The sequence below is a fragment of the Pseudomonas sp. SCT genome, from assembly GCF_003864275.1.
Taxonomy (GTDB): Bacteria; Pseudomonadota; Gammaproteobacteria; order Pseudomonadales; family Pseudomonadaceae; genus Stutzerimonas; species Stutzerimonas stutzeri_AE.
This window is the reverse complement of the sequence record NZ_BDJA01000005.1, coordinates 223,580-279,060: the sequence shown is the minus strand read 5'-3', so window position 1 is coordinate 279,060 and position 55,481 is coordinate 223,580. Positions and strand designations below refer to the sequence as shown.

Genomic DNA, 55,481 nt, shown 5'->3' with positions numbered 1-55,481 from the left:
CGCACGCCGCGCCGGATTCCACCGCACCTACCACGCCTCCCGAGGCGTCCACAGGCGGCGCCGGAGCGCTCGCCACACCGGCCGTAGATCAGGTGGACGTCGCCGCCAAGCTCGACGGCATGGCGCACAATCATCCCGAAAAACTCAACTGGCGAACCTCCATCGTCGATCTGCTGAAATTGCTCGGCCTGGACAGCAGCCTGACGGCGCGCAAGGAGCTAGCGAGCGAGCTGGGTTGCCCAGCGGACAAGATGGCGGACTCGGCACAAATGAACATGTGGTTGCACAAGACAGTGCTGAACAAGCTGGCCGACAACGGTGGCAACGTCCCGGCCGATCTGCTGGATTGAACTGCCTGAAGGGGCCTCAGGCTGCGGCGCCTGCCGCAGCCTGGGCGAGCGATCAGTGCTGGTGCATGCGCACGTTCAGCTCGTCGACGATGGGCGCCCACTCGGCATCCTCGACCCACTCGTCGCGCAGCAGCGCACGCTGCGACTCGTTCCAGACCGGAGCGTCGGCCAGGCGGACGTCTTCCGGCAAGCGCCCATGCTTGCCGATGAACGCATCGATACTGGCAGGATCGGACGCCAGACCGAGCTGCTCGAACAGGGTGCCAAGATCTTTGTTAGGTAGTTCCATGGTGCTCTCCTAGGGGCTCGTGAAACGGCCGAAAGGCGCATCGCGCGCGTTCCGCTACTTGCCTATTCAGAGGTCCGGCGGCTCAGTACAGTTCCGCCTAGGCCTACGAGGAATGCACCGCATGGACATACTGCTTAGCGGCAACTTCGACGATGACGAGCGTGACGCCTGGCTCGCCGAACTGCAGGCCGCCCTGCCCGACGCCCATTGGCACCTGACCGCGACGCCGGAGAATGCCGGCCTGATCACGGCAGCAGTGGTCGCCAATCCCCCGCCGGGCTCGCTGCAAGGGCTACCCAACCTGCGCCTGATCCAGTCGCTGTGGGCAGGCGTGGACCGCCTGCTGAACGACCCGAGCCTGCCCGACGTGCCGGTGGCACGCATGGTCGATCCGGCCATGAGTGCGGCCATGGCTGAAACCGCGCTGTGGGCGACGCTCTCGCTGCACCGGCACTTCTACGCTTACGCCCGGCAACAGCACGCGCGCGAATGGCAGCCGCTGCCACAACGACGAGCCGATGAGATTCAGGTGACGCTGCTCGGCACGGGTCAGATGGGCCGAGCCTGCGCCATGCGCCTGCTCGCCTTGGGCTATCGGGTGACTGGCTGGAACCTGCACGGCGGTACGCTGGAGGGCCTGCCGCTCGAACATGGGATGGACGCGCTCTGGCCGCTACTGGCCCGTAGCGACATCGTCATCAACCTGCTGCCCTTGACCGCACAGACCAGCGACCTGCTGGATCGGCGCTTCTTCAATGCCATGCGCCCCGGCGCCGGGCTGGTCAACCTGGCACGTGGCGGGCATGTGGTAGATGCGGATCTGCTGCAGGCACTGGCCAGCGCCCAGGTCAGCCATGCGGTGCTCGACGTATTCCGCAACGAGCCGCTGCCACCAGAGCAGCCATTCTGGAGCCATCCGCAAGTAACCGTGCTGCCGCACGTGGCCGCCGCAACGGACATGCGCAGCGCCGCTCGGATCGTCGTGCAGAACCTGAGAGCGCTGCGTGACGGCCAGCCGTTGCGTGACCTGGTGGAACGCAGCCGCGGCTATTGAAGCGCGGCTGCGAGATCAGGCGCGGCCGAGCCCCTCAATCCTGGCTCAGTGCGCCGATCCGGTGGATGGAAAGGTCCGCGCCGTTGAACTCTTCCTCCTGGCTCAGGCGAATGCCTGTGGTCAGCTTGAGCAGGCCATAAACGCCGAAGCCGCCCAGCAGCGCCACCAGCATGCCCAGGCCGCTACCGATCACCTGACTGATCAGGCTCACACCACTCAGCCCGCCCAGTGCCGCCTGGCCGAAGATGCCGCAGGCCACTCCGCCCCAGATCCCGCACAGACCGTGCAACGGCCATACACCCAGCACATCGTCGATCTTCCAGCGGTTCTGCGTAGCGGTGAATGCCCAGACGAACAGCGCTCCCGCGATCGCACCGGTGGCCAGCGCACCGACGGGATGCATCAGATCGGAACCGGCACAGACCGCCACCAGTCCGGCCAGCGGCCCGTTGTGCAGGAAGCCAGGGTCATTGCGCCCGGCCAACCAGGCAGCAGCGGTGCCCCCAACCATTGCCATCAACGAGTTGACCGCCACCAGCCCGCTGATGCCTTCGAGGGATTGCGCACTCATCACGTTGAAGCCGAACCAGCCGACGATGAGAATCCAAGAACCGAGCGCCAGGAACGGAATGTTCGACGGCGCGAAAGCCACCAACCGGCCATCCCGATAACGACCGTTGCGCCGCCCCAGCAGGATCACCGCACCAAAGGCCAGCCAGCCGCCCATAGCGTGCACCACCACGGAGCCGGCGAAGTCATGGAAGGATGCACCGAACTGGTGCTCGAGCCAGGCCTGAAAACCGAAATTGCCGTTCCAGATGAGCCCTTCGAAGAACGGATAGACGAACGCGACGATCAGCAGCGTTGCACACAGCTGCGGACCGAAGCGCGCGCGCTCGGCGATGCCGCCGGAGATGATCGCCGGAATGGCCGCGGCGAACGTCAGCAGGAAGAAGAACTTCACCAACGCGTAGCCATGGTCCAGTACCAGTTGATCCGCTGGCTGCATGAAGGTCACGCCGTAGGCGACCCAGTAACCAATGAAGAAGTACGCCAGGGTGGACACGGCAAAATCGGTGATGATTTTCGACAGGGCATTGACCTGATTTTTCAGGCGTACCGTGCCGACTTCGAGAAAGGCGAAGCCGGCATGCATGGCCAGCACCATCACCGCGCCAATCAGGATGAACAGGGTATTGGAGCCGTGAACCAGGGTTTGCACGGCACTGTCGAGGTTTTCCATGGATGACTACAGCCTCAGCGGGTACGCACCAAAACGGTAACCACGACCAGACGCACGCACCGAGATGCATCACTGCGCCATGGCTGATTACCATCACCTGCAGCCGGAGGTCGCCTTGAGCATGCCGCCCAAGCGTCGTTAATCCTTTTTAATCAATAGATTAGGGATTTTACCGGTTTCCCGCCGTGCGCCATTGCGGGGCCTGCACGACGACTGCTGCACCAAGCCATAGCAATGCTCGTACCAAGCGCGGCGACGGCCTCGGTGCAGCGCACGGTCAGAGTGCAGAAAGCGCGCGGTATTCGTCCTGGGCCAGCTGGTCGGTCATACCGCTGATGTAGTCCTGCAGCATGCGGTTGCGGTAGTAGAACTCCCACAAAGGCCGATCCATCGATTGCTCGCCGTGGTCCTTGAGCGCTTCGTAGTAGGCCTTGACCAGCTGGTTGGGCAGGCGACGCGCAAGCATCTGCAGGTGAGGTTCGCTGCGGCAGGTGCCGAGGGTGAGTGCATCGAACACCGTTGCCGGCACGCGCAGCAGCGGCGCATAGAACTCCAGCAAGCCCTGGAGAATGCGATAGCCCTGCAATTGCAGCGTTTCCACCTCGCGGTGGCAGAACACCTTGTCCATCGCGACATCCTTGAAGGTCTGCACGATGGCGTTGGCCAGGCTGTCGTCCTCCAGCAATGCACGGTCGAGGGTGCCGTGATAGACGGCTTCGATGTTGTCGACGAACTGCCGCGCGGCATGTTGCACCAACGGATGGATCAGGCTCACCCGCAGCCAGATAAAGAACTCGCCAGCCTTGTTGATCGGCTCCTTGTGCGCCCGCTCAAGCGCATAGTTGACCATGCTGCGAAAGCTGCGCTCAGGCCCCGGCACTGGTGCATCCACCGAACCATGCAGGGCGAACTTGTCGAGCAACAGCTGCGCCAGCTGTTCGATGCTGAAAATACCCTTCTCCACCGAGTCCTCGATATCGGCCAGGCAATAGGCGATGTCATCGGCGGCTTCCATCACGTAGGCCAGCGGGTGGCGCGTGCACGGCTGCATGTCCAGCGTGGCCTGCAAGGTACGCACGAAGGGTTCCTCGGATAGGTAGAAACCGGGTTTCTTCAGCAGGTAAGCGCCAGGCGTGGCCTTCGCCGGTTTGGCCTGATAGGCGGGACGAACGTATTTGAGCAGGCCGGCGGTCTGCGTATAGGTCAGGTTGAGGCGCTGCAGCGAAACCACCAACCGCACGGCTTGGGCGTTGCCTTCGAAGTGCTTGAGATCGACCAGCATCCGTTTGCGCAATTCGGCATCGCCCTGCCCCGGCGTGACAGCGGCAGTGAACAGCGCATCGAGGTGACGCGCGAACCACTCGCCAATGGCGTACTCACCAAAATGGCCGAACGGTGGATTGCCGATGTCATGCATCAGGCAGGTCATCTCGACCAGGCTCTGCAGCGCTGGCTCAAGCCGGTCCAGGCCAAATTCGGCAGCCCTGTCGCCAAGCTGCTTGTAGAGCGTGCGAACGATGAAGCGGCCGGTCTGCTGCACTTCCAGCGAGTGCGTCAGACGGCTGCGTACCGCGGCATTGCGTTCCAGCGGGAATACCTGGGTCTTCTGCTGCAGGCGCCGCACCGCAGCAGAGTTGATGATGCGCCCGCGGTCGCTCTCCAGTTGGTCCAATACAGCGTCGAGGTTGCCGTCGCTGGCCCGCTGGCCGGTCTCGGCCTTGCCATAGGGGCGCTGGCGGGAGATTTTGTGCTTGAAGTTCACGGACACCGGCATGCATCGTTCTCGCGGCGCTAAAAATATGAGCCATCGAGCCTAACGCGAGCGTTGCGGGTTTACCATCGCCGCCCCTTTCATCGCCAAGCACGGCGACGGAGACGATTCGTGAGTCGAGCAGATTTCCATCAGAACAACGCCGCGCGCGCCCGCGCCGAAGCCCAACGGCTGTTGGACCAGCAAGCGGTCCTTGGCTCGCGCTGGTTGGCCTGGGTCGCCACCGAGCTGTATCAGCTCAGCCCGCCGGAATATACCGCGATGGTGCGCCGCGAACTGGAACGGCTCAACCAGGCGCAACAGCCTTGAATGAGCGCATTGTGACCACCCCGCTGCAACAGTGGGCGGTCAGCGGCCCGCTGCTGTGCGAGCGGTATTCGCCACTACCCGGCAGTAGCAAGGCCACCGCCATGGACAAGCACGCGAGCACCGGCCCGCTCTGGCTGGGAATGACCGGTTTGCAGGGTGATCGGGTTGCCGACCTGCGCTTTCACGGCGGCCCCGATCGCACACTCTGCCACTATCCAACGCAGCATTACGCTTACTGGGCGCAGCGCTTCCCGCAGTTGCGCGCACGGCTTGGCCTCGGCGCCTTCGGCGAGAACCTGGGCAGCGAACAGCTGGATGAGCATCAGCTATGCATCGGCGATCGGCTGCGCTGGGGCGGCGCACTGATAGAAGTCAGTCAGCCGCGCTCGCCCTGCATCAGGCTGGACAATCGCCACGGCGTGCGAGGCCTGGCGCGCGAGCTGTCGACGAGCGGTCGCACCGGCTGGCTCTACCGCACCGTCGAGGAAGGAACGTTGCACCTGGGCGACAGTTTGCAACTGCTAGAACGGCCGCACCCGGCCATCAGCGTGGCACATGTCTGGCGTTGCTTTCTCGACCCGACGCTGGCTGACGAAACACTGCTGCAACTGGCCGAGCTGCCACGCCTTGCCACGCACTATCGGGCAATATTCCGCCAGCGCTACGACGCTCGTCGCAGCCAGCGTGACCAGCGCAGCCTGTTCGACTGAGCCCAGGACAAAGCATTACGTGCATTGCGGCGCAGCAGTGCCATACTGCAGCGGTCACGGAAGACACCAGGCCGAAACAGGCTTCGCTCCAGCGGCGACAGTCAGGCCTTCGCGCATCAGGAACCTGTCCAGCCAGCAATCAGAGGTGAACACCATGAGCAAGGGAATGGACGCAAAAAAGAACGGCAAGAAAAAGCCGATGAAAACGGCGCAAGAAAAACGTATGGCCAAGCGCGACAAGAAGAGCGGCTCCAGCACCACACTGCTCGGCACCCACGCTGCCACCCATTGAGCCTGATCGCTGCAAACGCCCGGTCTGATACCGGGCGTTTCAGGCCCTGGCAAGGCGCAGTCGACCGAATAGCCAGCCGCCGCAGACATTCACCGCCAGCCCTATCATCACCAGCAGCGCCCCACCCAACTGCAACGCCCCCAATCGCTCCCCCAGCAGCAGACTGGCCGAGGTCAGCCCGACCACCGGCACCAGCAGCGAGAATGGCGCCACCTGATTCGCCGGATAGCGCGACAACAGGCGACTCCACAGGCTATAGCCAAGAATGGTCGCACCGAAGGCCAGGTACACGAGCACCAGGATTGTCTGCCAGCCGATGCCGCGTAATGCGGTTTCGATCACCTGCGGCCCTTCGAGCCATAGCGACAGCGCCAGAAATGGCAATGGCGGTACCAGACTGCCCCAGACCACCAGCCCGACCAGATTAACCTTGCCGACCTTGCGCGTGACGATGTTGCCCAGCGCCCACATGGACGCCGCACAGATCGTCAGCACGAACCCGCTCAGGGTCATGCCCAGCCCGCTCTGCGCGCCGATCAGCGCCAAGCCGCAGGCCGCTATGAGCAGGCCCAGCAGATTGGCTGCGCGTATCCGCTCGCCGAGAAACATTGCGGCGAAGAACAGCGTGAAAAACGCCTGCGACTGCAGCACCAGCGAGGCCAGCCCAGCCGGCATGCCGTGCTTCATGGCAGTGAACAAAAAGGCGAACTGCCCGAGGGAGATGGTCAGCCCGTACGCCAGCATCCAGCGCAACGGCACCTGCGGACGCTTGATGAAGAACACCGCCGGCACCGCTGCCAGCATGAAACGCAGCGCGCCAAGCAGCATCGGCGGCACATCATGCAGGCCGATCATGATGACCACGAAGTTCATGCCCCAGACGATGATGACAACCAGCGCAAGCAGCAGGTCCCGAGGCGACATGGCGACGCACCTTGTTACGGAAATGTCCATTAGAGCTGCGACCGCCAGCGAGCAGTCCATACAGTCGCAACCCAATTGAGCGGCACAGTCGCCATCGCACCGTCGATCACCCTGCAGCCGGGCTTGCCCACCACCGGCGACGAAACCCGTGCGGACGCTATAGAATCCACGCCTGGTTTCATTACATTTCGACGGGGACGAGCATGGGCGCACAGTGGAAAGCGAAGCATAAGGAAGCGGCGGCGAACGCCAAGGGCAGGATCTTCGGCAAGCTGTCGAAGGAAATCATGATCGCAGCCCGCAGCGGTGCCGACCCCGATATGAATCCGCGCCTGCGCCTGGTCGTCGAGCAAGCCAAGAAGGCCTCGATGCCCAAGGACACCCTTGAGCGCGCCATCAAGAAAGGTGCCGGTCTCAGCGGTGAAGTGGTTCATTACGAGCGCACCCTCTACGAAGGCTTCGCTCCGCATCAGGTGCCACTGATCGTCGAATGTCTGACCGACAACGTGAACCGTACCGTCGCCGAGATCCGCGTGCTGTTCCGCAAGGGCCAGCTGGGCTCATCCGGCTCGGTGAGCTGGGACTTCGACCATGTCGGCATGATCGAGGCGGCTCCTCAAGGCGACGCCGACGCCGAAATGGCCGCCATCGAAGCCGGCGCCCAGGATTTCGAAGCAGCGGATGAAGGCGCCACCCTGTTCATCACCGAACCGACCGATCTCGACGCCGTCTGCAAAACCCTCCCGGAGTTCGGCTTTACGGTGCAGTCCGCACAACTGGGTTATCGCCCGAAGAACCCGGTCAGCCTGTCCGGTGCGGAACTCGAAGAGGTCGAAGCATTCCTCGAGGCCATCGATGCCCACGACGACGTGCAGAACGTCTATGTCGGCTTGGCTGGCTGACCGCGATCGGCTTAACTGAGGCCGTTCCTGCCCCACTCCTGGTGACGGACACACGGCCTTTGAAGAACAAGTAGTCCGGCGAGGATTGACGATGAGTACCAGCAAGCCCACCACGCCCTACAGCCAGCGCGAGCAGGGCTACCGGGAAAAAGCACTGAAGATGTACCCGTGGGTCTGCGGGCGTTGCGCCCGGGAGTTTTCCGGCAAGCGCCTGAGTGAATTGACGGTCCATCACAAGGATCACAATCACGACAACAACCCAGAGGATGGTTCGAACTGGGAGCTGCTCTGTCTGTACTGCCACGACAACGAGCACTCCCGTTACACAGACAACCAGTACCAGGCCGAAGCCCGCCCCGGCAGCGACCTTGGTCCGAAGGAAACCTTCAAGGCCTTCGCCAACCTGGCCGACCTGCTCAAGGGCAAACAGGGCTGATCGGCCAGAGCTGGCGTTTCAGCTCATTTTACCAGCAGAACCGGGACCGATACCTCGTGGATCACCCGGTTCGCCACCGACCCCAGCACCAGCCCGGTGAAGCTGCCCAGGCCGCGAGTACCCATCACCACCGTGTCGCAACCCAGCCGCTTGACTGCATCGGCGACCTGTTCGGCGACGTTGCCCATGAGCGCATGAGTCTCACAAGTCAGACCCGCTGCCTGCAGCACTGCGGCCGCCTCGTCGAGAACGGTACGAGCCTTGGCAATCAGGCTGTTGTTCAATTCGTCGTACATGGCCGCAGTGAAATATTCGCCATAGATGACCGGCTCGTGCTGGACATTGACAACGTCCACCTGCAGCGACATTCCGGTATCCCGCGCCAGGTCGACGACATACTGCAAGGCGCGCTTGGCGTTGTCCGAACCATCATATGCAACCAGAAGCCTGCGCATGTTGCTGTCTCCGCTGTTGTGTGGATTTTCAGCTTAGACCAGCTGCCGCTGCGCTGTCGGCACTGCTTGCACTTGTCTTGATCTGGCGCAACCGCGCATCATCGCGCGCCTCTTTCAACAAGCCAGGGATAAGCCTGATGACCTCCGCTCAAGAACCCGCGTTCGGCGTCGGCGACGCTTCATTCCAGGCTGCAGGCGGCGAGCCCGGACTGCAACGGCTGGTCGCCGACTTCTATCAGGTGATGGAAGAATCGCCCCAGGCGACAAGGGTACGCGCCATGTATCCGGATGACCTGAGCGAAGCGCAAGATCGTCTCGCGAGTTTCCTCAGCGGCTGGCTGGGCGGCCCGAAGCGCTACGCGGAAAAGTACGGAGGCATCAGCATTCCGCAGTTCCACACCCGCTGGCAGGTCGGCGAAGCCGAGCGGGATGCGTGGCTGTTCTGCATGGAGCAGGCGATTGCCCGCCAGCCCTACACAGAAGCATTCGCCGAATACCTGTTGCGCCAGTTGCGCGTCCCCGCCGACCGTATCCGTCAGGTGCAAGCGGCCTGCCCGGCTCGTCCCGGCCGCAACTGAGCGGTATCGTGCGGGCCGAGACCATCAATCATTGGGCCTCACGCCAGCCCCAGCCCCGTCGATAGATCATGTCCGTTGCGCCGAACCGGGCCGCAGGCTTGCGCTGGCTCGTTCCAGTCATCCGCTCAAAGGCGAACCGAGCCACCCGCCTCGCGTCATACAGACATGGCGGCCGTTGCCGCGGTAGCACCAGCCCGCCGTTCAACCGGAGTTGGTTCGTCTTATGAAAATCCGCTTTGCGTCCATCAACCAGCAGAAGATCCGCGAGGTTTGCGAGATCCTCGAGCCGAGCGGGATCGAGGTGAAACCCTTCCCGATCCGTATCGAGGAGCTGCGCACCGAGGACCTGCAGCAACTGGTGAGCGATAAGCTCCTGACGGCATTCAAACTGATCGGTAAGCCGGTCTTCGTCGAGCATACCGGGCTGTTCGTCAACAGCCTCAACGGCTTTCCCGGTGGCCTGACGCAGATATTCTGGGATCGCCTGCAAGCCAAGCGATTCTCCGAGCTGATCGGGCGACTCGACGACCCCGCGGCAGAAGCACGAACCCTGATCGGCTATTGCGACGGTCGCAAGCGGCACTTCTTCGAGGGCATCGTTGCCGGACGTATTTCATCGTCCCCTGCAGGTCACGGTGGTTTCGAATGGGACGATGTATTCATCCCCGATGGGCAGAACGAGACGTTCGCGCAGCTGGGCAAGCAGAAGAACGGATTGTCCATGCGCCGGCGCGCACTGGATGCCTTCGTCACCTTTCTGCGGGAGTCCTAAGGCATGGACCAGCTCCGCGATGCGTACCGCAACAATCGCCTGATTCTGTTCGTCGGCTCAGGCGTTTCCGCCAACATCGGCCTCCCACCTTGGAAGGACCTGATCGACGAAATTGCCGTGCAGCTTGATTACGACCCCGAGGTGTTCAATACCTATGGCAATTTCCTTGCGCTGGCGGAGTACTACCGGATCAAGAAAGGCAGCATCGGCCCACTGCGCAGCTGGATGGACCGCGAATGGCACCGCAACATCGAGATACGAGATTCGGAAATCCATCGGCTGATCGTCCAGGGGCGCTTTCCCGCGATCTACACCACCAACTATGACCGATGGCTCGAATATGCTCATGAAGCGCATGCGGTCGATTATGTGAAGATCGCCAATGCCAGCGACCTGACCAAGGCGCGCGACGGGGTCAGGCAGATCGTGAAGTTTCATGGCGACTTCGATGATGACGCCTCGATCGTGCTCGACGAAACCAGCTACTACCAGCGCCTGCAATTCGAGACTCCGCTGGATATCAAGTTGCGTGCTGACACGCTAAGCAAGGCCGTTCTGTTTATTGGATATAGCCTTTCGGATACCAATATCCGTTTGCTCTTCCACAAGCTGTCGAAAATATGGAACGAGCATGAAGCGCTGGGTGTAAGGCCGATTTCCTATGTGTTCTCACACAAACCCAACCCGGTACAGGAAGAAGTCTTACGACAATGGGGGATTCGCATGATTGCATCCGAAGACGACGAACCCGGAGTTGCTCTGAAGAACTTTCTTCAGCAACTGGTCGAGGGCTGAGCCATCGACTGCTAACAAGCGAAACGCTAGTTACGGTAGCTCTGAACTTGCGCGATGCCACAACGGGCATCGCGCATGCTTCGATCAGTAATTGAAACCAATACCGATGCTGTAGAGGAACACACCGTCATCATAACGATCCTGCGCATCACTGCCGCTCTTGAACAGGAACTGATATTCCGCCATCGCGGTAATGAAGGTCTTGTCCTGAACCCAATATTTAAAGCCGATTTCCGGCCCCGCCATGAAGGTTTCGTCTACGCGGTCGCCGTAGACCCCGCCGATGCTCGCGCCAATGAAAGGCCGCGCCTTGCCGGTACCGAAGTGGTAGTCGTAGAAGACCCTGGTTGACCCGTCGAACTTGACGCTTTCGCCTTCGGTATCACGGGCATTGACGGTTTGTCGAACACCCCATAATGAAGACTCGCTCAGATACTGACCCCAACTTCCCTGAACGGAGAAGATGGTATCGTCGAAGTCTTTATCACTGCTGCCCGCGCCACCCAGGGTAATTTCCTTGTCACCCGTCATTGGAGCTGCTCCGGCAATAGCCGGGAGCATCGCAGCGATCATCAATGTAGTTTTGAAGATTCGGTTCATGACGGCACCTCTATTTATGCTTGTCGGTATACGCAATAAAAATGCGTAGTCCTGAGACAAGCATGTAAAAGCAATGGTTGCCCAAAGAATCGACGAATGACCCATATTTCATGGAAAACAGGAGAAAAATGTTCTAATGCGATGATTCTTATCATTTATGTATACATACAATATCGCCATGACATCATGTATCGCCACCCTTAGATATCGAATCGCCATCAGCGAATATTGACCGACAAATTTCCAACTTCCATATCAGCCAGCGACATCTGCGTGTTTCAATTGCAACTCAGGCACATCTTCTTCGCGCGAATCATCGAAGTACCGACTGAATGCCAAGTACATCCAGACAGGCATCAAGGCCAAGCCAACCGCAATGCATATCCACGCCAGAAGTGCACTGCCGCCCGGTTGCGGGAATAACAGCCGCCCTACACCAATCAATAGCGTAAATACGGACAAGGCAGTCACTACAACTGCAAACAGGCGTGCACCCAGAGCCTTGATCGAGTCACGACGGGTTACGCCGCAGCGTGTAGCAGTTTTTCCCCAGAAGCCGAACGGGCGGACCCTGCGGTAGAAGCGGTCAAGGGTTTGCTGATCAGTCGGTGGCGTGACGTAGCTGACCAGGATCGCGGCGCTACAGGTCACCAGTGACATGATGCCCAGGCGAATCCACTCCCTTTCCGGATCCGTGCCGAGGAAGTAGAGCAGCAGCGGTGCCGTGATCAGGGACGTGACCATTGCGGTCAGCTCGGAGTACAGGTTGATGCGCTCCCACAACCAGCGCAGCACCAGCACCGAGCCCATGCCCGCGCCGAATAGCAGTGAGATGAACCATGCCGTCTGGATCGAACCGAGGTTCGCCATGATGACCATCGCGATCAGCAGGATGAGCACGTTGGACAAACGGGCAACAAGCACCAGCTCCTTGTCCTTCGGCTTGCGCTTGAGCAATTTTGGCGCGACGACACCACCGTACACATCATTGCTCCAGTAGGAAGCGCCCCAGTTCAGGTGTGTATCGACCGTTGACGCCAAGGCGGCCAACAGGCCCACCAGCATCAGCCCGCGGAAGCCCGGCGGTAGCAGTTCATCGATGCCAGTGACGAACAGCGCCTCGCGGGCAGCGGTGAAGCCCTCCCCGTTCATTTCTTCAGGGCTGAACGGATAGAGCACCAGCAAGCCGATGGCGATGGCCAGCCAGAACAGACTGCGCAGGAAAATCTGCAGCCAGGTGAACACCAGGCCCGCAATACGCGCTTCGCGATCCGTCGGACAGGCCATGCTGCGCTGCGCCAGGTAGCCGGTGCCATCGGAGTTCATCTGGAAAAGCCACTGCAGACCGACGATCACCAGGAACGGCATCAGCGCCTCGCCTGCGTTGCTGGGCGGCGCGAACGACAGCATCTTGGCCGCCTGCTCACTGCCGTAGAGCTCGACGATGCGGTCCGTCAGCCCGCCAAGGCCCCCCGCGGCATCGACGACGAACCAGGCGTATGCCAGCGTACCGAGCATGGCCACGCTGAATTGCATCACGTCGGTCTGCACCACCGCTCGCAAGCCACCGGTGATGGAATACATCGCGGTGAAGGCGAGGATCAGCAGAATCGAAATCAGATTGTTGGTGCTGGTCGTCAGTTGATCGAGCCCGCTGATGCTCTCACCCAAGCGGATCCCGCTGGATTCGACCGCTCCCGTGATCACCGCGTAGACCCCGCCCGGCAGCCACTCGTGCCAGGGCAGGAACACTTCGGCGATGCGAATGGCCGCCACCAGCACCATCGCCAGCACGACGCAGTTGATTACCGTGCCGTAGTAGATGGCCTTGAACAATCGCAGAGGGACGACGGCAGGCCCGCTGTAACGCACGCGCGTGAGCTCCGCATCGGTGAGCACCCCGGCGCGACGCCAACCCGAAGCGAATACCCAGGCCAGCAGCAGAAACGCCAGACCGTAGATCCACAACCGCCAGAGCGCAAAAACCCCGGCAGTCGCAACGAGACCGCTGACCAGCAACGGCGTGTCGGCGGCGAACTGCGTGGCAGACATCGAAACGCCAGCACGCCAGCCCTTGATGGTGCGTCCGGCTAGAAAGTATTCGTCGAGGCTTTGTGATGCCTTGGTGCGCGCACGCATCCCTGCCGAGAGGCCGTAAACGATGAATGCAAGCACGATCAGTAGATCCAACATCTTGTTATTCCTGTCGTTGGAAGCGCTACAGGGTGAGAGCGCCCAGACGGAGGAAAAGATGCAATGAGCGGATGAACGGCATTACTCATGCAGCGAAGGTTCGTCCACCGGGGTACAAGCGCTAGACTGGCGCCTTCGAAAACAGCCGGGATGGCCATGTCCGCACTTGCCTATTCGCAGCTTCCGAACCACCTGCAGCCTTTGCTGGCGAAGTTCTATCGTGCCCACAACAGCCGAAACCGCATACGCACCGAAGCCGTATGTTGGGTAGCAAAGCGTGGCGATATCGTCGGAGGACTGTGCCTTACACCTGTGGAAGAGGGGCAGTTCCTGACGGGTCTGCTAGTGACCCCGACGGAGCGAAACCGCGGAATTGGTGCGCAACTGGTGCGCAACGCAGTGGCGTCCAGCGCAGGACCGGTCTGGCTATTCTGCAAACCGGAGCTTGTCGATTTCTATTCACGTCTTGGATTTTCGGTTGCGAATCGACTGCCAGCAGCCCTTGCAGACCGGCTTACGCGTTATAGACGCAGCAAAACGCTGGTCGCGTTGCAGAACGACCGAAGGATGATGTCAGTGCCCAACGCCACCCTGAAAATCGCCATCGCATGCCTGCTGGACGAGTGCGGCCGCATCCTGGTGGTACGTAAACGCGGGACGCGCTTCTTCATGCTCCCAGGCGGCAAGGCCGAGATTGGCGAAACACCGCTGCAAACCCTCCGACGCGAGCTGCAAGAGGAACTGGATCTGCCGCTCGAAGACAATGATTTCGATCCATTGGGCCACTTTCAGGCGCCAGCCGCCAACGAACCGGATCATCAGGTGGAAGCTGATGTATTCATCGCACGGCTGCCTCGCGCGGTGACCGTGCACGCCGAGCTGGAGGAGATGGGTTGGTTGGAAGCAGCGCCGTGCGAGCGGGACGACATCGCGCCACTATTGCGCAGCCATGTCATGCCAGCCCTCCTGGCACGCATGGCACAGGCCGAAAGCGTGGCCTGCTGCGCTGAGCCATCCGATCAAGGCGAAATAGGATCGCTCGCCGGAAAGGTCTCTTCGATTGCCTCATCGAGCTGATCTTCATCAGCCTCATCCGGCCGCCGGGCCACGTCGTCGCGCTCTTCGGGTGACGGGTCGTTATGCTGGTTGCCATTCATTTTCGCTCTCCGCTGATGGACTCCATTCCTTAGGCCGTACCCCGGCCACTCGGTTCAGCGAGACTTTTTTACAGGCAAAAAAAAAGGGGCGGGTTTGACCCCGCCCGCCTCCTTCCTTGTTCCCTATATCCCTTCTCATCTTCCTGGATGACACCGCTTCCTGCGATGGTCCCTGACCTTCGTCCTGAAGGCCGCGCTAATCCCTGAGCACGAGTGCGATATTAATGATTGGCCGATGACCAGCAAGCTGACGCTTATCCGCAGTGGAATGTACAGACTACCGCTCCCTGACCATAAATATTCGGTTTATCAGGTACTTAGAGCGAGAAAAAATCAGAGATCGTCGGCTGCTGCGACTAATTTGAGAGCTTTGCTTACAGCGCTTGTAAGTGAATGCTTACAAGCGAAGAAGCGGAAACGGAGAATCGGACAAAACGGATTAATCCAATGGATCGACCATTGGACGGGTAATGCGGGAGTTTGGCTGTGGAACTGAGATGTCGGGCGAGGCAGCGCCAAGCCCGACAGTAGTTCTATTGAAACAGCGCGTCACTCGACAGGCCGTTACGCTCCAGAATCTCGCGAAGACGTCGCAGCGCCTCGACCTGAATCTGGCGGACACGCTCACGGGTCAGGCCGATTTCCTGCCCTACCTCCTCGAGCGTCGAGGCTTCATGGCCGCGCAGCCCGAAGCGGCGGATCACCACTTCTCGCTGCTTCTCGGAAAGATCGGAAAGCCACTGATCGATGCTGTTAGACAGATCGTCGTCCAGCAGCAGCTCGCAGGGATCGGTCGGCCGATCGTCGGTCAGGGTATCGAGCAACGTCTTGTCAGTGTCCGGACCAAGCGAAACATCCACCGAAGTGACCCGCTCGTTGAGCCCCAGCATGCGCTTGACCTCACCAACCGGCTTCTCCAGCAGATTGGCAATCTCTTCCGGGCTGGGCTCGTGATCGAGCTTCTGGGTCAGCTCGCGCGCCGCACGCAGGTAGACATTCAGTTCCTTGACCACATGAATCGGCAACCGAATCGTGCGGGTCTGATTCATGATCGCCCGCTCGATGGTCTGCCGTATCCACCAGGTCGCATAGGTGGAGAAACGGAAGCCACGCTCGGGATCGAATTTCTCGACCGCGCGGATCAGACCGAGATTGCCCTCCTCGACCAGATCGAGCAACGACAGTCCACGGTTGACGTATCGCCGAGCGATCTTCACCACCAACCGCAGGTTGCTTTCGATCATGCGCTTGCGCCCCGCCGGATCGCCTTTTTGAGCGAGGCGCGCGAAGTGCACTTCTTCTTCAGGTGTCAGGAGGGGGGAGAAGCCGATTTCGTTGAGATACAACTGGGTTGCATCCAGGGCCCGGTTGTAATCGATGAACTTGTGCTGTTTGCTGGATGCAGCCTTGGGTCTGCCTGCTGTGGCAGCCCTGGTCACGTTGCTTTTCTGGTCGAGGTGGATGGGCGTTTCCATAAGCAGAACCGCATCGTCGACGTCAAACTCCAGCGCTTGGTCTTTAAGTGCCATTTTATTCTTGTCCTGTTCCGAGTTCGACAACAGGCCCAAGCGACGCGGGTCCCTGGCTACGCTCAAGCCCAACCTAGTGCTGGAACAGGCAGGCGACAGGTCAACGTCTTGGCAGATATTGCAGCGGGTCTACAGGTTTGCCCTGGCGGCGAATTTCGAAGTGCAGCTTCACCCGGTCGGTTCCCGTCGATCCCATCTCGGCAATACTTTGCCCAGCCTTGACTTGTTGGCCCTCCCGCACCAGCAGCCTGCGGTTGTGTCCGTAGGCGCTTACATAGGTATCGCTGTGCTTGATGATCACAAGTTCGCCGTAACCCCGTAATCCACTACCGGCGTACACAACAGTTCCATCAGAAGCAGCCAGGACAGGCTGTCCTAATTCCCCAGCGATATCAATTCCTTTATTCAAACTACCGTTTGACGAGAATCGACCGATGATTGCGCCGTTCGCCGGCCATGCCCAACCGCTTGCCGAACGGGCGACCGGCGTCACTTGAGTGCTCGCCGGCGGAGCAGCTGGAGGCTGGCTTGAAGGCGTGGTGATAGCGGGCTGGCGCGGTATCGGCGTGGCGACGACCACAGGACTCGATGGAGCAGGCGCCGGTGCAGGCTGCGGTGCTGGCCGTGGCGCAGCGGACGCAACACGCGACGAACCGCCATCGAAGCGGATCTTCTGTCCTGGATAGATGACATGTGGTGGCTGAATACCATTGACCCGCGCCAGCTCACGCCAGTCCCAACCAAAGCGGAAGGCGATGGACCAGAGGGTGTCACCTCGACGGACAATGTACTGGCCGCTGGTGACGCGGTCGCGCTGGTTGCGATCGACGACCTGCACACCTCCACCCTGGGGTGACGAGGCACAACCAACCAGCGTTCCGGTTATCACCAGAACGCCGAGCATCGAACGGACCATGGGGTCGCGAATCCACTGCGGTACTGCTGTGAGCCTCAATGCCCGCTCCCTTTCATAGACAAGTACGTCAGACGCCTTCGGTCATCGGCTGACGTCGACCAGCAAACCATTCAAGCCCTAGCACCAGCACGATACCGCCGAGGGCCAACAGCACTGCCGCCAGCAACTGCGGATCCTGACCGGTGAGATCAGCATAGGCGCCGGGCAACAGATTCTGCTGCAACACCGGAACATTCTCCCCGCTGGAGTTGGTACGCCAGGTCAGCGTCTCCTTCCACGGCCAGACCTTGTTCAGCGAGCCGAGCATCAAGCCGGTGAGAAACGCCAGGGTCAGGTCACGCCAACGCTTGAGCAACCAGCTGAGAAACTTGGCAAAGCTCAGAAGCCCAACCATGCATCCTGCGGCAAAGATCCCCATGACACCGATATCGAAGCTTCTCACCGCACCGAGCACCACCGGGTAGAGGCCCAGTAGCACGAGAATGAAGCTGCCCGAAATACCTGGCAGGATCATCGCGCAGATCGCGATGGCACCGGCGAAGAACAGGCTCAGGCTGCTGCTGCCCCACTGCACCGGCGCGGCAACGGTGATCCAGTAGGCGAAACCGATACCGAGGCAGAAACTCACCAGACGCGAGAGGTTACGCCGCTGGATTTCCTTACCCACGAGATGCACCGAAACCAGAATCAGACCGAAGAAGAATGACCACACTGGAATCGGGTGCTCTTCCAATAGAAAGGTGATCAATCGAGCGAGGCTGAGAATGCTGGTCAGCACACCAGCAAACAGAACCAGCAGGAAACTGGCGTTGGCGGTCTTCCAGGCTTCGCCGAGGCGCCCGCGCAGCAGCGGGCGAACGGCGTAAGGAACGGCACTGATCGAACGCAACAACTCGTCGTAGATACCGGTGATAAACGCCACCGTACCGCCCGAGACACCGGGCACCACATCCGCCGCGCCCATGGCCATGCCTTTGGCGTACAACAATAAAGCGTTTTTCATGCTTCCTTCCGCTGAATGATCAAATCACAGGTCCATTGAGCAGCGGCACGAAACGTACGGTATCCAGAAGATGGCGTGAAAAGCCGTTGTCCTCTCGAATGATCAGCATGAGTTGCTGGACCTCGCCGGCACCCACTGGAATCACCAGTCGCCCACCGGGCGCCAGCTGATCGAGCAAGGCCTGCGGCACATCGGCTGCCGCTGCGGTGACGATGATGCCGTTGTAAGGCGCCAGCGCAGGCCAGCCCTCCCAACCATCGCCCCAGCGAAAGACCACATTGCGCAGCTTGAGTTCGACCAGGCGCTCCTTGGCCCGATCCTGCAAGGCCTGAATGCGCTCGACCGAGAACACCCGCTCGACCAGTTGCGCCAGCACGGCAGTCTGGTAGCCCGAACCGGTCCCGATCTCCAGAACCTTGTCCAGCGGGCCGTCGGCCAGCAACAGCTCGCTCATGCGCGCAACCATGAACGGCTGGGAAATAGTCTGATTGTGGCCAATCGGCAGCGCCGTATCTTCATAGGCACGGTGCGCCAGTGCTTCATCGACGAACAGATGGCGCGGAGTACGACGGATCACCTCGAGGACCTGGGGGTTCGACAGCCCTTCCTCGTAGAGGCGCTGTATGAGGCGATCACGGGTACGCTGAGAGGTCATCCCTGAGCCATGCAGCAGGCTGTCTTGTCCGCGATTCCTCACAGCACACTCTCCAGCCAGCTTTCGAGACCGCCGAAGGCCTCATGGAAGGTTCGATCCAGCTGCAGTGGCGTGATCGATACGTAGCCCTGCATCACCGCATGGAAATCGGTACCCGGCCCGCCGTCTTCGACGTCACCGGCCACCGAGATCCAGTAGCCTTCCTTGCCGCGCGGGTTGGCTTGCTTGACCGGCGGCTTGGCGCGACTGCGATGCCCCAGACGAGTCAGGCGAATGCCGCGGATATGGTCGAGGGGCAGGTTTGGCACGTTGACGCTGAGCACCGTACGTGGCGGCAGCTCCAGCTGGTCGTGCTTTTCGACCAGCATGCGCGCGATATGAGCGGCAGTCGGCAGGTTTTCCGTCGAGCGTGATACCAGCGAGAAGGCGAAAGCCGGACGCCCGGTGAAACGTCCTTCAATGGCCGCAGCAACCGTACCGGAATAGAGCACATCGTCGCCGAGATTGGCGCCGAGATTGATGCCTGAGACCACCATATCAGGCGCTTCCTCGAGCAGGCCGTTGAGGCCGAGGTGCACGCAATCGGTGGGCGAGCCGTTCAGGCCAATGAAGCCGTTCGGCATGCTTACCGGGTGAAGCGGGCGGTCCAGGGTAAGCGCGCTGCTGGCGCCGCTCATGTCCTGAATCGGGGCTACCACCTTGCACTCGGCATAGTCCGCCAGCGCGTCATAAAGCGCGGCGAGCCCGGGTGCATACACCCCGTCGTCGTTGGCGATCAGAATACGCATCAGATGTCCGTCTGCCCTGCCAGGCTGACCAGCTCACGCACCACGGCGGTGGCGAAGCATCCGGTCGGCAGGACGAATTCCAGTTGCAGAATGTCAGGCTCGGGATAATGCCACGACAAACCGCCGATGGGGAGGCGAAGAATGCGCCGTTCGTGCTTCATTCCAGCTTGCGCCAACCAATTGACGAGCGCTGAGTCAGTTGCGGCGACAGCATTTTCGAGCGCCTGTATTTCGTCGCCCGCCGGCGAGCCGTCAATTCCCCATAACGGACCGGTTGGATGCAGGTCCAGGATGGCAAGGCGCGGGTCGTTGCATTCCGCCGCCCCAGCCGGGAAAAAGCTGCGGCTGTCGGTGAATGCCAGCAGATCGCCAACTCTTGCCTGGTTCCAGCTGCCATCGGCAACCCGCGCGGCGAGTACCTTATTGAACAGATAGCTACGCCCCGCTGAGAGCAGGCGCGAGCGCAGATTGCGTTGCACTGGCAGCTCACCTTTGGCGGCGTACTCGCGCGCACCGTGCAGATTGCCGCCGTCATAGCCGAAACGCTGCAGGCCGAAATAGTTCGGCACGCCGTTGACCTTGATCCGTTGCAGGCGCGCATCGAGCGCGGCGTGTTCACCCTGCAATGCCCTCAGGCGCAGGCGGAAGCCGTTGGCCGAGTGCGCGCCACGCTGCAGCTTGCGCTGATGCCGGGTGCGTTTGAGGATCGCCAGGCCGTCGCTCTCGGCGGCGGCCAGATCGGGGTCGGCCTTGCCCGGCAGATGCAGACTGAACCATTGCCGGGTCAGCGCTTGCCGGTCTTTCAACCCGGCATAGCTGATCATCTTCAACGGCACGCCGGCGGCGCGGGCGATGCGCTTGGCGGCTTCCTCGGTATTCAGATTGCGCTTTTCCACCCACAACCAGAGGTGCTCGCCCTCTCCCGACAGCGGAATGTCGAGCACTTCGTCTACCTGGAAATCCTCCGCGACCGCCTTCAGTACGGCACTGCCGCAAGGTTCGCCATGGGCACGCGGCCCGAGCAACTGGTCTTCGGTCATGGGCGGACCAGCAAGGCAACCGCGTGAACGGCGATTCCCTCCTCACGCCCGGTGAAGCCGAGCTTTTCGGTGGTGGTGGCCTTCACGTTGACCTGATCCAGTTCGACTTGCAGGTCCGCAGCGATCAGCGCACGCATATCATCGATATGCGGTGCCATCTTCGGCGCCTGGGCAATGATCGTGGCGTCGACGTTGCCGACCACGTAGCCCTTAGCCTGCACTTGGGCCAGCACATGGCGCAGCAGCATACGGCTGTCGGCACCCTTGAACTGCGGGTCGGTATCGGGGAAGTGCTTGCCGATATCGCCCAGCGCCGCGGCCCCCAACAGCGCGTCGCTCAGAGCGTGCAGCAGTACGTCACCGTCGGAATGCGCCAGCAGCCCGAACCTGTGTGGAATCCTCACGCCGCCAAGCGTGATGTGGTCGCCCTCGCCGAAGCGGTGCACGTCGTAACCGTGGCCGATACGCATAGATGGAACACCCTGGAAAATCTCGAGGCGGCGATTCTACAGGACACGGCCGCAGCCCGAGGGCTTCGCTAGTCCGCTCAACCATCGACATTGCCAATAACCACCATCAGTCAAATCGATCTTATATCGGAAGTTACCGATATATAGTTCGCCTCATTCCGATATACACAACCCAGGCCAACTCATGCCGGACGACTTCGACGACATCATCAAGGCCCTCGCCCACCCGTTGCGTCGCGACATTCTGCGCTGGCTCAAGGAGCCGCAGCGCTACTTCGCCGAGCAGCACCACTCGCTGGAGAACGGTGTATGTGCCGGGCAGATCGACCAGCGTGCCGGCCTGTCGCAGTCAACCGTATCGGCCCACCTGGCGACCTTGCAGAAAGCCGGGCTGGTTACCAGCCAGAAGGTCGGCCAGTGGCATTTCTTCAAGCGCAACGACGCGGTCATCCAGGCTTTCGTCGAGCGCATCGGCCAGGAACTCTGAGCCCCTTCTCGCACCATCAGTAAAGGAGCGGTATCGCTATGCCCACGCTTTTCGACCCGATCAAGATCGGCGATTTGGAACTGAACAACCGCATCATCATGGCACCGCTGACGCGCTGCCGCGCCGAGCCCGGCCGCGTCCCCGGCGAGCTGATCGCCGAGTATTACGCCCAGCGCGCCGACGCCGGCCTGATCATTAGCGAAGCCACTTCAGTCACGCCGATGGGTGTTGGCTACCCGGACACCCCGGGTATATGGACCGCCGAGCAGGTTCAGGGCTGGAAGAAGGTCACCGATGCGGTGCATGCCAAGGGCGGCAAGATCGTCCTACAGCTTTGGCACGTAGGCCGCATCTCCGACCCAATCTATCTCGATGGCCAGCTGCCGGTCGCACCCAGCGCCATCAAACCGGCCGGCCATGTCAGCCTGGTTCGCCCGATGAAGGATTACGAAACGCCTCGTGCCCTGGAAACCAATGAAATCCCGGCCATCGTCGAGGCCTACCGCAAGGGGGCGGAGAACGCCAAGGAGGCTGGTTTCGACGGCGTGGAAATCCATGGCGCGAATGGCTACCTGCTCGACCAGTTCCTGCAGGACAGCACCAACAAGCGCACCGACGCCTACGGTGGCTCGCTGGAGAATCGCGCACGGCTGATGCTGGAAGTGACCGATGCCGCCATTTCCGTCTGGGGTGCCGGTCGCGTTGGCGTACACCTGGCGCCGCGTGCCGACTCCCATGACATGGGCGATTCCAACCGCGCGGAGACGTTTGGCTATGTGGCGCGCGAACTGGGCAAGCGCGGCGTTGCCTTTATCTGCACCCGCGAAAAGGCCGGCGAAGACAGCCTTGGCCCGCAACTGAAAGAGATCTTCGGCGGCGTCTACATCGCCAACGAGCGCTTCACCAAAGAGCAGGCCAACGCCTGGCTGGCTGATGGCAAGGCCGATGCGGTCGCATTCGGCATTCCGTACATCGCCAACCCTGATCTGGTCGAGCGCTTGCGCCAGGACGCGCCGCTGAACGAGCCCAAGCCGGAGCTGTTCTACGCTCAGGGTCCGGTGGGCTATACCGATTATCCGTCGCTCTAGCTCCTTGCGACGGAAGGCCCGACCGGCAGACCGGTTGGGCCTTTTTTATTTCTGGCTAACTACTGCGCTCGTCCCCCTGCGCATACGGAAATGTCGTGCCTGAGGCTGCGCCGTGTTGACGGGCGAGGCGAGCCGAATCCAACCCGTGGATGAGGCTTCGCCGTCATCCACCCTACGCCTTCAGCGCCTGCGCATGATGACGCAGGTGATCATCGATAAAGCTGGCGATGAAGTAGTAGCTGTGGTCGTAGCCCGGCTGGATGCGCAGCGTCAGCGGATGGCCGGCCGCCGCAGCGGCTGCTTGCAGTGCCTGCGGTTTGAGCTGTCCCTCCATGAAATCATCGCGATCGCCCTGATCGACCAGCAACGGCAGCTTCTCGCCCGCCTCGGCAATCAGTGCGCAGGCATCCCACTCGCGCCAGCGCGAACGCTCCTCGCCCAGATAACGACTGAAGGCCTTCTCGCCCCACGGGCAGTTGAGCGGATTGCTGATCGGCGCAAAGGCCGAGACGGATAGATAGCGACCCGGATTCTTCAATGCGCAGATCAGCGCGCCATGGCCACCCATCGAGTGTCCGCTGATGCCGCGGCGGTCGGAGACCGGAAAATTGGCCTCGACCAGCGCCGGCAGCTCGTCGACCACGTAGTCGTACATCCGGTAGTGCTGTGCCCAGGGCTCTTGCGTCGCATTGAGGTAGAAGCCGGCACCCAGGCCGAAGTCCCAGGCGCCGTCGGGATCATCCGGCACGCCGGCACCACGCGGGCTGGTGTCTGGCGCGACGATGATGAGGCCGAGCTCGGCCGCCATGCGCAGCGCTCCGGCCTTCTGCATGAAGTTCTCATCGGTGCAGGTCAACCCCGACAGCCAGTACAACACCGGCAGTTTTTCGCCCTGCTCCGCCTGCGGCGGCAGGAACACGGCAAATACCATGTCGCAGTTGAGGCTGCTGGAACGGTGGCGGTAGCGCTTGTGCCAGCCACCGAAGCTCTTGTTGCTGGAAACGATTTCAAGGGTCATGAACGGGCCTCGCGCGAGGTGGAAACCATGCGGGCCTCCACCGGTCGAGGTGGATAAGCCGCCGAACGACGGCGTTATCCACCTTGGATCAGAAGTGAATGACGGTACGAATGCTCTTGCCTTCGTGCATCAGGTCGAACGCTTCGTTGATCTTGTCCAGCGGCAGGTTGTGGGTGATGAAGGTGTCCAGCGGAATCTCGCCGCTCTGCGCCTTCTCCACATAGCTCGGCAGCTCGGTACGCCCCTTCACGCCGCCGAACGCCGACCCGCGCCAGACGCGTCCGGTGACCAGCTGGAACGGACGGGTGCTGATTTCCTGCCCCGCACCGGCGACGCCGATGATGGTCGACTCGCCCCAACCCTTGTGACAGCACTCCAGCGCCGCGCGCATCAGCTGCACGTTGCCGACGCACTCGAAGGAATAGTCGACGCCGCCATCGGTCATCTCAACGATGACTTCCTGGATCGGCTTATCGTGATCCTTCGGATTGACGAAGTCGGTCGCGCCCAGCTCTTCGGCAATGGCGAACTTGCCCGGGTTGATGTCGATGGCGATGATCCGGCTGGCCTTGGCCATCTTCGCGCCGATGATCGCCGCCAGGCCGATGCCGCCGAGGCCGAAGATCGCCACGGTGGCGCCCTCTTCCACCTTGGCCGTATTGAGCACGGCACCGATGCCGGTGGTCACGCCACAACCCAGCAGGCAGACCTTTTCCAGCGGCGCTTCCTTGGGAATCTTGGCCACAGAGACTTCCGGCAGCACGGTGTACTCGGAGAAAGTCGAGCAGCCCATATAGTGGTAGATCGGCTCGCCGTTGTAGCTGAAGCGGGTGGTCCCATCGGGCATCAGGCCCTTGCCCTGAGTGGCGCGTACGGAGCTGCACAGGTTGGTCTTGCCGGACTTGCAGAACTTGCACTCGCGGCATTCGGCGGTATAGAGCGGAATCACATGATCGCCGACCGCCACCGAGGTGACGCCCTCGCCCACCGCCTCGACGATGCCACCACCCTCATGACCGAGGATGCAGGGAAAGACGCCTTCCGAATCCTCACCAGAGAGGGTGTAGGCGTCGGTATGGCAAACACCGGTGGCGACGATGCGAATCAGCACCTCGCCGGCTTTGGGCGGTGCAACGTCCACTTCCACGATCTGCAGGGGCTGGTTGGGGCCGAAGGCAACGGCGGCGCGCGATTTGATGGTCATGAACGTCACTCGACTGTTTCTGGAAAAACACAGAGTGTAATTCACGCTCATTCAGGGATTGATGGGGGATTCTGGAAAACATTGTTGCCATACAGGGATAATCCCACGACTGCGCGTCCAAGCAACGCTGTTAACCCCTGCATCAGGAGTAATCATGAACCGCTGGGAAGGTCTCGACGAATTCGTGGCTGTGGCTGAATGCGGCAGCTTCATGCGCGCCGCTAAGCGTTTGCGCGTCTCGTCATCCCATGTCAGCCGACAGATCGCGCGCCTCGAGGAGCGCCTGCAGGCGCGCCTGCTTTATCGCACCACGCGCCGCGTGTCGCTGACCGAAGCCGGTCATACCTTCTTCGCCCGCTGCCAGCGACTGATAGAAGAACGCGACGAAGCGTTTCTTGCCATCAGCGACCTGCATAGCGCCCCCACCGGGTTGTTGCGCATGACCGCCGCTGTGGCCTATGGCGAGCGGTTTATCGTGCCGCTGGTCAACGAATTCATGGCAAGGCACCCGCAGCTGCGGGTCGATATCGAACTGACCAACCGTACCCTCGACCTGGTGCAAGAGGGCTACGACCTGGCGATTCGCCTCGGCAAACTCGGTGAGTCGCGCCTGGTCGCCACGAGGATCGCACCACGCGCGATGTATCTCTGCGCAGCCCCCGACTATCTCGAGCGCTATGGTCGGCCACATACATTGTCGGAACTGGCGCGGCACAACTGCCTGATCGGCACGAGCGACATCTGGTCGTTTCAGATCGAAGGCCGCGAGCAGCACTTCAAGCCCAGCGGCAACTGGCGCTGCAACAGCGGCGAGGCGGTGCTGGATGCAGCCCTGCGTGGTTTTGGGCTGTGCCAGCTGCCGGATTACTACGTGCAAGGCCCGCTGCAGCGCGGCGAACTGGTTTCCCTGTTAGAAGCTAACCAGCCCCCGGATACCGCTGTCTGGGCGGTCTATCCGCAGCGCCGCTACCCATTGCCAAAGGTGCGTCTGCTCGTCGAAGCGCTCAAGGTCGGGCTTGCCAGGCGCCATGAATATGCCGGCGGCCCAAGCTGAACAGAACTTGAACCGCGCGTCCGAGGCCAGGACAGAGGCGGAACCCGCTAGACGCCACCACGTCGTAGCTTGTGTAGCTGCAGCTCTTCGGGCCGCCTGTGCTGTGAAGGGTGCAGCGTTGCAATCAGGAGGAAGCCATGCAGGTTCTGGTGAACAGCAACCACAGCATCAGTGTTACCAGTGATCTTGAAGAGCGGATCAAGGCAACGGTGGAAACCGAGCTGGAACGCTTCGATGATCATCTGACCCGCGTCGAGGTTCATCTCAACGACGAAAACAGCAACAAGAGTGGTCCCCAGGACAAGCGCTGCCAGATGGAAGCGCGAGTCAAGGGTCACGACCCCATTTCGGCCACGCACAGGGCCGAGACGCTCGACTTGGCAATCAACGGGGCAGCGGAAAAGCTGAACCACGCGCTGGGTCACGCATTGGACAAGCTCAACCGCCATTGACCTGGCCCTCGATGGCCATTGAGTGAGCCATCGACCTTTCTGCGAGGGACCGAACCACAGCTACTGGAGGCCACGCATGAACCGACTGCTCGATCGCGAAACCCTGACCAACCTGCTGGCACAACGTGACGGGCCCTGCCTGTCCGTCTATCAGCCCACACATCGCAGCTTTCCGGAGCGCCAGCAGGACCCGATCCGCTTCAAGCACCTGGTCCGACAACTGGAAGACACACTCAAGCAACAAGGGCACGCCGAACAGGCACCAGCGCTGCTCGAACCGTTCTACGCGCTGATCGACAACAACGACTTCTGGAATCACAACCTCGATGGGCTTGCAGCCTTTGGCGCGAAAGATTATTTCCAGGTCTATCGACTGCAACGCAGTGTGCCCGAGATGGCGGCGGCTAACTCGCGCATGCACCTCAAGCCGTTGGTGCGCATCGCCCAATCGGCTGATCGTTACCAGATTCTTTGCCTGTCGCGGGACTCGGTTCGCCTGTTCGAGGGTAACCGTGATGCGCTGGATGAAGTAAAGCTGTATGAAGCCGTACCGAAGACGCTCGCCGATGCTCTTGGTAGCGACCTTACCGACAAGGGTCAGAGCGGCTTCCCACAGGGCTACAGTCGCGCCAGCGAACGTGGCGATCCGATGCAGGTAGAGGCCGGTGGCAGCGGTAAACAGGCCGAAATCGACCGCGACCGTGATCGCTACTTCCGCGAGGTCGACCGGACCATCCTGGAGCATCACTCCAAACCTTCAGGTCTACCGCTGATCCTCGCTGCCCTACCCGAGCAGCAGCCGCACTTCCGCCGTCTCAGTCACAACCCGAACCTACTGCCGGAAGGCATCGAAATGGGCCTGCACGCACTGAGCATCGAAGAACTGCGCAGCAAAAGCTGGATGGTCATGCAACCGCGCTACCTCAAGCGCCTCGCAGGCCTGCTCGACCAGTTCGGCGCCTCCCACGGTCAAGGGCTGGCGTCCGACCATTTGGAGGACATCGGCCAGGCCACTCGCCAGGGCCGGGTCGCCACCCTGCTGGTGGAGGCCGAGCGGCAGATTCCGGGACACGTCGACAAGAATGACGGGACGGCAACGCCGGCACCCGAGGGTGACGTCAATACTCCAGACTTGCTCGACGAACTGACGATCTGGACGCTGGAACAAGGCGGTGAGGTGGTCGTGGTGCCAATCGAACGCATGCCGACCGGCACGGGGGCAGCAGCGATCTATCGGTTCTGATGACGGATGACGGGCAGGCAACCCTGCCCGCTTTCACTCGACGCGGCCGCCGCCCCAGCGCTGTTCCAGCCAGTCGAGATCCTCGGGGCGCGTCACCTTCAGGTTATCCGCGCGACCTTCAACGACCTTCGGTGCGTGACCGGCCCACTCCAGCGCCGACGCTTCGTCGGTCACCAGCGCAGCTGCGTCAAGCGCTCCTTCGAGCGCGCCGCGCAACATTCCCAAACGAAACATCTGCGGTGTAAAAGCCTGCCAGATGACGCTGCGATCAACCGTTTCCACTACCCGGCCGTCCAGCCCTACCCGCTTAAGCGTATCCCGTGCGGGCACTGCCAGCAGACCGCCAACCGAATCGCCTGCCAGCTCGAGCAGAAGCCTGTCCAGATCCTCCCGTGCAAGATTGGGGCGTGCCGCGTCATGCACCAGCACCCAGTCCTGCTCATTCGCGCCCAGCTCGCCGAGACGCCGCAGGCCGTTGAGCACGGAATCACAACGCTCGCGGCCACCTGCTGCGCGCTGGATACGCGGATCGCTGGCACAGGGCAGGTTCGGCCAATATGGGTCGTTCGGCGCGATACAGACCGTCACGCCGGCAAGCGTCGGGTGATCGAGAAAACAATCGAGGGTGTGCTCGATAATGCTCCGGCCACCCAGCTGCAGGTACTGCTTCGGACGGTCGGCGCGCATGCGGCTGCCAACGCCGGCAGCAGGAATGACCACCCAGAACGCGGGCAACTTGCGCTGGGTCATTCGATCAGCTGAAAGAGGGTCTCGCCCTCTTTGACCATGCCGAGCTCCTGACGGGCACGCTCCTCGACGGTCTCCATGCCCTGCTTGAGCTCCCGAACTTCCGCCTCGAGAATCCGATTGCGCTCCAGCAGCCGTTCGTTCTCACCCTGTTGCTCGGCAATCTGCTTGTTCAGACTGTTGACCTGCGCCAGGCTGCCCTCGCCCACCCAGAGACGGTACTGCAGCCCACCAAGAAGCAGGAGCAGCACGACGAACAACCAGTAGGGGCGACGCATAGAAGGCATGAAACGACTTCGGCTGTGATTCGGGTATCGGGATGCGAGTGGCTTGCGCGGTGCAATAACGATTGCGCCGACACGCCGCCGATTGAAACAAAAAAGGGCGACTCGCGCCGCCCTTTTTTAATTGCCGCTGATCAGCCGCGGAATTCGGCACGGCCTTTGTAGGGCGCCTTGCCGGCCAGCTGCTCCTCGATACGCAGCAGCTGGTTGTACTTGGAAACGCGATCCGAGCGGCACAGCGAACCGGTCTTGATCTGACCAGCAGCAGTACCCACAGCCAGGTCGGCAATGGTGCTGTCTTCGGTTTCACCGGAACGGTGCGAAATCACCGCGGTGTAACCGGCGGCCTTGGCCATCTGGATGGCTTCCAGGGTTTCGGTCAGCGAGCCGATCTGGTTGAACTTGATCAGGATCGAGTTGCCGATCTTCTCGTCGATGCCGCGCTTGAGAATCTTGGTGTTGGTAACGAACAGGTCATCACCGACCAGCTGGACCTTGTCGCCGATCTTGTCGGTCAGCACCTTCCAACCGGCCCAGTCGGACTCGTCCATGCCATCTTCAATGGAGATGATTGGATAGCGCTGGCTCAGACCGGCCAGGTAGTCGGCAAATCCAGCGGCGTCGAACACCTTGCCTTCGCCGGCCAGGTCGTACTTGCCATCCTTGAAGAACTCGGAGGACGCGCAGTCCAGAGCCAGCGTGACGTCGCCGCCCAGCTTGTAGCCGGCGTTGGCCACGGCCTCGGCGATCGCCGCCAGGGCGTCCTCGTTGGAAGCCAGGTTCGGTGCGAAACCACCCTCGTCACCCACGGAGGTGCTCAGACCACGAGCCTTCAGCACAGCCTTCAGGTGGTGGAAGATCTCCGCACCCATGCGCAGCGCATCGGCAAAGGTCTTGGCGCCGACCGGCTGAACCATGAATTCCTGGATGTCGACATTGTTATCGGCGTGTTCGCCACCGTTGATGATGTTCATCATCGGTACCGGCATGGAGTAGACGCCCGGAGTGCCGTTCAGATCAGCAATGTGGGCGTACAGCGGTACGCCCTTGGCTTGGGCAGCGGCCTTCGCAGCAGCCAGCGACACGGCAAGGATAGCGTTGGCACCCAGCTTGCCCTTGTTCTCGGTCCCGTCGAGTTCGATCATCGCCTGGTCCAGCGCTTTCTGATCGAGCGGATCCTTGCCCAGAAGCAGCTCACGGATCGGGCCGTTTACATTGGCAACGGCAGTCAGTACGCCTTTGCCCAGGTAACGGCTCTTGTCGCCATCACGCAGTTCCAGAGCCTCACGGGAACCGGTGGAGGCACCGGACGGCGCGCAGGCGCTGCCGATGATGCCATTGTCCAGGATCACGTCGGCTTCCACGGTGGGGTTGCCACGGGAATCGAGAACTTCACGCCCTTTGATGTCGACGATCTTTGCCATTGTTGTTAACACTCCGTAGATAGCTGCAAGGCTTCAAGCAGTTTCGATTGGCGGGAAATTCTTGACGAGATCATCCAGCTGCTTGAGCTGGGTGAGGAAAGGCTCGAGCTTGTTCAGGCGCAGCGCGCACGGGCCGTCGCACTTGGCGTTGTCCGGATCGGGATGCGCTTCGAGGAACAGCCCGGCCAGCCCCTGGGACAGGCCGGCCTTGGCCAGATCGGTGACCTGGGCGCGACGACCACCGGCGGAATCCGAACGACCACCCGGCATCTGCAACGCGTGGGTGACATCGAAGAACACCGGGTATTCGAACTGCTTCATGACGCCGAAGCCGAGCATGTCGACGACCAGATTGTTGTAGCCGAAGGATGAGCCGCGCTCGCAGAGGATCAGCTGGTCGTTACCGGCTTCTTCGCACTTGCGCAGGATGTGCTTCATCTCCTGCGGCGCCAGGAACTGGGCCTTCTTGATATTGATCACCGCGCCGGTCTTGGCCATCGCCACCACCAGATCGGTTTGCCGGGAGAGGAAGGCCGGCAGCTGGATGATGTCGCAAACCTCGGCAACCGGCTGCGCCTGCCAGGGCTCGTGCACATCGGTGATGACCGGCACGCCGAAGGTCTTCTTCACTTCCTCGAAGATCTTCATCCCCTCTTCCAGGCCAGGGCCACGGAAAGAGGTAATCGAGGAGCGATTGGCCTTGTCGAAGCTGGCCTTGAACACATAGGGAATGCCGAGTTTCTCGGTCACCCGCACGTACTCTTCACAGGCCTGCATCGCGAGGTCACGCGACTCGAGGACATTGATACCACCGAACAGCACGAACGGCTTGTCGTTGGCGATCTCGATGCTGCCTACGCGGATGGTCTTCTGGCTCATGCCTTCTTCGCCTTGTGTTCCAGCGCCGCTTTGACGAAACCGCTGAACAGCGGATGACCGTCACGTGGCGTGGAGGTGAATTCAGGGTGGAACTGACAGGCGACGAACCAGGGGTGATCCGGTGCCTCGACCACTTCCACCAGCGCGCCGTCACCGGAGCGCCCGGTAATCTTCAGCCCTGCTGCCTGCAGTTGCGGCAGCAGATTGTTGTTCACTTCGTAACGATGACGATGGCGCTCGACGATGCGCTCCTGGCCGTAGCACTCGAACACCTTGGAGCCGGCTTCGAGACCGCACTCCTGGGCACCGAGGCGCATGGTGCCACCCAGATCGGAATTATCGCTGCGGGTTTCCACGGCGCCGCTGGCGTCTTCCCATTCGGTGATCAGACCGACTACTGGGTGCGCACTGTCCTTGTCGAACTCGGTGGAGTTCGCGTCGGACCAGCCCAGCACGTCACGAGCGAACTCGATGACTGCGACCTGCATACCCAGGCAGATACCCAGATACGGAATCTTGTTCTCCCGCGCATAACGCACCGTTGCAATCTTGCCCTCGACACCGCGCAGACCGAAGCCGCCGGGCACGAGAATGGCGTCGACATCTTCCAGCAGGCCAGTGCCCTGATTCTCGATGTCTTCGGAGTCGATATAGCGCAGGTTCACTTTGGTACGGCTCTGGATGCCAGCGTGGCTCATCGCCTCGATCAGAGATTTGTAGGCGTCCAGAAGTTCCATGTACTTGCCGACCATGGCGATGGTGACTTCCTTCTCCGGGTGCAGCTTGGCGTCCACCACCCGGTCCCACTCGGAAAGATCGGCACCGCGGCACTCCAGGCCGAAGCGCTCTACCACGTAGTCATCCAGGCCCTGAGCATGCAGGATGCCCGGAATCTTGTAGATGGTATCGGCGTCCGGCAGGCTGATCACTGCGCGCTCTTCGACGTTGGTGAACAGCGCGATCTTGCGGCGCGAAGAAACATCAATGGCACGATCGGAGCGGCAGACCAGTACGTCAGGCTGAAGGCCGATGGAGCGCAGCTCCTTCACCGAATGCTGGGTCGGCTTGGTCTTGGTCTCACCGGCGGTGGCGATATACGGCACCAGCGTCAGGTGCATCAGCATGGCGCGCTTGGCGCCCACTTCCACGCGCAGCTGGCGAATCGCCTCGAGGAATGGCTGCGATTCGATATCGCCAACGGTGCCGCCAACTTCCACCAGGGCCACGTCGGCATCGCCGGCGCCCTTGATGATGCGACGCTTGATCTCGTCGGTGATATGCGGAATGACCTGGATGGTCGCCCCCAGGTAATCACCACGGCGCTCGCGGCGCAGCACGTCTTCGTAGACGCGACCGGTGGTGAAGTTGTTGTTCTGGGTCATGCGGGTGCGGATGAACCGCTCGTAGTGCCCCAGATCGAGATCGGTCTCGGCGCCGTCATGAGTGACGAACACCTCACCGTGCTGGAACGGGCTCATGGTGCCCGGATCGACGTTGATGTAAGGGTCAAGCTTGAGCATCGTGACCTTCAGGCCCCGCGCCTCCAGGATGGCCGCCAATGAAGCCGAGGCGATGCCTTTCCCCAATGAAGAAACAACACCACCCGTGACGAAGATGTAGCGCGTCATGAAAAACCCTAGAAGTCTGCGTTAAGCGGCTGGCGCCGCCGGGGGAAAGCGAAGGTGCCATTGCTCGCGTGCGGCAATAGCGCAACTGCCACGGATTCGAAGAAACCGCAGAAGCTGTATTGAGACGGGAGCGTAGTCTACCGGAAAGGCCTTATCAGCTCAAACCACTTAGAACTCTGGGACGCACCAATCAAGTGCAACGCCGCCTTTGCTCAGCTGCGGCAGGTTGGCCACCGCGACCAGCTCTTCATCGCAATACAGCAATGGCAACCGCGCGCGCACAAAGGCCGGCACTCCGGCTTCGTTCAACAGACGCTTGAGGTCGCGCCGACCGCGCCCAGCCACCAGCATTGCTTCGCCGCCCTGGCGATAGCAAACCCGCAGCATGCCTGAGGGCGTTGCGCCTTCCATTCGCAGCGTGCCATTACCAGGGAGTGCCAGACGAGCAGTCGAATCAGGCCAATCAACCGGTGCGACAGGCGGCTCTAGCCAGGCCTCCGGCAACCACCAGATCCGATCTCCATAACGCTGCAGCTCGCCGCCGACCAAGCGCCAGCGAGGCGTGGCATCCGGCTTGGCGTCGCGCACGGATATCCATCCAGCCCAGTGGGCTTCATCTGGCGCCAAGGTCAGCCCGGCCAACCAGTAGCGCAACGCATTGCGCTGCCGCACTGGCGTCAGAGCGCGCAACGCGGGCAACGCGAGGCTGGGCAGGTTTAGCCAACTAAGGCTATCCGCCGCCTTCGCGGCAGCGAGATCCTGCTGCGCCAGTTCATCCAGCAGCTGCTGCGCTTCTGCCATATGCGTAGCGGTTCTTGCCAGAGCCGATATGGCCCGCGGCCAGCGCTGTCCTAGAAGAGGGAGTATTTCCCGACGCAGATAATTGCGCGTGTGAGCGTACTGCTGGTTGCTGGGGTCCTCCACCCAGGTCAAGGCGTTGCGCTCCGCATAAGCCTCCAGCTCGTCCCGCGGCACACCGAGCAGAGGACGAACCAGCCTGCCATGCCCAAGCGGGCGCTCGCCAGGCATAGCGGCCAAGCCGCGCACGCCCGCACCGCGCAAAAGACGGAACAGCACCGTTTCGGCCTGATCGTCACGGTGCTGGCCGGTCAGCAACAGCTCATCTTCGCTCAGACACTGGCTAAACGCCTGGTAACGGGCATTGCGGGCAGCCTGCTCGACACTGGCGCCAGATCCGACTTGCACCTGGATAACGCTTAGCGCGACGCCAAGCTCGTCGCAGGTGCGTTGGCAGTGCGCCGGCCAATCGTCCGCAATGGCCTGCAGGCCGTGGTGCACATGGATTGCACGGATGACCGGCAGCTCATGTCGATCAGCCAGCCGAGCCAACAAATGCAGGAGAACGGTCGAATCAAGACCGCCAGAAAACGCCACCCACCACGTCGGTGAGCTACGCCAAGGCGCGAGCGCGGAAAGCAGGAGGGAATCGAGGGACATGCGAGCGCTTCGAGAACCGACATTGTCAGCAAGCATAAAGCTCAGCGGGGCAAGCAGCGAGGGGAAGCGGTAACCACAACATACAGCCAAGCGTCTCGCTTCGGGCCACCGATCGAGACACTTGGCTGGCGCGATGGATCAGGCGATACCGTAGCTCATCAGGCGCTCATAGCGACGCGCCAGCAGCGCATCGGTATCCAGCGACTTGAGCATGTGCAGCTGACTGTTGAGCTGCTCGCGCATGGCGGCGGCCATAACGGCCGGGTTGCGATGGGCGCCACCCAGCGGCTCGGGGATCACCTTGTCGACGATACCCAGATCCTTCAGGCGCTCAGCCGTCACACCCATGGCCTCGGCAGCTTCCGGTGCCTTCTCGGCTGTGCGCCAGAGAATCGACGCGCAGCCTTCCGGTGAAATCACCGCGTAGGTGGAATACTGCAGCATGTTCAGCTGGTCGCAAACGCCGATGGCCAGCGCGCCACCAGAACCGCCCTCACCAATCACGGTGGCGATGATCGGAGTCTTCAGCCGCGCCATCACGCGCAGGTTCCAGGCAATGGCCTCGCTCTGGTTGCGCTCTTCGGCGTCGATACCCGGATAAGCGCCGGGTGTATCGATAAAGGTGAGGATCGGCATCTTGAAGCGCTCGGCCATCTCCATCAGACGGCAGGCCTTGCGGTAACCCTCGGGGCGCGGCATGCCGAAGTTACGGCGTACCTTCTCGCGTACCTCACGACCCTTCTGATGACCGATGATCATCACCGGCTGACCGTCCAGACGCGCGGTACCGCCAACAATCGCCGCATCATCGGAGAAGTGCCGATCACCGTGCAGCTCTTCGAACTCGGTAAACAGGTGATTGATGTAATCGAGGGTATAGGGGCGCTGCGGGTGGCGGGCCAGGCGGGCGATCTGCCAGCTGGTCAGATTGCCGAAAATGCTTTCGGTGAGCGATTCGCTCTTGTCCTGCAGGCGGGCAATCTCATCGCCGATGTTCAGCGAGTTATCGTTACCAACCAGGCGCAATTCTTCGATCTTGGCTTGCAGGTCGGCGATCGGCTGTTCGAAATCCAGGAAATTCGGGTTCATAGGCATCCGTCATGCGTCGACGGCCAGGCGGCCGGGAGGCTGTTCCGTTTTTTGCGCCTTACCTTACGGGAGAGGCGCATTCAGGTCGAACAAAAATTGTTCTGAACCATGACCCGGTCATCACCGGGCCGTTCGGGCCTTGGCTCGGAAAGCGCGCGCGCGCAACTTTCCAGGCGTCCGCCCTCTATCGGTATTGCAGAAAGACGTTGTCGCGTCCGAACTGGTCACGCAATGCCTGAATCAAGTTGTCGGCCGGGTCGATCCGCCACTCTTCACCGAACTGCAGCAGGGCGCGCGCATCGCGCCCAGTGTATTCCAGCGTGATCGGGCAGGCGCCGCGATGACGACCACAAACCTCAGCCAACCAGCGCATGCGCTCGCCCCTGAGCGCCTCGCCAGCGACCTTCACCCGCAGGCTTTCGGCAAGCCCGGTACGCGCCTCTTCCAGACTCATCACACGCTTGGCCCGCAGGCGCAGGCCGCCGGAGAAATCGTCATTGCTGACCTCGCCCTCTACCACAACCAGCGCATCGGTCTGCAGCAGGGCCTGCGCGGAGTTGAACGCCTCGGCGAACAGCGAAGCCTCGATACGCCCGGAGCGATCGTCCAGCGTGATGAAGCCCATCTTGTCGCCTTTCTTGTTCTTCATCACCCGCAGGTTGACGATCAGGCCGGCGATGGTCTGCTCCCCTCTCGCCGGACGCAGATCGATGATGCGCTGACGGGCAAAGCGCCGCACCTCGCCTTCGTATTCGTCGATCGGATGGCCTGTGAGATAGAGCCCCAGGGTATCTTTCTCGCCCTTCAGACGTTCTTTGAGCGACAGCTCGCGCGCGTTGCGGTGATTGGCATAGACATCGGCCTCCGGCTCGGCAAAGAGGCCACCAAACAGGTCCATATGCCCACTTTCCGCGCTGCGCGCCGTCTGCTCGGCAGCCTGCACGGCTTCTTCCATGGCCGCCAGCAACACCGCGCGATTGCGGTCGATATTGGCCTGATAGGCCTTCGCCTCCTCGAAGAAATACGGACCCAGACGATCCAGCGCACCGGAACGGATCAGCGCCTCGAGGGTACGCTTGTTGATGCGCTTGAGGTCGATACGCGCGCAGAAATCGAACAGATCCTTGAACGGCCCGCCTTCTGCTCGGCATTCGGCGATGGCCTCTACGGGCCCCTCACCGACGCCCTTGACCGCACCAAGGCCGTAGACGATACGACCGTCATCGTTCACGGTGAACTTGAATTCGGAAACATTCACATCCGGCGGATCGATGCGCAGCTTCATGCTGCGGCATTCCTCGATCAGGATCACCACCTTGTCGGTGTTATGCATATCCGCCGAAAGCACGGCAGCCATGAACGGCGACGGGTAATGCGCCTTGAGCCAGGCGGTCTGATAGGAAACCAGGCCATAGGCTGCCGAGTGCGATTTGTTGAAGCCGTAACCGGCGAACTTTTCCACCAGATCGAAGATGTTGCCTGACAGCTCCTTGTCGATGCCGTTGTTCGAGCAGCCTTCGATGAAGCCACCGCGCTGCTTGGCCATCTCCTCGGGCTTCTTCTTGCCCATCGCCCGGCGCAGCATGTCGGCGCCGCCCAGCGTGTAGCCGGCCATCACCTGAGCGATCTGCATCACCTGTTCCTGATACAGGATGATGCCGTAGGTGGGCTTGAGCACAGGCTCGAGCCCCGCGTACTGATAGTCCGGGTGCGGATAGGAGACTTCGGCGCGCCCGTGCTTACGGTTGATGAAGTCGTCGACCATGCCCGACTGCAGCGGACCGGGACGGAACAGCGCCACCAGTGCGATCAGGTCTTCCAGGCAGTCGGGCTTGAGCTTCTTGATCAGCTCCTTCATGCCGCGTGATTCCAGCTGGAATACAGCGGTGGTTTCGGCCTTCTGCAGCAACTGGTAGGTCGGCTTGTCATCCAGCGGAATGAAGTCGATGTTGATCGGCTCCAGGCCTTTCTTGGCCTGCTCGCGATTGATCGTCTCCAGCGCCCACTTGATGATGGTCAGCGTACGCAGACCGAGGAAGTCGAACTTCACCAGGCCGGCCGACTCGACATCATCCTTGTCGAACTGGGTCACCAGGCCGCCGCCCTCCTCGTCACAGGCGATCGGCGCAAAGTCGGTCAGCTTGGTCGGCGCGATCACCACACCACCGGCGTGCTTGCCGGTACCGCGGGTGATGCCTTCGAGCTTGAGCGCCATCTCCCAGATCTCGCGGGCGTCCTCGTCGACGGCGAGGAAGTCGCGCAGCGGCTCTTCCATTTCGTAGGCCTTTTCGAGGGTCATGCCCACCTCGAAAGGGATCATCTTCGACAGGCGGTCAGCCAAGCCATAGGACTTGCCCTGAACCCGCGCCACGTCGCGCACCACTGCCTTGGCCGCCATGGTGCCGAAAGTGATGATCTGGCTGACCGCATTGCGCCCGTACGCCTCGGCCACGTAATCAATTACCCGGTCGCGGCCGTCCATGCAGAAGTCGACGTCGAAGTCGGGCATGGAAATACGTTCGGGGTTGAGGAAGCGCTCGAACAGCAGATCGTAGGCCAGCGGATCGAGGTCGGTGATCTTCAGCACGTAGGCGACCAGCGAGCCGGCACCCGAACCACGGCCCGGACCGACCGGCACGCCGTTGTTCTTCGCCCACTTGATGAAGTCCATAACGATCAGGAAGTAACCGGGGAAGCCCATCTGAATGATGGTGCCCAGTTCGAACTCAAGGCGGTCGATGTAGACCTGCTTTTTCGCCTCGTAGTCGGGCGTGTCCTTGGGTAGCAGTACCTCGAGGCGTTCTTCCAGCCCCTCGAAAGACACCTGACGCAGGTAATCGTCGATGGTCATGCCCTCGGGCACGGGGAAGTTCGGCAGGAAGTAGGTGCCCAGCTGCACTTCGATATTGCAGCGCTTGGCGATCTCGACGGTGTTTTCCAGCGCCTCCGGGAGATCGCTGAACAGCTCGGCCATCTCTGCCGGGGTCTTCAGATACTGCTGATCAGAGTAGGTACGCGGCCGCCGCGGATCGTCCAGCGTGCGGCCTTCGCCGATGCACACGCGGGTTTCGTGCGCCTCGAAATCCTCTTGCTTGAGGAAGCGCACGTCGTTGGTCGCAACCAGCGGCGTGCCGGTACGGTCGGCGAGCGCGACCGCGGCATGCAGATGTTCTTCATCATTGACCCGACTGGTGCGCTGGATCTCCAGGTAGAAGCGATCAGCAAACACGTCGCGCCATTCGGCCAGACGTGCTTCCGCCAATGCTCCGTCACCATTGAGCAATGCCTGGCCGACCTCGCCTTCCTTGGCGCCGGACAGCGCAATCAGGCCTTCGGCGGCCTGCTTGACCCAGTCTCGCTCGATGATCACCAGGTCATTGCGCTGCCCTTCGGTCCAGCCGCGAGAAATCAGTTCGGTGAGATTGCGGTAACCCTTCGGGTTCATCGCCAACAGGGTCAACCGGCTGAGCGGACCATCCTCATCACAGCCGGCCATCCAAATGTCCGCACCACATATCGGCTTGATACCGGAGCCATGCGCGGTCTTGTAGAACTTCACCAGCGAGCACATGTTGCTCATGTCGGTTACCGCCACAGCCGGCATTCCACCCGCCGCGACCGCCTTGATCAGCGGCTTGACCCGGACCAGCCCATCGACCAGCGAGTACTCGGTATGCAGACGTAGATGGACGAAGGAAACAGGCATGAACAGACCTTGAGCTGGCAAAACGACGAGCGCGGGATTGTACCGGAAAGCACAGATCGGCTGGGTATTGGGGGAGCGGCATCACGTAGTAAAACGGGGACCGCGCAGAGCCGGATGCGCACAACACGCGACCTGCGCGCGGCAGATCATCGCTTGCCGCGGGCTAGACCAGCAGAACGCTGATGGGGACTTCGGCCCCGACGATCGTCTGCTCCAGCATCGCTCGGACGGGAGCGAAGGAGCGACGATGGATGGGCGTTGGCCCGAGCCGACGAAGCGCTTCCAGATGACTGGGAGTCGGGTAGCCCTTGTGCCCGGCCAGCCCGTAACCTGGGTAACAGAGGTCGAGCGCCTGCATTTCACGATCCCGGCTGACTTTGGCGAGAATGGATGCTGCGGCAATTGCCGGCACCTGCCCGTCACCCTGGATCACCGGCGCACTGGGCACGTTGAGTTGCGGGCAGCGATTACCATCGATCAGCGCCAGCCGCGGCGTAACGCTCAACCCTTCCACCGCGCGCTGCATGGCGAGCATTGTGGCATGAAGGATGTTCAGCTGATCGATTTCTTCAACCTCGGCTCGGGCAATGCACCACGCCACCGCCTTTTCGCAGATCTCGTCGAACAATGCCTCGCGACGCGCCTCGCTCAGCTTTTTCGAGTCGTTCAGGCCTTCGATCGGACGTGCCGGATCGAGAATCACGGCGGCTGTCACCACTGGACCGCACAGCGGCCCTCGCCCGACCTCATCTACGCCGGCGACCAGCTCTTCGACCAGATTGAAATCAAGCCCGAACTGCATCAGCGAACTCCAACCAGGCGCAACACGGCATCGGCGGCCTGACTCGACGCATCGCAGCGCAGGGTGCGGTGGATACTGTCGAAGCCTTCAGTCTGCACGTCACCATCGTCCAGCAGCGGAGACAGCGACTGCGCCAGCGCTTCCGGGGTCGCGGCGTCCTGCAGCAATTCGGGAACCAGCAGGCGCTGGGCCAGCAGGTTGGGAAGCGCGACATAGGGGCTCTTTACCAGCCGCCGAAGGATGCGGTAAGTAATTGGCGCTACGCTGTAGGCCACAACCATCGGCCGCTTGAACAACAGCGCCTCGAGCGTTGCTGTGCCTGAGGCAATCAGTACCGCGTTGCAAGCCGCCAGCGCGTCGTGAGACCGACCATCGAGCAGGGTCAGCGGTAGATCACGCGTAACCAACATCTGCTCCAGTTGCAGCCGCCGCTCAGGGCTGGCGCAAGGCATGACGAAGCGAATCCCCGGGCGCATGGCACGCAACCGCTCGGCGGCGGAAAGGAACAGATCCCCCAGTCGAGCCACCTCGCCCCCCCTGCTGCCCGGCATCAGCGCCACGACCAGGCCATCGGCCGGCAATCCGAGTGCTTGCCGTGCCGCGGCGCGATCGGCGCAAAGTGGAATGGCATCGGCCAGGGGATGGCCGACGAAGCGGACCGGTACCTGATGCGCGTCGTAGAACTTGGCCTCGAACGGAAACAGCGTGAGCATCAGATCGCAGGCGTCACGTATCTTCAGCACCCGCTTCTGGCGCCAGGCCCAGACCGATGGACTGACGTAGTGCACGGTCTTGATTCCGGCACGGCGCAGCTTGAGCTCAAGCCCGAGATTGAAATCCGGCGCATCGATGCCGATGAATACATCCGGCCGCTGCTGGATCAGCGTGTCTACCAGGCGCTTGCGGCGAGCCAGCAATTCCGGCAAGCGGCCAAGCACTTCGACCAGCCCCATCACGGCTAGACGCTCGAGCGGAAAGTACGACTGCAACCCTTCGGCCTGCATGCGCGAGCCGCCAACCCCGATGAATTCGACATCGGCATGCTGAGCCTTCAGCGCCTGCATCAGGCCCGCGCCAAGGATGTCACCGGAGGATTCCCCGGCTACCAGGGCAACCCTGAGCGGCTGGCTCATTTCAGCGGGTGATGCCACGAGTCGAAGCCTGAATCGAGTCGCGGAAGATCGCGACCTCGGGAAATGCCGCCGCGCTGTCAGCCAACTCGGTGAGCGCAGCTTCCACCGTCAGGCCCTTGCGGTAGACGATCTTGTAAGCGTTGCGCAGGGCATGAACGGCTTCGGCGCTGAAGCCACGACGACGCATGCCTTCGAAATTCATACTGCGGGCTTCGGCAGGGTTGCCAAAAACGGTGACAAACGCTGGCACATCCTTGCCAATCGCAGTGCCCATTCCGGAGAAGCTATGGGCGCCGATATGACAGAACTGATGCACCAGGGTGTAACCAGAAAGAATGGCCCAGTCGCCTACATGGACATGACCTGCCAACGCGGTGTTGTTGACCAGAATGCAATGATTGGCGATCACGCTGTCGTGGCCAATGTGTGCATAGGCCATGATCAGGTTGTGATTACCGATAGTGGTTTCCGATCGATCCTGAACGGTGCCGCGGTGGATGGTCACACCCTCGCGAATCACGTTGTGATCGCCAATCACCAGACGTGTCGGCTCGCCTTTGTACTTCAGGTCCGGCGTATCTTCGCCGACCGAGGAGAACTGATAAATGCGATTGTGGCGCCCGATGCGAGTCGGTCCTTTTATGACCACGTGCGAGGCAATCACAGTACCTTCGCCAATCTCGACATCCGCGCCGATGATCGACCAGGGCCCGACCTGGACGTCATCCGCCAGCCGGGCCGCAGGGTCGATAATGGCGCGAGGGTCGATCAAACTCATATCTTCTGTTCCGCGCAGATGATTTCGGCCGAGCAGACCGGCTTGCCATCGACGCTGGCGCGGCAATCGAACTTCCAGATGCCACGCTTGGCGCTGATGAAAGAAGCCTCCAGGACCAGCTGATCACCGGGAACGACCGGCTGGCGAAAACGCAGCTTGTCAGAGCCAACGAAATAGTAAAGCGTGCCATCGGATGGCTTGACACCCATCATCTTGAAGCCGAGCAGGCCGGCAGCCTGAGCCATGGCCTCGATGATCAGCACTCCCGGCATGATCGGATGCTGTGGAAAATGCCCGTTGAAGAACGGCTCATTGATGGTGACGTTCTTGTAGGCACGAACGCGCTTGGCCTCGAGGTCCATCTCCGTCACACGATCCACCAGCAGGAACGGGTAGCGGTGAGGCAAATATTCGCGAATCTCGTTGATATCCATCATGTCAGGAAAGAGCCTGTAAAAAAGTATAGGGCAGCCTGCGCTGAAAGCTCGCGCGAGCACTGACAGTGCATTAACCCCGAAAAAGTCGGATCAGACGGTAAGCTCAGGCATCAGAAGCCGGATTCTGAGCCTGAGTCACGGCGGCCAGGCTTTTCTCCAACTGTTGCAGCCGGCGGGCCATATCGTCCAGCTGACGGATCCGCGCCGCGCTTTTTCTCCAATCGGCCGCATTCTGCATTGCCGTGCCGGAGGAATAGCTGCCAGGTTCGGTAATGGAACGGGTGACCATGGTCATCCCCGTCACGAACACGTTGTCGCAGACCTCGATGTGTCCAACCATGCCGACCCCACCAGCGATCATGCAGTTGCGCCCGATCTTGGTGCTACCGGATATGCCGGCGCAACCAGCCATCGCGGTGTTGTCACCCACCTGCACGTTGTGCGCAATCATGATCTGGTTGTCCAGCTTCACGCCATTGCCGATGAGCGTGTCGGAAAGCGCGCCGCGGTCAATGGTTGTATTGGAGCCGATTTCGACATCATCGCCGATACGCACGCCGCCGATCTGTGCAATCTTCTGCCAGGCACCTTTCTCCTTGGCGAAACCGAACCCCTCGCCACCGATTACGGCACCCGACTGGATCACCACGCGCTTGCCTATCAGCACATCGTGATAAAGCGTGACCCGCGGAGCCAGTCGCCCGCCTTCGCCGATCCGGCTGCGCGCCCCAATGAACGACTGCGCACCAATCACCACATCCGCCTCGATGGAAGCACCTGACTCGATCACCACATAGGGCCCGATACTGGCCGATGGGTGAACGTGCGCGTCGGCCGCTACCAATGCGGTGGGATGGATGCCACTGGCCGTCTGCGGGCGGGTCTCGAACAGGTGCGAGGCACGCGCATAGGCGAGATAGGGGTCGCTGACGATGATAGCCGGACGGTCATAAGCCTCGGCATCCGCCGGGGACAGCAAGACTGCAGCGGCCTGAGTAGCCGCCAAGTACTTGCGGTACTGGGCATTAGCCAGGAAGCTCAACTGCGACGGACCCGCTTCCTGCAAGGTCGCGAGTCCACTGACGATCAGGGCAGCGTCACCGCGAAGGCTGCCACCCAGCTCCCCGGCCAGCTGACCGAGCGTAAAAACTGCGCCTGCCATGTCAGCGCAGCTGATTCATGCGCTCGATGACCTGGCGGGTGATGTCGAACTGAGGTTTGACATCCACCACGGCACCGCGCTCGAACACCAGATCGTAATTGCCTTTTTTGATGACTTCTTCAACAGCCTGGTCCAGCTTCGGCTTCAGCTGCTTGAGCATGTCGCGATCTGCCACAGCCTTGGATTCGTTGAGCTCCTTGGACTGGAACTGGAAGTCGCGGGCCTTTTGCTTGAACTCGAGCTCCAGACGCTCACGCTCAGCCTGCTGCATCTTGTCGCCATCCTTCATCAGACGGTCCTGAATGCGCTTGGCATCGCTTTCCAGTGTCTTGAGCTTGCTCAGCTGGGGACCGAACTTCTTCTCGGCATCGACTGCGTAGCGCTTGGCCGCGTCGGACTCGAGCAGCGCCATCTGATAGTTCATGACCGCAATTTTCATTTCAGCAAACGCGGGGGTCGCTACCAGCGCGGCAACGACGAGAAACAGTTGAGTCAACTTACGCACGGTAAACACCACTCCTGAAAGAAAACACGGCAGCATCAACGCCGCGATATTAGAACGTTTGTCCCAGCGAGAACTGGAATACCTGGGTATCGGCATCGTCGGGCTTAACCACCGGCATGGCCAGGCTGAAGCTCAGCGGGCCCATCGCGGTAATCCAGGTCAAGCCAACACCGACGGAACTGGCCATGTCGCCGAAGTCGATATCGCTGCAATTGGCCGCATCTGACGGACAATTGGTATTGAACACGTTACCAACGTCCCAGAATACGGAGGTTCGCAGAGAGCGCTGATCCTTGACGAACGGCATTGGGAAGAGCACTTCCAGCCCCCCCTGAATCAGCACGTTACCACCGAACGGCAAGGGGTCCTGATCCGGATCTGCAATAGTTCCCGGACGCGTGCCATCGCTCGGCGTGCTACGTGGTCCAAGACTGCTGTCTTCGAAACCCCGTACAGAATTGAAGCCGCCTGCGTAGTAATGTTCGTAGAACGGCAGACTTGAAGTCGAGCCGTAGGCGTCGCCGTAACCCAGGCGTGTATGCATGCGCAGGGTGTAGTCCTTGCTCATCGGCACGAACAGCTGGCCGTTGTAGTCAAGTTTGTAGAACGACAGATCACTACCCGGAATGGTGGTTTCGAAAACCAGGCTCTGAGAGTGGCCACGCGTAGCAAGCACACCGCGGTTAAGCGTCGATTCCGACCAGCCTACCGACGCTTTGAAGTTGAGGAAGCTGTCGCCCTCCTCCTCCATGAAATCGAAGATCTCATCCACGGTGTAGCGGCCGGTATCCAGATCGTCCTGCTGTACGGTCAAGCCGAAGGACAGCCGCGAGGTTTCGCTGATCGGATAGCCAATATTGATGCCACCACCCAGACTGTCCACCGAGTAACTGGAGACGTCATAGTCCAGCTCATCGTAATCAGTGGTGCGATAGAAGGCGTTATAGCCGAGACTGACACCATCTTCGGTCCAGTAGGGGTCCACAAAACCGAAGTTGTAACGCGACTGGTACTCGCTGCGGGTCAGACCTAGCGACACGCGATTGCCGGTACCGAGGAAGTTGTTCTGGCTGATGGAGCCACCAAGGATCAGACCGGCATTCTGCGCAAAACCGATGCTGGCCATGATCGAACCGGACGGCTGCTCTTCGACACTGTAGTTAACGTCGATCTGATCATCCGTGCCCGGGACCTGGGGCGTCTCAACGTTAACTTCCTTGAAGAAACCGAGACGCTCGAGGCGAGTCTTGGATTGGTCGATCAGATAGGTCGAAGCCCAACCACCTTCCATCTGGCGCATCTCGCGACGCAACACTTCGTCTTCGGTCTTGGTATTGCCGCGGAAGTTGATGCGGTTGACGTACGCACGCTTGCCCGGATCGACGACAAAGGTAATGGACACCGTATTGTCTTCGTCGTGGGCCTCTGGAACGCCATTGACGTTGGCGAAGGTATAACCTTCATTACCCAACCGCCGGGTGATCAATTCGGAAGTTGTGGTCATCACCTTACGCGAGAAGACCTGCCCTTCCTTGGCCAGTAGCAGCGCCTCGATCTCTTCCTGCGGCACCTTGAGATCGCCACTGAGCTTGACGTCGCGAACCGTATAGCGCTCGCCTTCGTCGATATTCACCGTGACATAGACATGCTTCTTGTCAGGGGTGATGGATACCTGGGTCGAGGTGATATCCATGTTGATGTAGCCGCGATCCAGATAGTAGGAACGCAGCCGCTCCAGGTCACCGGACAGCTTTTCACGAGCGTATTTGTCGTCGTTGCGGAAGAAAGAGAGCCAATTGGTCGTTTTCAACTCGAAAAGATCGACCAGGTCTTCGTCGGCAAACACAGAGTTACCAACGATGTTGACGTGCTTGATGGCCGCAACCGAGCCTTCGTTGATCTTGATCTTCAGCGCAACACGATTGCGCGGCTGGGCGACAACTTCTGTCTCGATGGTTGCCGAGTAGCGGCCCTGCGCGACGTACTGGCGTTGCAACTCGTTGCGCACGCCTTCGAGCGTGGCACGCTGAAAAATCTCACCTTCGGCCAGTCCGGACTGCTGCAGGCCTGAGAGCAGATCCTCGGTCTTGATCGCCTTGTTACCTTCGATCTCGATGCCCGAAATCGACGGCCGCTCGACTACGCTGATGACCAGCACATCGCCTTCGCGCCCAAGCTGGATATCTTGAAAGAAGCCGGTCCGAAAAAGCGCACGAGTTGCATCGACGAGACGGGTATCGTCAGCAGCTTCACCAACGTTCAAAGGCAATGCGCCGAATACGCTGCCAGCGGAAACCCGCTGCAGGCCGTTGACCCGGATATCGGAGATAGTGAAGGACTCAGCGTGAACTTCGGCAATCATCAATGCGGAAATAACCGCAGGTAGCAGCAGACGTTTCATGAAGTCCTTTCTTATTCAAACCTGATAAATGAACCGGCGATTCGGCACGGCGACACTACGGATTCGGCGTTACAGACGGCCAAGATCATTGACCAGTGCTAGCAGCATCACCCCTACCACGAGGCTGATACCGATCTGTACCCCCCATCCCTGCACCCGCTCCGACAGAGGACGTCCGCGGACCCACTCGACGAGATAGAAGAGCAGATGGCCGCCATCGAGCACCGGGATAGGCAATAGATTGAGAACCCCCAGGCTTATGCTCAGGTAGGCCAGGAAATTGAGGAAATCCCCCAGCCCCGACTGGGCAGAAGCGCCCGCCACTTTAGCAATGGTTATCGGGCCGCTCAAGTTTTTTACCGAGAGCTCACCGAAGAGCATTTTCTTCAGCGAATCGAGGGTCAGCAGGCTCATGGTCCAGGTGCGCCTGACACCCTCTGCCACTGCATCGAGAGGGCCAAACCTGACTTCGCGCAGCATCTCTGCCGGCCACTCTCCGCCGTCAACTCCTGCACCAAGATAACCGCGTCGCGCTTCCCCCTCGCCGCGAGCCGCCAACGTCAGCGGCACATCCAGGCGCTGACCGTCACGCTCAACCTGCAGTGAAACCGGCTCTCCGGGCAATACCTTGACCGCATCTATTACCTGCTGCCAATCGTCGAGCGGCCGCTGATTCAGGCTCAGCAAACGGTCACCGAGACGGATACCCGCCGCTTGCGCTGGCCCCTCGGGATCCAACTGGGCGATAACCGGCGCGATTTGCGGGCGCCAAGGCCTGATACCAAGCGAGGTGATGGGATCCGGTTCTTCAACTCCTTTCAACCAGTTCTGCAGCGGAACCTGCAGATGGCGCTCGGCAGTGCTACCCATGTCGCGAACCGTCAGATCGAGCCGACCGCTTTCGCCCAAGCGACGAACCAACTGCAGATTGACTTCGGCCCAGCCACTGACCGGCTTGCCGTTGACCGCAACGATCTCCTGATCGACGGCCAAGCCTGCCTGCGCTGCAAGACTACCGGGCTCAACAGCGCCAACAACGGGACGCACCTGCTCGCTACCAAGCATTGCCAGGAGCCAGAAGAACACCAGAGCGAGAAGAAAGTTGGCCAGCGGACCGGCCGACACGATGGCGAAGCGCTGGCGTACAGTCTTGCGGTTGAAGGCGCTATCGAGCATAGCCGCTGGTACGTCACCTTCCCGCTCGTCGAGCATCTTGACGTAGCCACCCAACGGTATGGCTGCGATGACGAACTCGGTGCCGTGCCGATCATGCCAGCGAACGAGCGGACTGCCGAAACCGACAGAGAATCGCAGCACCTTGACCCCGCAACGGCGTGCGACCCAGAAATGACCGAATTCGTGGAATGTCACCAGCACCCCAAGCGCAACAAGGGTGCCAATGATCATATAGAGCGCGCCCATACTTCCCTCCGGGATTGGGTCTGTAGACGTTTCGCTGCGAGCCTCGAGGCCGGCAGACCCTATCGCCCGTGGCGGCTCAACCAGGTTTCGGCGCCTTTGCGCGCCTGCCTGTCCGCCGCCAATACATCTTCAAGGCAGGCGGTCGGGACCGCTGCCTCACGATTCAATACGTCGTCGATGATACTCGCGATCTCGGTGAAACGAATGCGTCGATTGAGAAAGGCATCGACCGCCACCTCGTTCGCGGCATTGAGCATGGCTGGCGCCGTGCCGCTAATTTCCGCTGCTTGCCGAGCGAGTCGCAAACAAGGGAAGCGCAGATCGTCGGGCGTTTGAAAGTCCAACCTACCGACCTGCAGTAAATCGAGCGCCGATACGCCGGAATCAATCCGCTCCGGCCACGCCAATGCGTGAGCAATCGGCGTGCGCATGTCGGGATTGCCAAGCTGCGCGAGGACCGAACCGTCCACGTAATCCACCATCGAGTGGATGACGCTTTGCGGATGAATCACCACCTCGACCTGTTGCGGTCGCGCATCGAACAACCAGCAGGCCTCGATCAGCTCAAGCCCCTTGTTCATCATGCTTGCCGAGTCTACCGAGATCTTGCGACCCATCGACCAGTTGGGATGCGCACAGGCCTGCTCAGGCGTCACGTCCGCCAGGAGCTGCGGTGCGACATCACGAAATGGGCCACCGGACGCGGTCAGCAATATTCGTCGAACACCAACAGCCGCCAGCCCCTGAGCGTAGTTGGATGGCAGACATTGAAAGATAGCGTTGTGTTCGCTGTCGATCGGCAGCAGTACTGCCTTGCTATCGCGCAGCGCCTGCATGAACAGCGCGCCGGACATTACCAGCGCCTCCTTGTTTGCCAGCAGAACGCGCTTGCCGGCCTGAACAGCCGCAAGCGTCGGCTTGAGCCCGGCGGCGCCGACGATGGCAGCCATGACCACATCTGCTTCTGGATGAGCAGCCACCTCGCTCAAACCGCCCTCGCCGCTCAAAACCCGCGTCAGAACGCCATCGGAACGCAGCTGTTCCTGCAACGTCACCGCTTGCACCTCATCGCCCACAACTGCGTAGTCGGGTCGATGCTTGATGCAGAGGGAGCGCAGCTCGGCGAGCCGGCTGAAGCCGGTCAACGCGAAAACGCGATAGCGATCAGGGTGACGTGCGATGACGTCCAGCGTGCTCAGCCCAATCGATCCGGTAGCACCCAGCACAGTGATCTGCAAAGGTCGAGTCACAGCGCGCCCCAGCCGGCAAGCCACAACAGCACCGCGAATACGGGCACGGCGGCAGTCAGACTGTCTATACGATCCATGACACCACCATGCCCAGGCAGTAGCTGACTGCTGTCCTTGATGCCGGAACTGCGCTTGAACATGCTTTCCGTAAGGTCACCGATCACCGAGATCAGGACCACCACCGCAGCGCCTAACAATGCCAGAATCAATTCGCGCGGCGCCCAGCCACGATAGATGCCGACAGCAAGCGTGACCACAAGACTGGTCAGCAGCCCCCCTACCAGCCCCTCCCAGCTCTTGCCAGGACTTACCTGCGGCGCAAGCTTGCGCTTTCCGAATGCCTTGCCAGAAAAATACGCACCAATGTCGGCAACCCAAACCAGCACCATCACAGCCAGGATCAACCAGTTGCCGAGCGGCCACTGCTTGAGCACTACCAAGGCTTGCCATGCCGGCAAAAGAATCGCCAGCCCGATCAGCAAGCTGCCAACAGGACCACCCCATAAACGACTACTCTCGGGATACGTCAGCACCAGATAGGTCGCAGCAAGCCACCAGAAGATCGCCAGCGCCAACAGCCACGGCGTCAACCCGGGAAGCTGATACAGCGCGACCAGGAGCGCCACGACCAAGGCGGCATACCCCACGCGAGCCGGCTGGCTGGCGAAACCGGCTAACCGCGCCCACTCCCAGGCACCTAGCGCGACGACCAGGCCAATGAACAGCGCAAACGCAAGCCCATGCAGAAAGAAAAACCCGATAATCGCGACGGGGAGAAGGATGGCAGCCGTGATGATCCGCTGTTTCAGCATTCGACCTTGACCTCGCTTTCAACCTGCTCGCCAGTCTTGCCAAAACGCCTTTGGCGAGTGGAGAAGTCGGCGAGCGCCTTGCGCATCGCGACATGCTTGAAATCCGGCCAGTAGAGGTCGGAAAAGTACAACTCCGCATAGGCAAGCTGCCAAAGCAGGAAATTACTGATACGCCGCTCGCCGCCGGTTCGAATGCACAGATCAGGTAACGGCATGTCGCCAGTCGCCAGATAGCTCTGGAAGAGCGCCGGCGTAATTTCAGCGGGGTTCAACCGGCCGGCCTGCGCCTCGGTAGCCAGGTGTTGAGCCGCTTGAAGAATGTCCCATTGGCCGCCGTAGTTGGCCGCGACCTGGAGTACGAAGCGATGGTTGCCGGCAGTGATCTCCTCGACCTCCAGCATTGCCGCCTGGAGCTCCGGATGGAAGCGCGCACGATCGCCGATGATGCGCAGCCGGATACCATTCTCATCAAGCTTACGCGCTTCGCGCCTGAGGGCCGAAAGAAACAGCTCCATCAGCGCACCTACTTCGTCCGCTGGGCGTTGCCAGTTCTCACTGGAAAACGCGAACAGCGTCAGCACCTCGACACCGGAATCGGCACAGACCTCAATAACCGCGCGAACCGCGTCGACACCGGCCTTGTGTCCGGCCACGCCAGGCAGCAAACGCCTCTTCGCCCAGCGGTTGTTGCCATCCATGATGATCGCCACGTGACGGGGTACATTCCGCCCGGCGATCTGCCTGACCTTTTCCATGAACAACTCTACTTGCGCTAAAACACGCTGCGAACCAAAAGAAAAAGCTGCAAGCAACAGCTCGGTGGCATCCACACCACCGCGCCACGGAGGCCTCGCGAACCCGTGACGCGACAGCGTTTCGATGCCGGCCTTACACCGCCATCAGGTCGCCTTCTTTGACCTCAAGAGCCTTGTCGATCTCGGCAACATATTTATCGGTTAGCTTCTGGACGTCATCCTGGCCACGACGTTCATCGTCCTCGCTGATTTCCTTTTCCTTGACCAGGTCCTTCAGCTGCGCGATTGCATCACGACGGATGTTACGCACCGCGACGCGCGCATTTTCGGCCTCTGCGCGCGCCTGCTTGGTGTAACCCTTGCGGGTTTCCTCAGTCAGTGCCGGCATCGGTACGCGAATGGTGGTACCAGCGGTCGCCGGATTCAAACCCAGATCCGAAGTCATGATCGCTTTCTCTACCGCCTGGATCATGCTCTTGTCGAACACGGTCAGCGCCAGCGTCCGAGAGTCCTCGGCAATCACGTTGGCGACCTGGCGCAGCGGCGTGTCGGAACCGTAGTAGGACACCATCACGCTGTCGAGGATGCTGGGGTGTGCGCGACCGGTACGGATCTTGGCGAACGCATGGTCCAGCGATTCCAGGGTTTTCTTCATGCGCTCCTGCGCGTCTTGCTTGATCTCATTGATCATTCTTTCGATTCCTCGATCAGTGTTCCTTCGGCGCCACCAAGCACAATGTTGAGCAGGGCACCAGGCTTGTTCATGTTGAAGACCCGCAGCGGCATGTTGTGGTCACGACACAGGCAGATGGCCGTCAGATCCATCACGCCAAGCTTGCGATCAAGCACTTCATCGTAGGTAAGCTCGGCAAACTTCTCGGCATTGGGATCCTTGAACGGATCTGCGGTGTAGACACCGTCAACCTTGGTGGCCTTGAGCACGACATCCGCCTGGATCTCGATGGCACGCAGGCAGGCCGCCGAGTCGGTGGTGAAGAACGGATTACCCGTACCCGCCGAGAAGATGACCACTTCGCCAGTCTTCAGATGGCGCATCGCTTTGCGGCGATCATAGTGATCGGTTACACCGACCATGGAAATGGCAGACATGACAAGTGCCGGGATATTCGAGCGCTCGAGCGCATCGCGCATGGCCAGCGCATTCATCACCGTGGCCAGCATCCCCATGTGGTCGCCAGTCACGCGATCCATGCCAGCCGCCGAAAGCGCCGCGCCACGAAACAGGTTGCCACCACCGATAACCAGACCGACTTCGACCCCGATCCCCACCAGCTGGCCGACTTCCAGAGCCATGCGATCGAGGACCTTCGGGTCGATACCGAAGTCTTCGGAGCCCATCAAGGCCTCGCCGCTCAATTTGAGCAGAATGCGTTTATAGCGAGGATTGCGTGCACTCATCTGCTGAGCCATTGGCGTGTTATCTCCTGCGGCGTGCTATGACCAAGTCTGTATGACCCAGACCAAAAATATCTGCGCTTTGACAGCGCAACCCGGGGTTGGTGCCAAGCGATGACTATATCGTGACAAAAAAACAAATCCGCTGCCCAATTCGACAAAGAGGCCGCACGCGTAAGCGGGCAGCCTCTTGTCAAACCGCGAAGCGATCTTACTTCTTGGTCGCAGCTACCTGAGCAGCCACTTCGGCAGCGAAGTCGACCTCTGCCTTCTCGATACCCTCGCCTACTTCGTAGCGAACGAAGGATACGATTTCGGCGCCGGCTTTCTTGGCCAGCTCACCGACCTTGATTTCCGGGTCCTTGACGAAAGCCTGCTCAACCAGACTGGCTTCAGCCAGAAACTTGTTGATGCGGCCCTTGACCATGTTCTCGACGATGTTCTCCGGCTTGCCGGCAATCTTGTCGGCATTGAGCTGCAGGAAGATTTCCTTCTCCTTGGCAACCAGCTCTTCGGAAACGTCAACAGGGCTCAGAACAGCCGGATTGCTGGCGGCTACGTGCATGGCGATATCTTTGGCCAGCTCGGCATCGCCACCTTTCAGAGTGACCAGCACGCCGATGCGGTGGCCGTGCAGGTAAGCACCAACAACTTCGCCCTCAACTGCAGTCAGGCGACGAATATTGACGTTCTCACCACACTTGGCGACCAGCGCCTCGCGAGCGGACTCACGGGATGCGACCAGCGGAGCCACTTCAGTCAGCTTCTGCTCGAATGCTTCGTCCAGGCTATCCTTGACGAATGCTTTGAAGTCGTCCTGCAGAGCCAGGAAGTCAGTCTGCGAGTTGACTTCGATGATCAGGCCACGGCCACCCTCGACGCGAACGGCGATCGAGCCTTCGGCAGCGATGTTGCCCGACTTCTTGGCAGCCTTGATGGCGCCGGAAGCACGCATGTCGTCGATCGCTTTTTCGATGTCGCCACCGGCGGCAACCAGAGCCTTCTTGCACTCCATCATGCCCTGACCGGTACGCTCGCGCAGTTCTTTGACCAAGGCTGCAGTGATTTCTGCCATGTTGGGAATCCTCTCGATTTGGTTTCTAAACCACTCACCCATGACACGGGTGATCAATTCGCAAGAGACAAAAAAGGGGGGCCTAGCCCCCTTTTTGTTCATCGGGTGTCACGCCGCAGTGCGCCGGACTTAGCCCTGAGCCGCCTCGGAAGCAACTTCCTCGACGAACTCGTCAGCGCCACCGGCACCGTTCTGGCGACCGCGCAGAACAGCATCAGCCATGGAGCCGAGGTAGAGTTGCACGGCACGGATGGCGTCATCATTACCAGGAATGATGTAGTCAACGCCTTCCGGGCTGCTGTTGGTATCGACGATACCGATGACCGGGATACCCAGCTTGTTGGCTTCGGAGATGGCGATGCGCTCGTGATCGACGTCAACGACGAACATGGCATCTGGCAGGCCGCCCATATCCTTGATACCACCCAGGCTGCGCTCGAGCTTCTCGAGGTCGCGGGTGCGCATCAGGGCTTCTTTCTTGGTCAGCTTCTCGAAAGTACCGTCCTGGGACTGAACTTCCAGCTCACGCAGACGCTTGATGGAGGCGCGGATGGTTTTGTAGTTGGTCAGCATGCCGCCCAACCAGCGGTGATCGACATACGGCGAGTTGCAGCGAGCAGCTTCTTCGCGAACGATCTTGCCAGCGGAACGCTTGGTGCCAACGAACAGAATCTTGTTCTTGCCTGCAGCCAGCTTTTCAACGAAACGCAGCGCGTCGTTGAACATCGGCAGGGTCTTTTCCAGGTTGATGATATGGATCTTGTTGCGCGCGCCGAAAATGTACTTATCCATTTTCGGGTTCCAGTAACGGGTCTGGTGGCCGAAGTGCACACCGGCCTTCAGCATATCGCGCATAGTGACTTGAGACATGATCAGTCCTCGAATAAGTCGGGTTAGGCCTCCACGCGTCCCGATATCCAACTCTTGCGAGCACCCAGGATACCGTGTCGACACGTGTGTGGGGTTAGGCTCGACGGGTCTACCCCGCTGAGCGGCGCGTTTTATAGCATAAAGGCTACAGAGAGGCTACTGCTTTGAACTCTCCAGCGGCACGCCCGGCAGCCGACGATGCCTGACCTGCAGGCTGTGGGTGCTTTGGTTTATCATCGCGACTTTCCGTTTTTCGCCTTCGCCTGCGGGCGTAATCAGAGGTTTGCATGACAGTCACCATCAAGACGCCCGAAGATATCGAGAAGATGCGCATTGCCGGGCGTCTCGCCGCCGAGGTTCTCGAGATGATCGGCGAGCACGTCAAGCCAGGCGTCACCACCGAAGAGCTCGACCGCCTCTGCCACGAGCATATCGTCAATGCTCAGCAGGCCATTCCCGCGCCGCTGAATTACAAGGGCTTTCCCAAGTCGATCTGCACGTCGATCAACCATGTCGTCTGCCATGGCATCCCGAACGACAAGCCGCTGAAGGACGGTGACATCCTCAATATCGATATCACCGTTATCAAGGACGGCTATCACGGTGACACTAGCAAGATGTTCATGGTCGGCAAGGTGCCTGAGTGGGCTGAGCGCCTCTGCCAAGTCACTCAGGAATGCCTCTATAAAGGTATCGAACTGGTTCGCCCCGGCGCCCGTCTTGGCGATATTGGCGAGGTGATCCAGAAGCACGCAGAGAAAAATGGTTTTTCAGTAGTCCGCGAGTATTGCGGTCACGGCATCGGCAAGGTCTTTCATGAAGAGCCGCAGGTGCTGCACTACGGGCGAGCTGGCACCGGGATGGAGCTCAAGGAAGGGATGACCTTCACGATCGAGCCGATGATCAACCAGGGCCGCTCGGAGACCCGTTTGCTCGGCGATGGTTGGACCGCCATCACCAAGGACCGCAAGCTGTCGGCGCAATGGGAGCACACCATACTGGTCACCGCAGACGGCTACGAGATTTTCACCTTGCGCAGCGACGACACCATCGCCCGCACCTCTGCCTGAGAATTCCCCAGCCGCAGCACCCATGGGAGGACGTTCGCATGCCCCAGGTTGACCCGGAGCTGTTTGATCGCAGCCAGTTTCAGGCAGAACTGGCGCTGAAGGCCAGCCCCATCGCCGCGTACAAGAAGGCCATACGCCAGGCGCGGCAGGTGCTTGACGAGCGCTTCAAGGCTGGCCGGGACATCCGTCGTCTGATCCAGGACAGAGCCTGGTTCGTCGACCAGATTCTGCGATCAGCTTGGGATCGCTTCGACTGGAACAAGGGCGCCGACATCGCCCTCGTCGCGGTAGGCGGCTACGGACGGGGCGAGCTGCACCCCTATTCCGATATCGACCTGCTCATCCTGCTGGACGAGAACGACCAAGAGGTCTTCCGCAATTCGATAGAGGGGTTCCTCACCCTGCTCTGGGACATCGGATTGGAGGTTGGTCAGGCGGTGCGCTCGGTTGCCGAATGCGCCGAGGAAGCCCGCGCCGACCTCACGGTCATCACCAACCTCATGGAAAGCCGGACGATCGCCGGCCCCGAGCGCCTGCGCCAGGCGATGCTGCAGGTGACACGCACGGAGCAGATGTGGCCGAGCAAGGAATTCTTCCTCGC

57 protein-coding genes (2 of these 57 running past the window's edge) are annotated in these 55,481 nt (G+C 60.7%); 18 read left to right on the top strand and 39 right to left on the bottom strand.

Annotation, left to right across the window (positions count from 1 at the left end; translation table 11 throughout):
- Positions 1 to 350, top strand: partial view of a DUF3597 domain-containing protein gene (locus BHD08_RS14870; RefSeq protein WP_015277545.1) — the 3' portion only. 46 nt of this gene lie to the left of the window's left edge; only the last 350 of its 396 coding nucleotides appear in the window; the start codon falls outside the window, past its left edge; its stop codon occupies positions 348 to 350.
- 52 nt (positions 351 to 402) lie between these two features.
- Here the strand turns inward: BHD08_RS14870 and BHD08_RS14865 are convergent, their stop codons facing one another.
- Positions 403 to 639, bottom strand: a complete 237-nt coding sequence (locus BHD08_RS14865; RefSeq protein ID WP_015277546.1) for a DUF2789 domain-containing protein — start codon at positions 637 to 639, stop codon at positions 403 to 405.
- Between the two features lie 121 nt (positions 640 to 760).
- Between BHD08_RS14865 and BHD08_RS14860 the strand changes: the two genes are divergently transcribed.
- On the top strand, positions 761 to 1,693 hold the full coding sequence (locus BHD08_RS14860; protein WP_125023193.1) for a glyoxylate/hydroxypyruvate reductase A: 933 nt from the start codon (positions 761 to 763) through the stop codon (positions 1,691 to 1,693).
- Positions 1,694 to 1,727: 34 nt separating this feature from the next.
- On the opposite strand, the gene BHD08_RS14855 is transcribed toward BHD08_RS14860, so the two are convergent.
- Together BHD08_RS14855 and dgt are read right to left on the bottom strand one after the other, a co-directional pair.
- Positions 1,728 to 2,936 (bottom strand): ammonium transporter, encoded by a 1,209-nt coding sequence (locus BHD08_RS14855; RefSeq protein WP_125023191.1) that lies wholly within the window; start codon positions 2,934 to 2,936, stop codon positions 1,728 to 1,730.
- Between the two features lie 277 nt (positions 2,937 to 3,213).
- On the bottom strand, positions 3,214 to 4,710 hold the full coding sequence (dgt, locus tag BHD08_RS14850) for a dGTPase (RefSeq protein WP_125023189.1): 1,497 nt from the start codon (positions 4,708 to 4,710) through the stop codon (positions 3,214 to 3,216).
- A gap of 108 nt (positions 4,711 to 4,818) precedes the next feature.
- Between dgt and BHD08_RS14845 the strand changes: the two genes are divergently transcribed.
- The 3 genes from BHD08_RS14845 to BHD08_RS22960 all read left to right on the top strand — a co-directional run bounded on the left by BHD08_RS14845 (position 4,819) and on the right by BHD08_RS22960 (position 6,018).
- Positions 4,819 to 5,016 (top strand): hypothetical protein, encoded by a 198-nt coding sequence (locus BHD08_RS14845; RefSeq protein WP_015277550.1) that lies wholly within the window; start codon positions 4,819 to 4,821, stop codon positions 5,014 to 5,016.
- 101 nt (positions 5,017 to 5,117) lie between these two features.
- Complete coding sequence (locus BHD08_RS14840) at positions 5,118 to 5,726, top strand: MOSC domain-containing protein (protein WP_080602197.1); 609 nt, start codon at positions 5,118 to 5,120, stop codon at positions 5,724 to 5,726.
- Positions 5,727 to 5,880: 154 nt separating this feature from the next.
- A complete protein-coding gene (locus BHD08_RS22960; RefSeq protein WP_015277552.1) occupies positions 5,881 to 6,018 on the top strand; it encodes a hypothetical protein in 138 nt (45 codons plus the stop codon).
- A 39-nt stretch (positions 6,019 to 6,057) separates the two neighbouring features.
- Here BHD08_RS22960 and BHD08_RS14835 read toward each other — a convergent pair whose 3' ends face one another.
- The gene (locus BHD08_RS14835) at positions 6,058 to 6,942 is read right to left on the bottom strand and encodes an O-acetylserine/cysteine exporter (RefSeq protein WP_015277553.1); all 885 of its coding nucleotides are present in this window, start codon (positions 6,940 to 6,942) and stop codon (positions 6,058 to 6,060) included.
- 203 nt (positions 6,943 to 7,145) lie between these two features.
- On the opposite strand from BHD08_RS14835, the gene BHD08_RS14830 reads away from it, so the two are divergent.
- Together BHD08_RS14830 and BHD08_RS14825 are read left to right on the top strand one after the other, a co-directional pair.
- Positions 7,146 to 7,844: a YebC/PmpR family DNA-binding transcriptional regulator gene (locus BHD08_RS14830; protein WP_125023187.1), complete on the top strand. Its 699-nt coding sequence runs from the start codon at positions 7,146 to 7,148 to the stop codon at positions 7,842 to 7,844.
- Positions 7,845 to 7,935: 91 nt separating this feature from the next.
- Positions 7,936 to 8,280, top strand: a complete 345-nt coding sequence (locus BHD08_RS14825) for a YajD family HNH nuclease (RefSeq protein ID WP_015277555.1) — start codon at positions 7,936 to 7,938, stop codon at positions 8,278 to 8,280.
- Between the two features lie 23 nt (positions 8,281 to 8,303).
- Here the strand turns inward: BHD08_RS14825 and BHD08_RS14820 are convergent, their stop codons facing one another.
- A complete protein-coding gene (locus tag BHD08_RS14820; RefSeq protein WP_015277556.1) occupies positions 8,304 to 8,735 on the bottom strand; it encodes a universal stress protein in 432 nt (143 codons plus the stop codon).
- A gap of 137 nt (positions 8,736 to 8,872) precedes the next feature.
- Between BHD08_RS14820 and BHD08_RS14815 the strand changes: the two genes are divergently transcribed.
- The 3 genes from BHD08_RS14815 (at position 8,873) to BHD08_RS14805 (ending at position 10,880) form a co-directional block, all read left to right on the top strand.
- Positions 8,873 to 9,313 carry a group II truncated hemoglobin gene (locus tag BHD08_RS14815; protein ID WP_125023186.1) on the top strand — a complete coding sequence of 147 codons (441 nt, stop codon included), beginning with the start codon at positions 8,873 to 8,875 and terminating at the stop codon, positions 9,311 to 9,313.
- A 223-nt stretch (positions 9,314 to 9,536) separates the two neighbouring features.
- Positions 9,537 to 10,085 carry a non-canonical purine NTP pyrophosphatase gene (locus BHD08_RS14810; protein ID WP_015277558.1) on the top strand — a complete coding sequence of 183 codons (549 nt, stop codon included), beginning with the start codon at positions 9,537 to 9,539 and terminating at the stop codon, positions 10,083 to 10,085.
- A 3-nt stretch (positions 10,086 to 10,088) separates the two neighbouring features.
- Positions 10,089 to 10,880: an SIR2 family protein gene (locus BHD08_RS14805; protein ID WP_015277559.1), complete on the top strand. Its 792-nt coding sequence runs from the start codon at positions 10,089 to 10,091 to the stop codon at positions 10,878 to 10,880.
- An 84-nt stretch (positions 10,881 to 10,964) separates the two neighbouring features.
- Here the strand turns inward: BHD08_RS14805 and BHD08_RS14800 are convergent, their stop codons facing one another.
- Both BHD08_RS14800 and BHD08_RS14795 read right to left on the bottom strand, forming a co-directional pair.
- Complete coding sequence (locus BHD08_RS14800; RefSeq protein ID WP_125023184.1) at positions 10,965 to 11,480, bottom strand: hypothetical protein; 516 nt, start codon at positions 11,478 to 11,480, stop codon at positions 10,965 to 10,967.
- 255 nt (positions 11,481 to 11,735) lie between these two features.
- Positions 11,736 to 13,673 carry a sodium:solute symporter family protein gene (locus BHD08_RS14795; RefSeq protein ID WP_125023182.1) on the bottom strand — a complete coding sequence of 646 codons (1,938 nt, stop codon included), beginning with the start codon at positions 13,671 to 13,673 and terminating at the stop codon, positions 11,736 to 11,738.
- A gap of 156 nt (positions 13,674 to 13,829) precedes the next feature.
- Here BHD08_RS14795 and BHD08_RS14790 point away from each other — a divergent pair, with 156 nt between their 5' ends.
- A complete protein-coding gene (locus BHD08_RS14790) occupies positions 13,830 to 14,750 on the top strand; it encodes a GNAT family N-acetyltransferase (RefSeq protein ID WP_125023180.1) in 921 nt (306 codons plus the stop codon).
- A gap of 613 nt (positions 14,751 to 15,363) precedes the next feature.
- On the opposite strand, the gene rpoS is transcribed toward BHD08_RS14790, so the two are convergent.
- The 7 genes from rpoS to ispF form a co-directional block, all read right to left on the bottom strand.
- On the bottom strand, positions 15,364 to 16,359 hold the full coding sequence (gene rpoS / locus BHD08_RS14785) for an RNA polymerase sigma factor RpoS (protein ID WP_015277564.1): 996 nt from the start codon (positions 16,357 to 16,359) through the stop codon (positions 15,364 to 15,366).
- 100 nt (positions 16,360 to 16,459) lie between these two features.
- A complete protein-coding gene (locus BHD08_RS14780) occupies positions 16,460 to 17,275 on the bottom strand; it encodes a peptidoglycan DD-metalloendopeptidase family protein (protein WP_041756689.1) in 816 nt (271 codons plus the stop codon).
- Positions 17,276 to 17,342: 67 nt separating this feature from the next.
- Positions 17,343 to 18,278, bottom strand: a complete 936-nt coding sequence (locus BHD08_RS14775; protein ID WP_015277566.1) for a DUF368 domain-containing protein — start codon at positions 18,276 to 18,278, stop codon at positions 17,343 to 17,345.
- Between the two features lie 19 nt (positions 18,279 to 18,297).
- Entirely contained in the window at positions 18,298 to 18,933 is a 636-nt protein-coding gene (locus BHD08_RS14770) for a protein-L-isoaspartate(D-aspartate) O-methyltransferase (RefSeq protein ID WP_041756691.1), read from the bottom strand.
- 38 nt (positions 18,934 to 18,971) lie between these two features.
- Positions 18,972 to 19,721: a 5'/3'-nucleotidase SurE gene (surE, locus tag BHD08_RS14765; RefSeq protein ID WP_015277568.1), complete on the bottom strand. Its 750-nt coding sequence runs from the start codon at positions 19,719 to 19,721 to the stop codon at positions 18,972 to 18,974.
- Complete coding sequence (truD, locus tag BHD08_RS14760) at positions 19,721 to 20,761, bottom strand: tRNA pseudouridine(13) synthase TruD (RefSeq protein WP_015277569.1); 1,041 nt, start codon at positions 20,759 to 20,761, stop codon at positions 19,721 to 19,723. Before truD ends, surE begins: the two co-directional genes overlap by 1 nt.
- On the bottom strand, positions 20,758 to 21,231 hold the full coding sequence (ispF, locus tag BHD08_RS14755; protein ID WP_015277570.1) for a 2-C-methyl-D-erythritol 2,4-cyclodiphosphate synthase: 474 nt from the start codon (positions 21,229 to 21,231) through the stop codon (positions 20,758 to 20,760). Before ispF ends, truD begins: the two co-directional genes overlap by 4 nt.
- Before the next feature lie 184 nt (positions 21,232 to 21,415).
- Here ispF and BHD08_RS14750 point away from each other — a divergent pair, with 184 nt between their 5' ends.
- The gene (locus tag BHD08_RS14750) at positions 21,416 to 21,718 is read left to right on the top strand and encodes a helix-turn-helix transcriptional regulator (protein ID WP_015277571.1); all 303 of its coding nucleotides are present in this window, start codon (positions 21,416 to 21,418) and stop codon (positions 21,716 to 21,718) included.
- Between the two features lie 38 nt (positions 21,719 to 21,756).
- Positions 21,757 to 22,806 (top strand): alkene reductase, encoded by a 1,050-nt coding sequence (locus tag BHD08_RS14745; RefSeq protein WP_015277572.1) that lies wholly within the window; start codon positions 21,757 to 21,759, stop codon positions 22,804 to 22,806.
- Positions 22,807 to 22,978: 172 nt separating this feature from the next.
- Here BHD08_RS14745 and fghA read toward each other — a convergent pair whose 3' ends face one another.
- Both fghA and BHD08_RS14735 read right to left on the bottom strand, forming a co-directional pair.
- A complete protein-coding gene (gene fghA / locus BHD08_RS14740) occupies positions 22,979 to 23,824 on the bottom strand; it encodes an S-formylglutathione hydrolase (protein WP_015277573.1) in 846 nt (281 codons plus the stop codon).
- An 88-nt stretch (positions 23,825 to 23,912) separates the two neighbouring features.
- Positions 23,913 to 25,028, bottom strand: coding sequence for an S-(hydroxymethyl)glutathione dehydrogenase/class III alcohol dehydrogenase (locus BHD08_RS14735; protein ID WP_015277574.1), 1,116 nt, complete (start codon positions 25,026 to 25,028; stop codon positions 23,913 to 23,915).
- Positions 25,029 to 25,182: 154 nt separating this feature from the next.
- Between BHD08_RS14735 and BHD08_RS14730 the strand changes: the two genes are divergently transcribed.
- The 3 genes from BHD08_RS14730 to BHD08_RS14720 all read left to right on the top strand — a co-directional run bounded on the left by BHD08_RS14730 (position 25,183) and on the right by BHD08_RS14720 (position 27,777).
- Positions 25,183 to 26,082 (top strand): LysR substrate-binding domain-containing protein, encoded by a 900-nt coding sequence (locus BHD08_RS14730; protein WP_015277575.1) that lies wholly within the window; start codon positions 25,183 to 25,185, stop codon positions 26,080 to 26,082.
- A 137-nt stretch (positions 26,083 to 26,219) separates the two neighbouring features.
- Positions 26,220 to 26,534: an HPF/RaiA family ribosome-associated protein gene (locus BHD08_RS14725; RefSeq protein ID WP_015277576.1), complete on the top strand. Its 315-nt coding sequence runs from the start codon at positions 26,220 to 26,222 to the stop codon at positions 26,532 to 26,534.
- 76 nt (positions 26,535 to 26,610) lie between these two features.
- Positions 26,611 to 27,777, top strand: coding sequence for a hypothetical protein (locus tag BHD08_RS14720; protein ID WP_125023178.1), 1,167 nt, complete (start codon positions 26,611 to 26,613; stop codon positions 27,775 to 27,777).
- 33 nt (positions 27,778 to 27,810) lie between these two features.
- Here the strand turns inward: BHD08_RS14720 and ispD are convergent, their stop codons facing one another.
- The 23 genes from ispD to rpsB form a co-directional block, all read right to left on the bottom strand.
- Entirely contained in the window at positions 27,811 to 28,527 is a 717-nt protein-coding gene (gene ispD, locus BHD08_RS14715) for a 2-C-methyl-D-erythritol 4-phosphate cytidylyltransferase (RefSeq protein ID WP_125023176.1), read from the bottom strand.
- Positions 28,524 to 28,802 (bottom strand): cell division protein FtsB, encoded by a 279-nt coding sequence (gene ftsB, locus BHD08_RS14710; protein ID WP_041756694.1) that lies wholly within the window; start codon positions 28,800 to 28,802, stop codon positions 28,524 to 28,526. Before ftsB ends, ispD begins: the two co-directional genes overlap by 4 nt.
- A 140-nt stretch (positions 28,803 to 28,942) precedes the next feature.
- Positions 28,943 to 30,232: a phosphopyruvate hydratase gene (gene eno / locus BHD08_RS14705; protein ID WP_125023174.1), complete on the bottom strand. Its 1,290-nt coding sequence runs from the start codon at positions 30,230 to 30,232 to the stop codon at positions 28,943 to 28,945.
- Between the two features lie 33 nt (positions 30,233 to 30,265).
- Positions 30,266 to 31,111 carry a 3-deoxy-8-phosphooctulonate synthase gene (gene kdsA / locus BHD08_RS14700; RefSeq protein ID WP_015277581.1) on the bottom strand — a complete coding sequence of 282 codons (846 nt, stop codon included), beginning with the start codon at positions 31,109 to 31,111 and terminating at the stop codon, positions 30,266 to 30,268.
- Complete coding sequence (locus tag BHD08_RS14695; protein ID WP_125023172.1) at positions 31,108 to 32,739, bottom strand: CTP synthase; 1,632 nt, start codon at positions 32,737 to 32,739, stop codon at positions 31,108 to 31,110. Before BHD08_RS14695 ends, kdsA begins: the two co-directional genes overlap by 4 nt.
- 168 nt (positions 32,740 to 32,907) lie before the next feature.
- Positions 32,908 to 34,197 (bottom strand): tRNA lysidine(34) synthetase TilS, encoded by a 1,290-nt coding sequence (gene tilS / locus BHD08_RS14690; RefSeq protein WP_125023170.1) that lies wholly within the window; start codon positions 34,195 to 34,197, stop codon positions 32,908 to 32,910.
- A 138-nt stretch (positions 34,198 to 34,335) separates the two neighbouring features.
- The gene (locus BHD08_RS14685; RefSeq protein WP_014819915.1) at positions 34,336 to 35,286 is read right to left on the bottom strand and encodes an acetyl-CoA carboxylase carboxyltransferase subunit alpha; all 951 of its coding nucleotides are present in this window, start codon (positions 35,284 to 35,286) and stop codon (positions 34,336 to 34,338) included.
- A gap of 184 nt (positions 35,287 to 35,470) precedes the next feature.
- Positions 35,471 to 38,992, bottom strand: coding sequence for a DNA polymerase III subunit alpha (gene dnaE, locus BHD08_RS14680; RefSeq protein WP_125023168.1), 3,522 nt, complete (start codon positions 38,990 to 38,992; stop codon positions 35,471 to 35,473).
- A 163-nt stretch (positions 38,993 to 39,155) separates the two neighbouring features.
- Positions 39,156 to 39,794, bottom strand: a complete 639-nt coding sequence (gene rnhB, locus BHD08_RS14675) for a ribonuclease HII (protein WP_125023166.1) — start codon at positions 39,792 to 39,794, stop codon at positions 39,156 to 39,158.
- Complete coding sequence (gene lpxB, locus BHD08_RS14670; protein ID WP_125023317.1) at positions 39,794 to 40,927, bottom strand: lipid-A-disaccharide synthase; 1,134 nt, start codon at positions 40,925 to 40,927, stop codon at positions 39,794 to 39,796. The genes rnhB and lpxB overlap by 1 nt, the downstream gene beginning before the upstream one ends.
- Position 40,928: 1 nt before the next feature.
- Positions 40,929 to 41,705, bottom strand: coding sequence for an acyl-ACP--UDP-N-acetylglucosamine O-acyltransferase (gene lpxA, locus BHD08_RS14665; RefSeq protein WP_125023316.1), 777 nt, complete (start codon positions 41,703 to 41,705; stop codon positions 40,929 to 40,931).
- Positions 41,702 to 42,142, bottom strand: a complete 441-nt coding sequence (gene fabZ / locus BHD08_RS14660; protein WP_015277588.1) for a 3-hydroxyacyl-ACP dehydratase FabZ — start codon at positions 42,140 to 42,142, stop codon at positions 41,702 to 41,704. Before fabZ ends, lpxA begins: the two co-directional genes overlap by 4 nt.
- Positions 42,143 to 42,245: 103 nt before the next feature.
- Entirely contained in the window at positions 42,246 to 43,304 is a 1,059-nt protein-coding gene (gene lpxD, locus BHD08_RS14655; protein WP_125023164.1) for a UDP-3-O-(3-hydroxymyristoyl)glucosamine N-acyltransferase, read from the bottom strand.
- 1 nt (position 43,305) lies between these two features.
- Positions 43,306 to 43,809, bottom strand: coding sequence for an OmpH family outer membrane protein (locus BHD08_RS14650; protein ID WP_015277590.1), 504 nt, complete (start codon positions 43,807 to 43,809; stop codon positions 43,306 to 43,308).
- A 49-nt stretch (positions 43,810 to 43,858) separates the two neighbouring features.
- Positions 43,859 to 46,210: an outer membrane protein assembly factor BamA gene (bamA, locus tag BHD08_RS14645; RefSeq protein WP_125023162.1), complete on the bottom strand. Its 2,352-nt coding sequence runs from the start codon at positions 46,208 to 46,210 to the stop codon at positions 43,859 to 43,861.
- Between the two features lie 69 nt (positions 46,211 to 46,279).
- Positions 46,280 to 47,632 (bottom strand): RIP metalloprotease RseP, encoded by a 1,353-nt coding sequence (gene rseP / locus BHD08_RS14640; protein WP_015277592.1) that lies wholly within the window; start codon positions 47,630 to 47,632, stop codon positions 46,280 to 46,282.
- Positions 47,633 to 47,691: 59 nt separating this feature from the next.
- Positions 47,692 to 48,882: a 1-deoxy-D-xylulose-5-phosphate reductoisomerase gene (gene ispC, locus BHD08_RS14635; RefSeq protein ID WP_125023314.1), complete on the bottom strand. Its 1,191-nt coding sequence runs from the start codon at positions 48,880 to 48,882 to the stop codon at positions 47,692 to 47,694.
- Complete coding sequence (locus BHD08_RS14630) at positions 48,879 to 49,694, bottom strand: phosphatidate cytidylyltransferase (RefSeq protein WP_125023160.1); 816 nt, start codon at positions 49,692 to 49,694, stop codon at positions 48,879 to 48,881. The genes ispC and BHD08_RS14630 overlap by 4 nt, the downstream gene beginning before the upstream one ends.
- The gene (uppS, locus tag BHD08_RS14625) at positions 49,688 to 50,449 is read right to left on the bottom strand and encodes a polyprenyl diphosphate synthase (RefSeq protein ID WP_015277595.1); all 762 of its coding nucleotides are present in this window, start codon (positions 50,447 to 50,449) and stop codon (positions 49,688 to 49,690) included. The genes BHD08_RS14630 and uppS overlap by 7 nt, the downstream gene beginning before the upstream one ends.
- A 133-nt stretch (positions 50,450 to 50,582) precedes the next feature.
- The gene (gene frr, locus BHD08_RS14620) at positions 50,583 to 51,140 is read right to left on the bottom strand and encodes a ribosome recycling factor (protein WP_015277596.1); all 558 of its coding nucleotides are present in this window, start codon (positions 51,138 to 51,140) and stop codon (positions 50,583 to 50,585) included.
- A complete protein-coding gene (gene pyrH, locus BHD08_RS14615; protein ID WP_014819904.1) occupies positions 51,137 to 51,880 on the bottom strand; it encodes a UMP kinase in 744 nt (247 codons plus the stop codon). Before pyrH ends, frr begins: the two co-directional genes overlap by 4 nt.
- Before the next feature lie 196 nt (positions 51,881 to 52,076).
- Positions 52,077 to 52,940, bottom strand: a complete 864-nt coding sequence (tsf, locus tag BHD08_RS14610) for a translation elongation factor Ts (RefSeq protein WP_125023158.1) — start codon at positions 52,938 to 52,940, stop codon at positions 52,077 to 52,079.
- 129 nt (positions 52,941 to 53,069) lie between these two features.
- Entirely contained in the window at positions 53,070 to 53,810 is a 741-nt protein-coding gene (gene rpsB / locus BHD08_RS14605; RefSeq protein ID WP_015277598.1) for a 30S ribosomal protein S2, read from the bottom strand.
- Between the two features lie 287 nt (positions 53,811 to 54,097).
- On the opposite strand from rpsB, the gene map reads away from it, so the two are divergent.
- Entirely contained in the window at positions 54,098 to 54,880 is a 783-nt protein-coding gene (map, locus tag BHD08_RS14600; RefSeq protein ID WP_125023156.1) for a type I methionyl aminopeptidase, read from the top strand.
- A gap of 38 nt (positions 54,881 to 54,918) precedes the next feature.
- Positions 54,919 to 55,481: the 5' end (the start) of a [protein-PII] uridylyltransferase gene (locus BHD08_RS14595; RefSeq protein ID WP_015277600.1), read on the top strand. The gene runs 2,140 nt beyond the window's last position; the window shows 563 of its 2,703 coding nt (coding positions 1-563); its start codon is at positions 54,919 to 54,921; its stop codon lies beyond the right edge, outside the window.

Excerpts from the sequence above, each read along its gene's own strand:
- pyrH (WP_014819904.1), bottom strand. The coding sequence starts at position 51,880 with ATGGCTCAGCAGATGAGTGCACGCAATCCTCGCTATAAACGCATTCTG.
- BHD08_RS14695 (WP_125023172.1), bottom strand. The coding sequence starts at position 32,739 with ATGACGCGCTACATCTTCGTCACGGGTGGTGTTGTTTCTTCATTGGGG.
- dnaE (WP_125023168.1), bottom strand. The coding sequence starts at position 38,992 with ATGCCTGTTTCCTTCGTCCATCTACGTCTGCATACCGAGTACTCGCTG.
- BHD08_RS14825 (WP_015277555.1), top strand. The coding sequence starts at position 7,936 with ATGAGTACCAGCAAGCCCACCACGCCCTACAGCCAGCGCGAGCAGGGC.
- BHD08_RS14730 (WP_015277575.1), top strand. The coding sequence starts at position 25,183 with ATGAACCGCTGGGAAGGTCTCGACGAATTCGTGGCTGTGGCTGAATGC.
- BHD08_RS14630 (WP_125023160.1), bottom strand. The coding sequence starts at position 49,694 with ATGCTGAAACAGCGGATCATCACGGCTGCCATCCTTCTCCCCGTCGCG.
- lpxA (WP_125023316.1), bottom strand. The coding sequence starts at position 41,705 with ATGAGTTTGATCGACCCTCGCGCCATTATCGACCCTGCGGCCCGGCTG.
- lpxD (WP_125023164.1), bottom strand. The coding sequence starts at position 43,304 with ATGGCAGGCGCAGTTTTTACGCTCGGTCAGCTGGCCGGGGAGCTGGGT.
- BHD08_RS14865 (WP_015277546.1), bottom strand. The coding sequence starts at position 639 with ATGGAACTACCTAACAAAGATCTTGGCACCCTGTTCGAGCAGCTCGGT.
- uppS (WP_015277595.1), bottom strand. The coding sequence starts at position 50,449 with ATGGAAAAGGTCAGGCAGATCGCCGGGCGGAATGTACCCCGTCACGTG.
- BHD08_RS14780 (WP_041756689.1), bottom strand. The coding sequence starts at position 17,275 with ATGGTCCGTTCGATGCTCGGCGTTCTGGTGATAACCGGAACGCTGGTT.
- BHD08_RS14835 (WP_015277553.1), bottom strand. The coding sequence starts at position 6,942 with ATGTCGCCTCGGGACCTGCTGCTTGCGCTGGTTGTCATCATCGTCTGG.
- kdsA (WP_015277581.1), bottom strand. The coding sequence starts at position 31,111 with ATGAGCCAGAAGACCATCCGCGTAGGCAGCATCGAGATCGCCAACGAC.
- BHD08_RS14720 (WP_125023178.1), top strand. The coding sequence starts at position 26,611 with ATGAACCGACTGCTCGATCGCGAAACCCTGACCAACCTGCTGGCACAA.
- fghA (WP_015277573.1), bottom strand. The coding sequence starts at position 23,824 with ATGACCCTTGAAATCGTTTCCAGCAACAAGAGCTTCGGTGGCTGGCAC.
- ispF (WP_015277570.1), bottom strand. The coding sequence starts at position 21,231 with ATGCGTATCGGCCACGGTTACGACGTGCACCGCTTCGGCGAGGGCGAC.
- surE (WP_015277568.1), bottom strand. The coding sequence starts at position 19,721 with ATGCGTATTCTGATCGCCAACGACGACGGGGTGTATGCACCCGGGCTC.
- bamA (WP_125023162.1), bottom strand. The coding sequence starts at position 46,210 with ATGAAACGTCTGCTGCTACCTGCGGTTATTTCCGCATTGATGATTGCC.
- map (WP_125023156.1), top strand. The coding sequence starts at position 54,098 with ATGACAGTCACCATCAAGACGCCCGAAGATATCGAGAAGATGCGCATT.
- BHD08_RS14735 (WP_015277574.1), bottom strand. The coding sequence starts at position 25,028 with ATGACCATCAAATCGCGCGCCGCCGTTGCCTTCGGCCCCAACCAGCCC.
- BHD08_RS14860 (WP_125023193.1), top strand. The coding sequence starts at position 761 with ATGGACATACTGCTTAGCGGCAACTTCGACGATGACGAGCGTGACGCC.
- truD (WP_015277569.1), bottom strand. The coding sequence starts at position 20,761 with ATGACCGAAGACCAGTTGCTCGGGCCGCGTGCCCATGGCGAACCTTGC.
- BHD08_RS14745 (WP_015277572.1), top strand. The coding sequence starts at position 21,757 with ATGCCCACGCTTTTCGACCCGATCAAGATCGGCGATTTGGAACTGAAC.
- BHD08_RS14815 (WP_125023186.1), top strand. The coding sequence starts at position 8,873 with ATGACCTCCGCTCAAGAACCCGCGTTCGGCGTCGGCGACGCTTCATTC.
- frr (WP_015277596.1), bottom strand. The coding sequence starts at position 51,140 with ATGATCAATGAGATCAAGCAAGACGCGCAGGAGCGCATGAAGAAAACC.
- rpoS (WP_015277564.1), bottom strand. The coding sequence starts at position 16,359 with ATGGCACTTAAAGACCAAGCGCTGGAGTTTGACGTCGACGATGCGGTT.
- BHD08_RS14855 (WP_125023191.1), bottom strand. The coding sequence starts at position 2,936 with ATGGAAAACCTCGACAGTGCCGTGCAAACCCTGGTTCACGGCTCCAAT.
- BHD08_RS22960 (WP_015277552.1), top strand. The coding sequence starts at position 5,881 with ATGAGCAAGGGAATGGACGCAAAAAAGAACGGCAAGAAAAAGCCGATG.
- rseP (WP_015277592.1), bottom strand. The coding sequence starts at position 47,632 with ATGGGCGCGCTCTATATGATCATTGGCACCCTTGTTGCGCTTGGGGTG.
- rnhB (WP_125023166.1), bottom strand. The coding sequence starts at position 39,794 with ATGCAGTTCGGGCTTGATTTCAATCTGGTCGAAGAGCTGGTCGCCGGC.
- BHD08_RS14830 (WP_125023187.1), top strand. The coding sequence starts at position 7,146 with ATGGGCGCACAGTGGAAAGCGAAGCATAAGGAAGCGGCGGCGAACGCC.
- BHD08_RS14685 (WP_014819915.1), bottom strand. The coding sequence starts at position 35,286 with ATGAACCCGAATTTCCTGGATTTCGAACAGCCGATCGCCGACCTGCAA.
- rpsB (WP_015277598.1), bottom strand. The coding sequence starts at position 53,810 with ATGTCTCAAGTCACTATGCGCGATATGCTGAAGGCCGGTGTGCACTTC.
- BHD08_RS14770 (WP_041756691.1), bottom strand. The coding sequence starts at position 18,933 with ATGACCTCTCAGCGTACCCGTGATCGCCTCATACAGCGCCTCTACGAG.
- ispD (WP_125023176.1), bottom strand. The coding sequence starts at position 28,527 with ATGACCCAGCGCAAGTTGCCCGCGTTCTGGGTGGTCATTCCTGCTGCC.
- BHD08_RS14795 (WP_125023182.1), bottom strand. The coding sequence starts at position 13,673 with ATGTTGGATCTACTGATCGTGCTTGCATTCATCGTTTACGGCCTCTCG.
- BHD08_RS14805 (WP_015277559.1), top strand. The coding sequence starts at position 10,089 with ATGGACCAGCTCCGCGATGCGTACCGCAACAATCGCCTGATTCTGTTC.
- BHD08_RS14775 (WP_015277566.1), bottom strand. The coding sequence starts at position 18,278 with ATGAAAAACGCTTTATTGTTGTACGCCAAAGGCATGGCCATGGGCGCG.
- lpxB (WP_125023317.1), bottom strand. The coding sequence starts at position 40,927 with ATGAGCCAGCCGCTCAGGGTTGCCCTGGTAGCCGGGGAATCCTCCGGT.
- BHD08_RS14790 (WP_125023180.1), top strand. The coding sequence starts at position 13,830 with ATGTCCGCACTTGCCTATTCGCAGCTTCCGAACCACCTGCAGCCTTTG.
- tilS (WP_125023170.1), bottom strand. The coding sequence starts at position 34,197 with ATGTCCCTCGATTCCCTCCTGCTTTCCGCGCTCGCGCCTTGGCGTAGC.
- dgt (WP_125023189.1), bottom strand. The coding sequence starts at position 4,710 with ATGCCGGTGTCCGTGAACTTCAAGCACAAAATCTCCCGCCAGCGCCCC.
- eno (WP_125023174.1), bottom strand. The coding sequence starts at position 30,232 with ATGGCAAAGATCGTCGACATCAAAGGGCGTGAAGTTCTCGATTCCCGT.
- fabZ (WP_015277588.1), bottom strand. The coding sequence starts at position 42,142 with ATGATGGATATCAACGAGATTCGCGAATATTTGCCTCACCGCTACCCG.
- BHD08_RS14840 (WP_080602197.1), top strand. The coding sequence starts at position 5,118 with ATGGACAAGCACGCGAGCACCGGCCCGCTCTGGCTGGGAATGACCGGT.
- BHD08_RS14800 (WP_125023184.1), bottom strand. The coding sequence starts at position 11,480 with ATGAACCGAATCTTCAAAACTACATTGATGATCGCTGCGATGCTCCCG.
- BHD08_RS14725 (WP_015277576.1), top strand. The coding sequence starts at position 26,220 with ATGCAGGTTCTGGTGAACAGCAACCACAGCATCAGTGTTACCAGTGAT.
- ftsB (WP_041756694.1), bottom strand. The coding sequence starts at position 28,802 with ATGCGTCGCCCCTACTGGTTGTTCGTCGTGCTGCTCCTGCTTCTTGGT.
- BHD08_RS14810 (WP_015277558.1), top strand. The coding sequence starts at position 9,537 with ATGAAAATCCGCTTTGCGTCCATCAACCAGCAGAAGATCCGCGAGGTT.
- BHD08_RS14820 (WP_015277556.1), bottom strand. The coding sequence starts at position 8,735 with ATGCGCAGGCTTCTGGTTGCATATGATGGTTCGGACAACGCCAAGCGC.
- BHD08_RS14750 (WP_015277571.1), top strand. The coding sequence starts at position 21,416 with ATGCCGGACGACTTCGACGACATCATCAAGGCCCTCGCCCACCCGTTG.
- tsf (WP_125023158.1), bottom strand. The coding sequence starts at position 52,940 with ATGGCAGAAATCACTGCAGCCTTGGTCAAAGAACTGCGCGAGCGTACC.